The 57,671-nt window shown below is 47.1% G+C and carries 49 protein-coding genes and 1 riboswitch (2 of these 50 running past the window's edge); of the genes, 29 read left to right on the top strand and 20 right to left on the bottom strand.

The window, feature by feature from the left end; genetic code table 11:
- From kdpA to OL444_RS03830, 7 genes are all read right to left on the bottom strand, one after another.
- On the bottom strand, window positions 1-1,088 hold the 5' portion of the coding sequence (kdpA, locus tag OL444_RS03855; protein WP_264734550.1) for a potassium-transporting ATPase subunit KdpA. The gene continues 625 nt to the left of window position 1, outside the view; only the first 1,088 of its 1,713 coding nucleotides appear in the window; the start codon lies at window positions 1,086-1,088; its stop codon lies beyond the left edge, outside the window.
- Window positions 1,089-1,144: 56 nt separating this feature from the next.
- Complete coding sequence (locus tag OL444_RS31895; RefSeq protein WP_078670327.1) at window positions 1,145-1,222, bottom strand: potassium-transporting ATPase subunit F; 78 nt, start codon at window positions 1,220-1,222, stop codon at window positions 1,145-1,147.
- A gap of 112 nt (window positions 1,223-1,334) precedes the next feature.
- Window positions 1,335-1,676 carry a DUF7674 family protein gene (locus OL444_RS03850; protein ID WP_443092808.1) on the bottom strand — a complete coding sequence of 114 codons (342 nt, stop codon included), beginning with the start codon at window positions 1,674-1,676 and terminating at the stop codon, window positions 1,335-1,337.
- Between the two features lie 295 nt (window positions 1,677-1,971).
- On the bottom strand, window positions 1,972-2,565 hold the full coding sequence (locus OL444_RS03845; RefSeq protein ID WP_264734552.1) for a hypothetical protein: 594 nt from the start codon (window positions 2,563-2,565) through the stop codon (window positions 1,972-1,974).
- Window positions 2,546-3,721, bottom strand: a complete 1,176-nt coding sequence (locus tag OL444_RS03840) for a hypothetical protein (RefSeq protein ID WP_264734553.1) — start codon at window positions 3,719-3,721, stop codon at window positions 2,546-2,548. The genes OL444_RS03845 and OL444_RS03840 overlap by 20 nt, the downstream gene beginning before the upstream one ends.
- Before the next feature lie 154 nt (window positions 3,722-3,875).
- Window positions 3,876-7,613, bottom strand: a complete 3,738-nt coding sequence (locus OL444_RS03835) for a DEAD/DEAH box helicase (RefSeq protein ID WP_264734554.1) — start codon at window positions 7,611-7,613, stop codon at window positions 3,876-3,878.
- A 246-nt stretch (window positions 7,614-7,859) separates the two neighbouring features.
- Window positions 7,860-8,780: an MBL fold metallo-hydrolase gene (locus OL444_RS03830; RefSeq protein WP_264734555.1), complete on the bottom strand. Its 921-nt coding sequence runs from the start codon at window positions 8,778-8,780 to the stop codon at window positions 7,860-7,862.
- Between the two features lie 84 nt (window positions 8,781-8,864).
- Between OL444_RS03830 and OL444_RS03825 the strand changes: the two genes are divergently transcribed.
- Window positions 8,865-9,755 (top strand): helix-turn-helix domain-containing protein, encoded by an 891-nt coding sequence (locus tag OL444_RS03825; protein ID WP_264734556.1) that lies wholly within the window; start codon window positions 8,865-8,867, stop codon window positions 9,753-9,755.
- Window positions 9,756-9,834: 79 nt separating this feature from the next.
- Window positions 9,835-10,224 (top strand): DoxX family protein, encoded by a 390-nt coding sequence (locus OL444_RS03820; protein WP_264734557.1) that lies wholly within the window; start codon window positions 9,835-9,837, stop codon window positions 10,222-10,224.
- Between the two features lie 73 nt (window positions 10,225-10,297).
- Here the strand turns inward: OL444_RS03820 and OL444_RS03815 are convergent, their stop codons facing one another.
- The 3 genes from OL444_RS03815 to gcvT all read right to left on the bottom strand — a co-directional run bounded on the left by OL444_RS03815 (window position 10,298) and on the right by gcvT (window position 12,744).
- Entirely contained in the window at window positions 10,298-11,020 is a 723-nt protein-coding gene (locus tag OL444_RS03815) for a 2-phosphosulfolactate phosphatase (protein WP_264734558.1), read from the bottom strand.
- 16 nt (window positions 11,021-11,036) lie between these two features.
- Window positions 11,037-11,510 (bottom strand): SRPBCC family protein, encoded by a 474-nt coding sequence (locus OL444_RS03810; RefSeq protein ID WP_264734559.1) that lies wholly within the window; start codon window positions 11,508-11,510, stop codon window positions 11,037-11,039.
- 145 nt (window positions 11,511-11,655) lie between these two features.
- Complete coding sequence (gene gcvT, locus OL444_RS03805) at window positions 11,656-12,744, bottom strand: glycine cleavage system aminomethyltransferase GcvT (RefSeq protein WP_264734560.1); 1,089 nt, start codon at window positions 12,742-12,744, stop codon at window positions 11,656-11,658.
- A gap of 200 nt (window positions 12,745-12,944) precedes the next feature.
- On the opposite strand from gcvT, the gene OL444_RS03800 reads away from it, so the two are divergent.
- From OL444_RS03800 to OL444_RS03770, 7 genes are all read left to right on the top strand, one after another.
- A complete protein-coding gene (locus OL444_RS03800) occupies window positions 12,945-14,300 on the top strand; it encodes a M28 family peptidase (RefSeq protein WP_264734561.1) in 1,356 nt (451 codons plus the stop codon).
- A gap of 126 nt (window positions 14,301-14,426) precedes the next feature.
- Window positions 14,427-14,822, top strand: coding sequence for a nuclear transport factor 2 family protein (locus OL444_RS03795; RefSeq protein ID WP_264734562.1), 396 nt, complete (start codon window positions 14,427-14,429; stop codon window positions 14,820-14,822).
- 11 nt (window positions 14,823-14,833) lie between these two features.
- Entirely contained in the window at window positions 14,834-15,244 is a 411-nt protein-coding gene (locus OL444_RS03790) for a hypothetical protein (RefSeq protein ID WP_264734563.1), read from the top strand.
- Window positions 15,245-15,256: 12 nt separating this feature from the next.
- Window positions 15,257-15,943, top strand: a complete 687-nt coding sequence (locus OL444_RS03785) for an NUDIX hydrolase (protein ID WP_264734564.1) — start codon at window positions 15,257-15,259, stop codon at window positions 15,941-15,943.
- A 151-nt stretch (window positions 15,944-16,094) separates the two neighbouring features.
- Window positions 16,095-17,000, top strand: coding sequence for an NUDIX domain-containing protein (locus OL444_RS03780; RefSeq protein ID WP_264734565.1), 906 nt, complete (start codon window positions 16,095-16,097; stop codon window positions 16,998-17,000).
- 17 nt (window positions 17,001-17,017) lie between these two features.
- Entirely contained in the window at window positions 17,018-18,433 is a 1,416-nt protein-coding gene (locus OL444_RS03775) for a nicotinate phosphoribosyltransferase (RefSeq protein ID WP_264734566.1), read from the top strand.
- Between the two features lie 117 nt (window positions 18,434-18,550).
- On the top strand, window positions 18,551-20,137 hold the full coding sequence (locus OL444_RS03770; RefSeq protein ID WP_264734567.1) for a class I SAM-dependent methyltransferase: 1,587 nt from the start codon (window positions 18,551-18,553) through the stop codon (window positions 20,135-20,137).
- An 87-nt stretch (window positions 20,138-20,224) separates the two neighbouring features.
- Here the strand turns inward: OL444_RS03770 and OL444_RS03765 are convergent, their stop codons facing one another.
- Window positions 20,225-22,609: a TonB-dependent receptor gene (locus OL444_RS03765; protein WP_264734568.1), complete on the bottom strand. Its 2,385-nt coding sequence runs from the start codon at window positions 22,607-22,609 to the stop codon at window positions 20,225-20,227.
- 248 nt (window positions 22,610-22,857) lie between these two features.
- On the opposite strand from OL444_RS03765, the gene OL444_RS03760 reads away from it, so the two are divergent.
- Window positions 22,858-23,850 (top strand): helix-turn-helix transcriptional regulator, encoded by a 993-nt coding sequence (locus OL444_RS03760; protein ID WP_264734569.1) that lies wholly within the window; start codon window positions 22,858-22,860, stop codon window positions 23,848-23,850.
- 89 nt (window positions 23,851-23,939) lie between these two features.
- On the opposite strand, the gene OL444_RS03755 is transcribed toward OL444_RS03760, so the two are convergent.
- The 6 genes from OL444_RS03755 to OL444_RS03730 all read right to left on the bottom strand — a co-directional run bounded on the left by OL444_RS03755 (window position 23,940) and on the right by OL444_RS03730 (window position 32,483).
- Window positions 23,940-27,122, bottom strand: a complete 3,183-nt coding sequence (locus tag OL444_RS03755; protein ID WP_264734570.1) for an efflux RND transporter permease subunit — start codon at window positions 27,120-27,122, stop codon at window positions 23,940-23,942.
- A gap of 39 nt (window positions 27,123-27,161) precedes the next feature.
- Window positions 27,162-28,232, bottom strand: coding sequence for an efflux RND transporter periplasmic adaptor subunit (locus tag OL444_RS03750; protein ID WP_264734571.1), 1,071 nt, complete (start codon window positions 28,230-28,232; stop codon window positions 27,162-27,164).
- A 44-nt stretch (window positions 28,233-28,276) separates the two neighbouring features.
- Window positions 28,277-29,635, bottom strand: a complete 1,359-nt coding sequence (locus tag OL444_RS03745; RefSeq protein WP_264734572.1) for a TolC family protein — start codon at window positions 29,633-29,635, stop codon at window positions 28,277-28,279.
- Window positions 29,636-29,663: 28 nt separating this feature from the next.
- Window positions 29,664-30,278: a TetR/AcrR family transcriptional regulator gene (locus tag OL444_RS03740; protein WP_264734573.1), complete on the bottom strand. Its 615-nt coding sequence runs from the start codon at window positions 30,276-30,278 to the stop codon at window positions 29,664-29,666.
- Between the two features lie 17 nt (window positions 30,279-30,295).
- The gene (locus OL444_RS03735) at window positions 30,296-30,901 is read right to left on the bottom strand and encodes a TetR/AcrR family transcriptional regulator (RefSeq protein WP_264734574.1); all 606 of its coding nucleotides are present in this window, start codon (window positions 30,899-30,901) and stop codon (window positions 30,296-30,298) included.
- Window positions 30,902-31,223: 322 nt separating this feature from the next.
- Window positions 31,224-32,483: a pyridoxal phosphate-dependent aminotransferase gene (locus OL444_RS03730; RefSeq protein ID WP_264734575.1), complete on the bottom strand. Its 1,260-nt coding sequence runs from the start codon at window positions 32,481-32,483 to the stop codon at window positions 31,224-31,226.
- A gap of 385 nt (window positions 32,484-32,868) precedes the next feature.
- On the opposite strand from OL444_RS03730, the gene dnaN reads away from it, so the two are divergent.
- The 3 genes from dnaN (at window position 32,869) to OL444_RS03715 (ending at window position 35,533) form a co-directional block, all read left to right on the top strand.
- Complete coding sequence (gene dnaN / locus OL444_RS03725) at window positions 32,869-33,987, top strand: DNA polymerase III subunit beta (RefSeq protein WP_264734576.1); 1,119 nt, start codon at window positions 32,869-32,871, stop codon at window positions 33,985-33,987.
- Window positions 33,988-34,396: 409 nt separating this feature from the next.
- A complete protein-coding gene (locus tag OL444_RS03720; RefSeq protein ID WP_264734577.1) occupies window positions 34,397-35,239 on the top strand; it encodes a sterol desaturase family protein in 843 nt (280 codons plus the stop codon).
- A 42-nt stretch (window positions 35,240-35,281) separates the two neighbouring features.
- Complete coding sequence (locus tag OL444_RS03715; RefSeq protein WP_264734578.1) at window positions 35,282-35,533, top strand: hypothetical protein; 252 nt, start codon at window positions 35,282-35,284, stop codon at window positions 35,531-35,533.
- Between the two features lie 41 nt (window positions 35,534-35,574).
- On the opposite strand, the gene OL444_RS03710 is transcribed toward OL444_RS03715, so the two are convergent.
- Window positions 35,575-36,057, bottom strand: a complete 483-nt coding sequence (locus OL444_RS03710) for a lipocalin-like domain-containing protein (RefSeq protein WP_264734579.1) — start codon at window positions 36,055-36,057, stop codon at window positions 35,575-35,577.
- Window positions 36,058-36,189: 132 nt separating this feature from the next.
- Window positions 36,190-36,299, top strand: a riboswitch (TPP riboswitch).
- 51 nt (window positions 36,300-36,350) lie between these two features.
- On the opposite strand from OL444_RS03710, the gene thiS reads away from it, so the two are divergent.
- From thiS to thiH, 7 genes are all read left to right on the top strand, one after another.
- Window positions 36,351-36,554 carry a sulfur carrier protein ThiS gene (thiS, locus tag OL444_RS03705; RefSeq protein ID WP_264734580.1) on the top strand — a complete coding sequence of 68 codons (204 nt, stop codon included), beginning with the start codon at window positions 36,351-36,353 and terminating at the stop codon, window positions 36,552-36,554.
- Window positions 36,555-36,636: 82 nt separating this feature from the next.
- Entirely contained in the window at window positions 36,637-38,493 is a 1,857-nt protein-coding gene (gene thiC / locus OL444_RS03700; protein WP_264734581.1) for a phosphomethylpyrimidine synthase ThiC, read from the top strand.
- Window positions 38,494-38,507: 14 nt separating this feature from the next.
- On the top strand, window positions 38,508-39,098 hold the full coding sequence (locus OL444_RS03695; RefSeq protein ID WP_264734582.1) for a thiamine phosphate synthase: 591 nt from the start codon (window positions 38,508-38,510) through the stop codon (window positions 39,096-39,098).
- Window positions 39,074-39,826 carry a hydroxymethylpyrimidine/phosphomethylpyrimidine kinase gene (locus OL444_RS03690; protein WP_264734583.1) on the top strand — a complete coding sequence of 251 codons (753 nt, stop codon included), beginning with the start codon at window positions 39,074-39,076 and terminating at the stop codon, window positions 39,824-39,826. The genes OL444_RS03695 and OL444_RS03690 overlap by 25 nt, the downstream gene beginning before the upstream one ends.
- Entirely contained in the window at window positions 39,823-40,455 is a 633-nt protein-coding gene (locus OL444_RS03685) for a thiamine phosphate synthase (protein ID WP_264734584.1), read from the top strand. The genes OL444_RS03690 and OL444_RS03685 overlap by 4 nt, the downstream gene beginning before the upstream one ends.
- Entirely contained in the window at window positions 40,443-41,216 is a 774-nt protein-coding gene (locus OL444_RS03680; protein WP_264734585.1) for a thiazole synthase, read from the top strand. Before OL444_RS03685 ends, OL444_RS03680 begins: the two co-directional genes overlap by 13 nt.
- A 27-nt stretch (window positions 41,217-41,243) precedes the next feature.
- Window positions 41,244-42,362, top strand: a complete 1,119-nt coding sequence (gene thiH / locus OL444_RS03675; protein ID WP_264734586.1) for a 2-iminoacetate synthase ThiH — start codon at window positions 41,244-41,246, stop codon at window positions 42,360-42,362.
- Between the two features lie 420 nt (window positions 42,363-42,782).
- Here the strand turns inward: thiH and OL444_RS03670 are convergent, their stop codons facing one another.
- Entirely contained in the window at window positions 42,783-43,247 is a 465-nt protein-coding gene (locus OL444_RS03670; protein ID WP_264734587.1) for a ferritin-like domain-containing protein, read from the bottom strand.
- A gap of 264 nt (window positions 43,248-43,511) precedes the next feature.
- Here OL444_RS03670 and OL444_RS03665 point away from each other — a divergent pair, with 264 nt between their 5' ends.
- The 9 genes from OL444_RS03665 (at window position 43,512) to OL444_RS03625 (ending at window position 56,463) form a co-directional block, all read left to right on the top strand.
- Entirely contained in the window at window positions 43,512-43,664 is a 153-nt protein-coding gene (locus OL444_RS03665) for a lmo0937 family membrane protein (protein WP_264734588.1), read from the top strand.
- Between the two features lie 225 nt (window positions 43,665-43,889).
- On the top strand, window positions 43,890-44,606 hold the full coding sequence (locus tag OL444_RS03660) for a ferritin-like domain-containing protein (RefSeq protein ID WP_264734589.1): 717 nt from the start codon (window positions 43,890-43,892) through the stop codon (window positions 44,604-44,606).
- A gap of 35 nt (window positions 44,607-44,641) precedes the next feature.
- Entirely contained in the window at window positions 44,642-45,478 is an 837-nt protein-coding gene (locus OL444_RS03655) for a ferritin-like domain-containing protein (RefSeq protein WP_264734590.1), read from the top strand.
- A 90-nt stretch (window positions 45,479-45,568) separates the two neighbouring features.
- Window positions 45,569-46,726 carry an esterase-like activity of phytase family protein gene (locus OL444_RS03650; RefSeq protein ID WP_264734591.1) on the top strand — a complete coding sequence of 386 codons (1,158 nt, stop codon included), beginning with the start codon at window positions 45,569-45,571 and terminating at the stop codon, window positions 46,724-46,726.
- 38 nt (window positions 46,727-46,764) lie between these two features.
- Window positions 46,765-47,223, top strand: a complete 459-nt coding sequence (locus tag OL444_RS03645; RefSeq protein ID WP_264734592.1) for a copper resistance protein NlpE — start codon at window positions 46,765-46,767, stop codon at window positions 47,221-47,223.
- 108 nt (window positions 47,224-47,331) lie between these two features.
- The gene (susR, locus tag OL444_RS03640) at window positions 47,332-48,933 is read left to right on the top strand and encodes a SusR family glycan utilization regulator (RefSeq protein ID WP_264734593.1); all 1,602 of its coding nucleotides are present in this window, start codon (window positions 47,332-47,334) and stop codon (window positions 48,931-48,933) included.
- A gap of 396 nt (window positions 48,934-49,329) precedes the next feature.
- Entirely contained in the window at window positions 49,330-52,278 is a 2,949-nt protein-coding gene (locus tag OL444_RS03635) for a SusC/RagA family TonB-linked outer membrane protein (protein ID WP_264734594.1), read from the top strand.
- A 27-nt stretch (window positions 52,279-52,305) separates the two neighbouring features.
- The gene (locus OL444_RS03630; protein ID WP_264734595.1) at window positions 52,306-53,859 is read left to right on the top strand and encodes a RagB/SusD family nutrient uptake outer membrane protein; all 1,554 of its coding nucleotides are present in this window, start codon (window positions 52,306-52,308) and stop codon (window positions 53,857-53,859) included.
- A 138-nt stretch (window positions 53,860-53,997) separates the two neighbouring features.
- On the top strand, window positions 53,998-56,463 hold the full coding sequence (locus OL444_RS03625) for a glycoside hydrolase family 31 protein (RefSeq protein WP_264734596.1): 2,466 nt from the start codon (window positions 53,998-54,000) through the stop codon (window positions 56,461-56,463).
- A gap of 165 nt (window positions 56,464-56,628) precedes the next feature.
- Here OL444_RS03625 and OL444_RS03620 read toward each other — a convergent pair whose 3' ends face one another.
- Window positions 56,629-57,671: the 3' end of a glycosyl hydrolase family 18 protein gene (locus OL444_RS03620; protein WP_264734597.1), read on the bottom strand. 2,797 nt of this gene lie beyond the right edge of the window; only the last 1,043 of its 3,840 coding nucleotides appear in the window; its start codon lies beyond the right edge, outside the window — the gene reads right to left on this strand; it ends in the stop codon at window positions 56,629-56,631.

Raw genomic sequence — 57,671 nt, 5'->3', positions numbered from 1 at the left:
ATACCGGTCATCGGCATGGTACTGTCGTGCCAGCCACATACAGAACCGGTGGAGATAATGGTGGTAACAGTACTCCAATAACCGGTAGCCGCTGCACCAAACCGTACTTCCTTCCCTTCCATGGAGCCGGTAGCCTGCTGAATACCCATGTGGGCAATAGCCGGGTTACCATTCATTTCCCAGTTCATAGACGGAATCAGCAGACATAACATCCCGATGGTCATAATACCAAACATCACCATCGCAAATTTTCTGCGGTTGATAAACATACCCAATGCAAATACAACCGCGATAGGAATCAGTACCTGTGCTACCATTTCGGTCATCCAGGTAACATAGTTGGTATTTTCCAGCGGGTGAGCGGAGTTGGCGCCAAAGAAGCCACCACCGTTGGTACCCAGGTGTTTGATGGCTACGAAGCCGGCAGCAGGGCCACGGGAAACATTTACGGTATCACCCTGCATGGTTACAATCGTATCTTTTCCTTCAAAGCTGGCTGGCATACCATTGAACACGAATATGATCCCGATCACAATCGCAATCGGCAACAGAATACGGGTAATGGTTTTCAGGAAAATCTCCCAGAAGTTACCCAGCTGGGTAGTTGTTTTCTCTTTCATTGCCTTAAACACTACGATGAGTGCGGCAATACCGGTAGCGGCACTTACAAACTGCAGGAAGGCCAGTACAAAGAGCTGGGTAAAATAAGTCACACCGGTTTCGCCGGAGTAGTGCTGCAGGTTACAGTTTACGACAAAGCTGATGGCCGTATTAAAAGCCAGATCAGCAGACTGGCCCGGGTTGCCATCCGGATTCAGGGGAAGTTTATCCTGAAACATCAGGGCAAAAAAAGCATATACAAACCATACCATGTTGATGGTGAGCAATGCTTTCAGGTGCTGTTTCCAGTTCATCTCCTCGCGGGGATTGATACCGGATATTTTAAAGAAGAGGCGTTCCAGCGGCGCCATAAAATCAGACCAGGTACGCTCTCCCCTGAATACTTTTACAATGTATCTCGCCAGTGGCCAGGCCAGTAGCAGCGTTAGTCCATAGGTGGCTATAACGCCCAAAAGTTCTGTTGTCATTTCTATAGTTAGTTATAAATCTTTTCGTATAGGCGTAGGAGTAATATTCCCTCCGGTCAGAATTTTTCCGGTTTCAGCAGCACATAAATCATGTAGCCGAACACCAGGATTGATAGCACAAATAATGCGGTCATAGTGGTAATGATTTATTAGATCTTTTCAAAGTAGTCGACAGATTTGAAGAACAGTGCAAAACAGGCTAGCCCTGCCAGCACTAATAGTACGGTCATCATCATAAAAAAAAGTTTAAATAGCTATGGATTGTAAATGTTGAATACGTAAGTTTCTGAGTGCCGCCGGCAGCAATGCGCTATGTTCCTTATGCAGGAGGGGAGACAAAGCGTATACAAACACGCTTTCAATCGCATTACGCAGCACATTACTGCCATTATGATATAATACCCCGGCGATAGTAAAACAACGTCTTACTTCCTGTAATTGTTCGTTCCGGATCATGCTGCCGGTATAATCGGCAAACAGGTGAATGACTTTACAGATGGTTCCTTTGGTAGGAAATTGCTCCATGGGAAATGTTAATCCCGGAATCTGCAAACCTATTAACTGGGGTATTTTCGAGTCTGGTAGCATACAATATCAGATGTTTGATACAAAGAGCTATATGCCAGCGAAGTGCCAGCATGCCAGACAACAAAACAAAAACAACATAACTAACTGTATATCAACAAAATAAACTTATAATTCAAAAAATAGCAGGGGAGTGGTGGAGGGGAGAACCATGCAGAATCTGAAGGGTATATGCAAAAAATGAACGCCGGTAGTACGGTATCCCGCATAAAAAAGAACCGGCAATGCGCAGGTCATCGCCGGTTCCGGTAGTATCATGCTGCTGCCAGACTGATCTGGTCAGTCATGGCAGCGGTAATTATTTTTTCTTTTTCCCAAAGTGATAGTTAATCATCAACATACCCACTGATCCGATCTTTACCCGGTAAAAGGGTTTGTTAGCTGCAGGATCGAAAGAGTCGGGCTCCCGGGGAATATAATAGTAACAGTTGAGGCTAATTTCTGTAGACAGTGAAATATGTTTATTGAAATAATACTGTACACCTACCACGGGGCTTAACCCATAACGCCACAGGGTGTTTTTAAGGAATTGCGGGGCGTTGTAAGCCACGGAGGCATCTGCCCCTCCATATAACATCCAGTTGTCTGTGATATAGCCCCATTGATGTCCTACCCGCACATCAGGGTATACTCCTTCCGATTGCTGGTTACTGAGCTCCAGGTTTAAACCTACCCGCACTGCACGATTTTGCCGATAGTGCCATTTGTAGTTGGCCATATAGGACTGCTGGTTCTTTTTCAGGAAGGTGAGAATATTCGCCACATCGATGCCCAATTCATGCTGATAGCGGTATCGGGGCGCAATACTGTCCTGGGCAAAAACAGCGATACTGCACAAAGTCAGTATCGCTGTGATGATAAATTTGCTTCGCTTATTTATTGATCCACTCACTCAGCCTGGTTTTAAGTCGGGTGATTTTTTTGGAGAAACTGCCATTGGATTGGGCAGTACGCTCGAACCAGTTTTCTATATCTGAACCGAAATAAGGTTTCAGCATTGTTTTAAGATCTGCTATAAAAGGATCTGTATAAACATTAAACGCCTCTGATGTCTGGTCTTTATAGAAGATCACCAGTTCATTGTGGTTATTGATATTTTTCAGTTTCAATTCACCAATTTTCTGTTCTTTGGAAAAGGTATTCAGGGCGAAAGTACCGTTGATATCTTCTGCTTTATGACCGGATAATTTATAGTAAGCAGCAGCATTCCAGGAACCTTGCAGCGATAAATCACCTTTGCTGATCGTGCCTTCTACCGCCTGCAGGTCTTCTGACAGTTCCAGGTTATTATAGTCTTCGTTGGCGAAAGTAACTTTCGCATTCAGTGCAGTTACACAATCAGAACCGGATTGCAGTTCTGTAACCACATTAAACTGGGTGTTGGTAATCTTGTTTACTTTAATCAGGTAGTTGTGTGGCATCAGACCGAGGTTCAGCACAATACTTTGCGGAATGGGGAAACTACCATTGCTGAACACAGCTGCCAGGTCGAGCGACAGGATGGTTTGCCCGTCTTTGGTGCAGGTGGCTTTCACTGCAGTAGGCAGGTATACATCCTTCATATTCACCTGGTACTTACCGTCTTTGTAGGTCGACATTTTCACTACATAGTTATTTGTAGTGCCGGTAGGGGAAGATGGAAAACTAACGGTGATGTCAGCAGCGGCTGTTTTGATAAACTTTTTCGTAGCGGCGTCCCAGTTATAGTTACCAGCAAACCGGGCATAATTAAAACGGCCGCCTTCTTCCAGTTCAAAGTAATTAAAGGACACGTCCAGCGCATCCGTAATGCTGTTCAGCCAGTCTTCATTTCCGAAGTCACCGTTCTTTAAACCGGCCGTGTTGATCAAAGATTGGATCAGTTGTCCGTCTTTGATGTTCTTCACACAGTTAAACAGCAGATTTCTGGTGTCAGTGATGCTTTTCTTGTCTTGTTCTACAGTAGTAGGTTCTGTAACAGTTACATTGTCTTTTTTAGACGAGCAGCCCGCCATGACAATTACCAGCCCGGCGCCCGCCAGGACTTTGTTGAATCCATTCAACTTCATAGGTAAGAGATATTTTTGGATAAAATGAATGCACAATATATAGACTAATATATTACAACGCATTTCATATTATATAAAAATAAATCTCGAAAAGTTGAACAAAAAAATACCGTATCCAGTAACCCGGATACGGCATTCCTTTTTTATATCCTCTCTAACTAAAGAGATACAATACATCTTCTTTTGTCAGCTTCTTCACAAAGCCACTGTCATCGGAAATGATTTCTTTCACCAGTGATTTCTTTCTTTCCTGCAACTGCAGAATTTTTTCTTCCACAGTATCTTTACAGATCATCCGGTATGCGAAGATATTCTTCGTTTGTCCGATACGGTGTGTACGGTCAATCGCCTGTTGTTCTACCGCCGGATTCCACCATGGATCTACAATGTATACATAATCTGCAGCGGTGAGGTTCAAGCCGACGCCCCCTGCTTTCAATGAAATCAGGAATACCCGGCACTCATCATTATTCTGGAAATTCTGAATGGCTTTTTCACGGTCCATCGTGGAAGTGCTGCCATCAAAATATTCATACGGAATCTTCATGTGTTGCAGGCGATCACGAATCAATCCCAGCATGCCCAGGAACTGGGAGAATACCAGCACCTTATGGTGGCCGATGTTTTCCGCAATTTCACGGGTGAGTTCATGCAGCTTTACAGAATGATTGGGGTATTGTTCCGTATCATTGAGTATCGCCGGAGAATCGCAGATCTGGCGCAGCTTCATGAGGCCCTGCAAGATAGTGAGCTGAGAGCGCTCCATACCCTGATCTTCAATAACACCCAGGATCTTGGAGCGATAGGTATTACGGTAGGCATCATAAATATGCCGCTGTTCCGCATCCATCTCACAGAAGATAACGGTTTCTATTTTATCCGGTAAATCTTTGGCCACCTGTTCTTTGGTACGGCGCAGGATAAACGGATAGATCAGTTTACGCAGGTGTTCTTTTCTTTCTTCATCCTGGAATTTATCGATAGGGGTGGCAAATTCATTTCTGAAAAAGTCCACGCTACCCAACATTCCCGGATTCAGGAAGTTCATCTGCGCATAAATATCAAAAGTATTGTTCTGCATGGGCGTACCACTCAGTGCCAGCCTGTTTTTGGTATTCAGCAGCTGTGCAGCTTTCGTTACCTTGGATTGCGGGTTTTTAATGGCCTGGGATTCATCCAGGATCACATAGTCAAACTCCAGCTTCATCAGCAACTGGATGTCGCTGCGCAAGGTGCCGTAGGTGGTAACGATGGCATCAAATTTCGCCAGCTCTTCTGAGTTTTTCAGACGGGCCGGCCCATGATGAATATGGTGTCTGATATCCGGTGTAAACTTGCGGATCTCATTTTCCCAGTTATAGATCAGGGTAGTAGGGCACACAACGAGCGCCATACATTTTCCTTCATTCTTGTTTTTATAATACTGTATGAAAGTGAGCGCCTGGATGGTTTTACCCAAACCCATATCATCTGCCAGGATACCACCCCATTTGATATCATCGAGGTAGTTCAGCCACTGGAAACCACTTTCCTGATAAGGACGCAGGGTTGCCTGCAGGTTATGTGGCAGGGCAATGTTCCGGATCTCATCAAACTGCAGCAATTTCCGGCGCTTTTGTTCCAGCTCCAGTACGACTGCTTCATCATCAATAAATTCATATAATTCATCGATAACGCTGAAGTTGTATTTGCTGAGTTTCAGCCCTTTTTCTTTTTCTTCACCTACTTTAAACAGCAGGGAATATTTACGCAGCCATTCTTCCGGCAGCAGGCCCAGAGAGCCATCTGCCAGTTGCACGTAGTTCTGTTTATTGGCCAGCGCGTGTTTGATATCCTTGATGCTTACCTTCTGATCGCCATACAACACTTCTATCTGGGCATCAAACCAATCGATACCGGAGCTGATCTGCAGGTTGGTCACCGGCTTGTGAGAGCTGAACTTGAAGTTGCGCAGCGATTCAAAGCCGAAGATCCGCACATCCATTTCTTTCAGGGCATCAAAGAAGAGGAAGAACCAGTTGTTCTTCAAAGCTTCCTTGGCGCGCAGATAAAAATAGTTGTGGTTATCGTGCTGCGCGAAATTCGTGTGCAGGGTACGGAGTTTATTGACAAACTCCTCTTCTGCTGCTTTATTTCTGTGGATGATCAGCACTTTATTCCCTTCCTGTACCGTGATCCTGCTTTCTTCATTCCATTCTACTTCCTGACCACGGTAAGCAAATCCTGGCTGTATGATGAAGGTTTCTCCCAGTTCTTTCAGGTATACCCTGTTTTCCGGAATAATGTCATCTACTTCCGCCAGCAGCCCTTTATCAAAGGCGATATCGTATTGCCTGCTTAAAGGCAGTAAATAATCTTTCAGGTATACCGGCCATTCCTTGTTGGGGATACGCAGTTTTCCGTTTTGCCTGAACAGTTCCACATGCAGGGCATCCTGCGGACTTTCAAACAAATAAAGCACCTGCTGATACAGGAACAATAACGGGCTTTCCCATTCATTCTGCGATACATTTACTTCTTCTCCTTCGATGGAAACATAGCAGTTAATGTCCACATGGGTATTGCCGGTAGTGGTTTTAATAATCAGTTTCAAGCGTTCCGCACCAATCTGCAGCAACTGCAGTTGTTTGGTTTTGAACGGTTGCCGGTTGGGCAGGGTAAATACCAATCCGTGTTCGGCCAGCTGCGGGAAAATCTTGGCCAGCTTGGGATGCAGGTACTCCAGCATGAGTTCCTTCGTTTCCGTTGGCAGTTCTTCCGCATTTTCATGCGTGATATTCTCCCAGATGCCCGCGAACGGTGAGTTTTTACTGAGGTATTTACTCACTTCGGCGCCTTGTAATTTTCGTATAGGCGCTATCAGTTCCCGGTCTTTCTCTTTATACTGATAAAAATCGATGTATTTAGTCAGATCCAGTTTGCTGGCCAGTGATACAAAGGCATTTTGCTCTTCATTCACTTCTCCGCTTACCAGGTCGATTTTGAAATAAGGGTACAGCGATTCATTGGCGTTAAAAACGGCGGCCAGTCGCTGGGTAACCGTAATGGTTTCTTCCGGCGGAGGCGGGGCAGTCACCGGCTGACGGCCGGCAGTAGCGCCATCCACGCGTTTGATCGAAGGATCCAGTACCCGCAGGAAAGGTTTACCATCCATATAGGAAAAGGCAAATTTTCCGTTCAGATCATCGGAAAGCGAGTAACCATACAGGGAGAGGAGTTTGTTTTTCTCTTTATCCCAGTTACGCAGTGAATCGAAATAGAAAGCGCCGTGTTCATGCAGGAGCTGCAGAAAAAGAGCGGTTTTATGTACACAAAGCGCATGTTCTGTTTCATCACAGGTGCAATGGGTATCAAAAAAACGTTCCTCATTGCGTTGAATAATGAGGGGATATTCTTTGCCTTCCAGCTTCAGGACAGCTTCTACTTTTTCGTCTTTTGCCTGTTTTACCTTGGCCGTATGTTTTTTGGCTATCTCTTCCGCTTTGGAAAAGATCATACCGGAAGTAAGCAGCTTTATGGTTTTAAGGTCAATAGATTTCATTTTAATCAGCGTGTGCTGCTGATCAAACTGTGTATCAAAGCTCTCAAAATGGTTCTTATCCAGCATCTCCTGCAGCTGAAACAATGCGGCAGCCTCATGTCTGCAAATATCTCCCAGGTTGTAAGGACACTGGCAGCGGATAGACATGCCCGTAGTTTCTCCATACTTATTGATGGAAACACGGTAATAATTGGCATGTGTGTCGCTCTTTACGCGGAAGGTAGCTGATTTCAGTACCGGGTCTGCCTCAATGAGTTCAACACCCCCGGCAGAAAATATACGCTTCCCCCTGCGGATCACTTCATCAGTGCCGTTGTTGTAAACATATTTTAGCAAATGGGGTAGCGACATACTATACGTTGTTGCCTGCTTTTATTATCAACAAAGGGTTACTAATATATCAAAAAACTTTAACAGCTGATAAAAAGGCAATCCACAAAAGTAAGCAGAAAATCTCTAATTCAGAACACCTGATAAATGAAGTACCAAGGTTCCGTCCTTCGTGTCCCATGGCTGAAAGTACCCCACGCTAAAACATATTTTTAAAAATAATTTATTAAGAATATAGCGCTTTGTTTATCAATCATTTAAATCGATTCAGCGAATATGTTGCAGGTATCTTTTTACAGAAAAATCCACCGCCTCATGTGCACCGGTTTTAATATATTTTCCAAAAGCGCCATACATCGCATCGTAGGCCAGCGGTTGTACTGCCGCATACAGGATGTTGATTTCTTTGGATGACAGCGGAATATTATTGGGATAGCTGTACATAAAAGACACGGTTTTCCGGTCGGAAGAAACCTGGATGACATCTCCTACCAGTAAGCTTCCTTTGCCGGCAGGCGTATACAGCACATTGGCCCCATCGAAATGACCGCCGCACAGTACCAGCTTAATACCATCCCATAACGACAGCTCCGGGCCGTCCCACAGCCGGATCACCTCATCCTGCCGTCCCAGCCACTTTGCATCCCGCTGGTGCACATACACCGGTATGTGGCCAAATGCATGGCTCCATTCTACAATGGTGGAAAAATAATGCGGGTGGGAGAGGGCGATAGCTTTGATACCCCCCAGGTGTTGTATGATATTAATCGTAGAGGCGTCCAGGTTGGCCACACAATCCCATAGGATATTTCCACCGGGCGTGATCAGCAAGTGCGCCCGCTGGCCGATGGCAAATTCGGGCGTGGTATAGATAGCGTACAGATTGGGCGCTACCATTTCTATCACGTTCCTATGTGTTTGCTGAACGGCTTCCAGTGTTGTCCAGCTTTGTCCGGCCGGGTTTACATACTGCCGCTCATCTTCACATACAGGACAGTGGGCGGGTGCCGTTTCAGATGCATTGTACTGTATCCCGCAGGTAGTACACAGATAGTGTTTCATAGATCCGGTTTTATGGGTGGAGGTATGCTCCGCTAAAATAGATGGATTTCCGAATAAAAGAGGCAGTCCCATTGCTGCCAGACCACTTTGTTTAAGCCAGTTTCTTCTGCTGTTATCGGTAGACATAATTATTGATTTCAGCACACAAAGGTCCGCTGCTGCCGGCCTTTGCGCAATGGATATACTGCAGAATTACTTGTACATTTGTGCATGCAGCAAAAACGTATCCAGTCACACAAAATTACGGATGGCGTTTCGGTGCAACTACCGAAACTGTCAGACGTTTTAATCGCGAAATCCAATGACCGGGGCCGGATATTACCCCGGCAATACCCACACAGACACGAATATTACGAAATCACCCTGGTCCGGGAAAATGAAGGCATTCATTTCGTGGACTTCACCCCTTATCCATTTAAAGGGTCCGCTGTATTTTTATTGTCTCCCGAACAGGTACATGAACTGCGGCGGGAAAAAGGCGCTGATGGCTACTCCATTAAGTTTAATGCTGCCTTTTTCAGCAGCGGCAACGATCCCGACAGTCAGCTCTACGCCCATTTTCTGTTCGATAACCTCCAGGCATATCCGGTTATCAGCCTGCAGCCAGCAGAATACAACCGGCTATCCACCCTGCTGGAAGTAGCCCTGGAAGAATACAACCACACGACCGCCGATAATCCGGATATCCTGTTTTCGTATATCCGTGTTATACTGATGGAGATTCTCCGCATACGCCGGCAGCAGTTAGAGGAAACACACCTGCAACCCGGCTGGCAGCAATCGCAGTTCCGGGAGTTCAAACAATTGCTGGAAACGCATTTCACCACACTTCATGAAGTACAGGACTACGCCGCCAAATTGTTTATCACCCCACGGCAACTCAATGCCCTTTCCCGTAAACTAACCGGTAAAACTGCCGGCGTATTTATCCGGGACCGCCTGCTGCTGGAGGCCCGGCGGCTATTGTTCCTGCATGACCTGAGCATCAAAGAGGTAGGCTATCGCATCGGGTTTGAAGATCCCGCTTACTTCACGCGCTTCTTCAAGAAAAACGCCGGCCTTTCTCCGCAACAATTCCGGGAGCAGGAGCAACAAGTGTAAAAATGTACAACACAAACAACTTTTTATCCATCGGCAGTATCCCTGGCCGATACTAATTTTGCGCTATCAAACACACAATATGAAAAATAACAATCAAACCACAGCTACTTTAGTATTACGTATAGGCATTGGCGTATTATTTATCATCTTTGGTATCATGAAACTGGCGGGAGGCCCCGCTACATGGGCATTCCTGGGTGGTACCCTGCAAACATTCGGTATCACTGTCTGGCCGGCCTTCTGGGGGTTCCTGGCATCGCTGACAGAACTGCTGGGAGGTATTGCACTGGTCACCGGTTTGCTGGTACGTCCGGCAGCATTGGCGTTGCTGATGACCATGGTAGTAGCCACAGCATTTAAAATTACCAGCGGTGCACCTTTCGCGGAAATATCCTATCCGCTGGCGATGGGCATTGTATCCCTGTATTTCATCATCGGCGAAGGCAAGGTGGCTCCTGTCAAAGCCTGAAAATAAAAAATGTCTTACACCGGATGATATATCATCCGGTGTAAGACATTTTTTTAGGGAGATGATATCCGGTTTATCCGGCGATCAGCTCTCCGTCTTTAAACAACGGTAACACGTTGGCGCCATCCGGTGTCAGACAATAAGCAATATCTTTTTCCAGTCCGTAATTGGCCAGGCGGCGGTAATGCGAAGCCTGTTTCATAAAACCAATCAGGTCCGGCTGAGCAGCCTGGTACATGCTTTCTGCCAGTACAGCAGAATCGCAGTTCACTTCAAAATGCGCTTTGATGCGGTTTACCACGGCTCCGGCAAACAGGGTATCTTCCATATTCACCCGGTCTTTCCAGGCAGCACATCCCAGTATTACATTTTTATTCTGTGCAATCAGGTAATCACATACTGCACTGATATTCGGAAAAGAGCCGGTGATAATCTGGATGGCATCTTTCGCCATGTGCAGCAGTTTGGTGCCGTTGGTGGTAGTTAATACCAGTGTTTTGTTTTCAATGAAGTCGCGTGGATACTCAAAAGGGGAGTTACCGTGTACCAGTCCTTCCGCTACTTTACCATCGCGTTCTCCGGCAGTAATGCCATCAATGGCACGGCCGATATGCACACATTCTTCCACACTTGATACGGGGATTACCCTGCTGGCGCCATTGTACAAGGCTGTACAAATAGTAGAGGTAGCGCGCAACACATCGATAATCACTACAATGCTGTTCTTTACATCAAACAAATGTAATAAAGCCGGGGATAAGCATACTTCCAGGCCCGGTTTGTTAGTTGCTGTCATTCAGTTGTTTTAAACATTACTCAAGGATTACTCTCCATTTATCGCTCTCTGCATAATCCTTGATCGCACGATTACGTAGCTGCAGGAGTTTTGTCATATACCTATTCAGATAAATCTTTTCAAATACGCGTCCCATCCAGCCATAAGGGGTGCCAAAATCCATAATATCGATCATTACAGTACCATTCCCTATTTCTTTGAAATAGTGTGCATGTTTCAGGTGGGTAAAATCGCCGGCGGTCATTTCATCACTGAAAAATTCCAAAGGCTGCATCGCCGTAATTTTGGTGGTCAGCTCCCGCATCTTACCCAGGTGCTTTGCCCGCCAGGTAACTGTTTCGTTCAGCAATATCAGTCCGGTCGTACGTCCTTTGATGGCGTCTTCCTGCAAATGCGTCATACTGCGCTTGTGCAGGGTGATACTCCGGCTCAGGTCATAAACCCTTTCGAGCGGAGCATGGATCACGGTAGTTAAATGAATAGTAGGCATAGATATGGCAATAAATATAATAATTTCAGGCCGGGATGTTTTAAATACAGCGCCGGGATGCAGGGTTCAGTAAATTAATCCTGCTTTCCGGCGCTGTGGTGTGACGTTACCCGCTCACGAAATTAATAACTTTAACCGGCTATTCCTAGCTCAGGAAAGGCACTTTCACGACTTTAGCCTTCAGTGACTTGTCTCTTACGGCAATAAAGATTTCTGTATCCTGTGCAGCAAATGGTGTTTTTACATAGCCTAAACCAATCGCTTTCTGCATAGAAGGGGATTGAGTACCGGAAGTAACACGGCCAATCACATTACCGGCAGCATCTTTGATTTCGTAGTCATGACGGGGAATACCTTTATCCACCATTTCAAAGCCTACCAGTTTCTGGCTGACACCTTCCGCTTTTTGTTTAGCAAAAAGTTCACTGGAGGTAAATGGTTTAGTGAATTTGGTAATCCATCCCAAACCTGCTTCCAGCGGGGAGGTGCGGTCATCAATGTCATTACCATACAGGCAGAATCCCATTTCCAGGCGCAGGGTATCACGTGCACCCAGTCCGATTGGTTTCAGGCCTTTAGGAGCACCCGCTTCAAAAATAGCGGTCCAGATTTTGTCGGCAGCGCCGTCGATATCTTCAAAATAAATTTCAATACCACCGGCACCGGTATAACCTGTTGCACTGATGATAACATTGGGAACACCAGCAAAAACGCCTTTGGCGAAAGTGTAGTATTTCAGGTTTACCAGGTCTACTTCTGTCAGTGGCTGCAGAATGCTGGTAGCGTTAGGGCCCTGGATAGCTAACAGACAGGTTTTGTCGGAGATGTCGTGCATTTCCACACCCTGTGTGTTGTGTTCGCTGATCCAGTTCCAGTCTTTTTCAATATTGCTGGCGTTTACCACCAACATGTATACTTTATTTTCTTCGATGCAATATACCAACAGGTCATCCACAATACCACCTTCCTTGTTAGGTAAGCAGCTGTATTGGGCTTTGCCGGCAGTCAGCTTGGAAGCATCATTGCTGGTTACACGCTGAATCAGGTCCAGGGCGTGTTCGCCTTTTAATATAAATTCACCCATGTGACTTACATCAAACACACCGGCGTTTGTACGCACCGCCTGGTGCTCATCATTAATACCAGTATAAGATATGGGCATGTTGTAACCCGCAAAGGCTGCCATCTTTGCGCCCAGCGCAATGTGTTTCTCCGTAAAAGGCGTGTTTTTCATACTTTGATTTTAAAACGGGGCAAAAATAGCATTTTGGATCTTAGGAAAGATGAATTACCCCGGATGAATGACGGATGGCAGACGATTGATATATTAAGAATACCTGAAATACAATACCATCCTGGAAATTTTGCGGTTCAACTCCGTCATTTCATTGCCCTTAATCCGTAATTTTGCACCAGGACCCAAAAAAGATTGCTGTGAAAAAGATAACCTGGCTATTACCCTTGGTAGTTAGTACCATGTACGTAAGTGCACAGAAAAAAAATGATCGCAAGATCCTTAGTAACCTGCAACTGCATGTCAGTTATCTGAGCAGCGATAAACTGGAAGGCCGTCGTAGCGGCGCTCCCGGTGAACAGCTGGCAGCGGCTTACATTGCTACCCAGATGCAGCAGCTGGGATTAACTCCTAAGGGAGATAATGATTTTTTACAGCCATTCCTGATCAGGGAAAGCCGCGAACCTGCTGCATCCTGCTCCTTCACGCTCAACCAGGTACCACTTACCCTGGGCAGTCAATATATACCGCTGCCCTTTAGCGCCGCCGGATCTGCCAAAGGTGAAGTACTCCCGCATGTCAATGAACCCGACAATATCTGGCTGGTCAACATCGCCGAACTGGATATAGATAACAAGAAAAGCATGCTGGAAGAATACCTGAAACAAACGCAGATCGCGGAAAAATCAGGCGCCACCGGGGTGATCTTCTATAATGGTAAAGAATCTGCTGCCACCGTATTACAATGGCTCGATCACAACCTGCCACCCACCGGCATACCCGCGGTATGGGCCGATCAGGCCATCAGCAAGAAACTGGACGATGAAGAAGCCAGCAGCTTCCAGATCAATATACAGCTGGCCTTCAACCAGGTAAAACGTACAGGCACCAACGTAGTTGGCTATCTCGATAATAAAGCGCCTAAAACCGTCGTGATCGGTGCGCATTATGACCACCTCGGGTTCGGGGAAGAGACCCATGCCGCTACCAAAACCCTGCATCCCGGCGCCAACGACAATGCCAGTGGCATTGCCGCCATGCTGGAAATTGCCCGCTTCCTGAAATCCGCCCGCCTCCAGCACAACAATTATATTTTTGTAGCCTTCTCCGGCAACGAACAGGGACTCTTCGGCTCCAAATACTTTACCAGCCGGCAAAACCTGGATCTCTCCACGATCAACTATATGATCAATATGGACATGATAGGACGGCTGGATAATGCCAAAGGACTGCAAATCGGCGGCATCGGCACCTCACCGGGATGGCCCGGCATCCTCACGGCAGTTACCGACAAAGCCACCCATCTGGTTTACGATTCCAGCGGGGTAGGGCCTTCCGACCATACTTCTTTCTACCGGAAAAATATTCCCGTGCTCTATTTCTTCACGGGCAACCATAGCGACAGCCGGCAAACCGGCGACAGTGCCGATACCATTAATTATGAAGGCACGCTCAGCATCGTAAAACTCATCTGTGATATTGTCAGTAAAACCAATAACCAGGAAAAACTCGTCTTCTCCAGTACCCGCGAACCGCAGGTAACCGCCAGGAAATAATTACGAATAAAAGCGAATTGTATATTTTCGCGTAACTGAAGCCGTGCATGTCTACCGGAAAATCCGTTATTCACTGGTATCTGCACCCTTCTTCATTGGTAATTTTATTTCAATCTATCCCTGTAAATGGACGAAAAACTGGCGCTAGTATACCGGTATTTTCAACTGTTGGAAAACTTTTCAACAGACCCTGATGAATTTGCGGGGATTTTTCACCCGGATATTATTCAGACAGCCTATCCAAATCAGCTTTCGAATGATATTAAACAGCGGAATTTTGATAACATGCTGGAAAGCATGACTACCAATAAACTGATGCTCAAATCACAGCAATTCAGCGTGCAGAAAGCACTGCAAACCGGTCAGACGCTGGTAGTGGAAGCCAGATGGACCGGCGAAATCAGAGTAGATGCCGGCCGGTTCCGGAGAGGGCAGATCATGAAGGCTTTTATCTGCACCATCATTGAGTTCCGGGATGGGAAGATCTACCGGCAGCGCAATTATGATTGTTATGAACCTTAAAGTACCGAATTATGAAAAAAATATTATCGCTCTTTACCATCAGCTGCCTGTTATTCGCGTGTAACCCTACCCGTAATGACGGCCAGCATACGGATAAATCAGCCTACGAGGTAATCTCAGAAAAATGTTATGTATACCGGGAATTTAAACCGGCGCCGGGCCCGCTCATGGATTCCGTGCTGCAACTGCGCAAAGAAATGATGGACTACCTGGATCAACACCAGTTCAAAGCCCATATAGCCGGGAAAGACAGCCTGCTGTTCCACCGCGCCAACGGACAGGAAGTACTCATTGAACTGCCCACTCCGCAGGACGCCTGGGAACTGAATACCATTATTGTATTCGATCCGCAGAAAAATCCTTTGTTCATAAATTTACACAAAGGCACCAGTCAGGTTACACAATACATTCAAGCCCAATAATCCAATAACAGTTTGCCAATAAAACAAAACATCAGGTTAACCGTAGACGCGGTGGTATTCGGATATATTCCCAGGGAAGGTATTGTAGTACTGCTGATCAAGCGTACCATTCCACCTTTTCTTCACAGCTGGGCACTGCCCGGCGGTTTTGTGCTGGATGAAGAAACCCTGGAAGCTGCCGTTACCCGCGAACTGCTCACAGAAGCCGGTGTCAATATCAATTACCTGGAACAACTGTATACCTTTGGTTTGCCCGGCCGCGATCCACGGGGCCGGGTGGTATCCATCGCCTACTTTGGCCTGGTAAATCCCACCAACTTCAAACTGGCCGCCAGCTCCGATGCAGAAGATGCTTCCTGGTTCAATATCAAGGACCTGCCCGATCTGGCCTTCGACCACGCCGCCATTATCGATATCGCCGTACAACGGCTCCGCAATAAAATCCGGTACGAACCGATAGGCTTCGAACTGCTGGATAAGAAATTCCCGATTGCCGACCTGGAAAAATTATACGAAACATTACTGGACAGATCCATCGATCGCCGTAACTTCCAAAAGAAGATCAATCACCTGGGTATCCTCATTGCACACAACGAAAAACAAAAACAAGTGTCACAAGGCAGACCGGCCAAGTTGTTCAGTTTCGATGAGGCCCGGTACTTTCAATTGAAAAAAGACGGAATAGCTTTTGAAATATAATACCCCTGCGGATTACAACTGCAGGATGTAGCGGTAACATATATAGATCCCGGTTGTCATTTTATATTTTGTGTATTTTTTACAAAAAATATTTTGTGAATATAAAATCGTCTTCTATATTTGTGTAACAATTACACAAAATAGCTCGGAAATGCAAAACACAAAGCCCACAGGAGTTATTATAGCCCGGTTTCAAACACCCTCTCTACATGAAGGGCACCTGGAAATCATCCGGCAGGTACAGCAAAAACACAACCGGGTACTGATCATCCTGGGCGTAAGCCCGGTGAGAGGCAGCCGTAAAAATCCGCTGGACTTCTACACCCGCGAACGCATGATCAAACAGTTATTCCCGGAGATCATCGTACTGCCACTCAGCGATCAGAAAAGCGACCAGGTATGGTCACAGAAACTGGATGAACTGCTGCACACCAACTTCCCCCACGAAACCTTTGTATTATACGGCAGCCGCGACAGCTTCATGGACACCTACAGTGGCCGTTACACCACCGCCTCTCTGGCGCCGGTAAAAGATTACAACGCCACCGCCCTCCGCGAAGCCGTCTCCGATAAAGTATTTGATACAGAAGAGTTTCGCGCCGGCATCATCTACAACACCTATAATCTTTTCCCCGCGGTATACGCCACAGTAGATATTGCCCTGTTCCGCAACGACAAGCAGGAGCTGCTCCTGGGCCGCAAGCCCAATGAAACAGCCTGGCGCCTGCCCGGCGGCTTCTCTGATCCTACAGATGACAACTACGAAGCAGCGGCAGCCCGTGAACTGCAGGAAGAATGCGGCGCCGTTACCACCGGTCCCATGACCTACGTAACATCTTTACGGGTCAACGACTGGCGCTACCGCACCGAAACCAATAAAATCATTACCACCTTATTCAGCACCGATCTGCTGGAAGGCACACCGGCCGCCGGCGACGACCTGGCGGACATACAATGGATAACGGTAAAGGATATACCGGAATTAATCCGCCAGGGTAACATCGTAGATACACACATCCCCTTGCTGGAAAAACTGTCAGAAAAATATGCTTACTAAGATTAAAACATGGTGATATGACTAAAGAAAATCTGATCCTCCTCGCCGACGCTTACAAATACTCTCACCACAAACTGTACATTCCCGGTACACAATTCATCTACTCTTATCTGGAAAGCCGGGGCGGCAAATTTGACGAAACTGTCTTCTTCGGATTACAATACTTTATCAAAGAATACCTCGAAGGCGTAGTATTCACCAAAGAAAAGCTGGACGAAGCGGAAACTACCCTGCTGGAAGTATTTGGCAGAAACGATGTATTCGACCGCAGCCGCTTTGAATATATCATCGAAAAACACGGCGGGAAATTACCTATCCGTATCAAAGCAGTACCAGAAGGCACGGTAGTGCCTGTACGAAATGTGCTGATGACCATTGAAAATACAGATCCCGCCTGCTACTGGCTCACCAACTTCCTGGAAACCCTGCTGATGCAGGTATGGTACCCCTGCACAGTAGCTACGGTATCCCGGGAAATTAAAAAGGTGGTGAAACAATACTATGATGATACCGCCAGTGAAGCTGCGTTTGCTGGTATCGACTTTGTACTCAACGATTTCGGCTTCCGGGGCGCCAGCTCAGTAGAAAGTGCCGGCCTCGGCGGCAGCGCCCACCTGGTCAACTTCTCCGGCAGCGATACCATCCCCGGATCTGTTTTCGCTAAAAGATATTATCACGCACCTACTGCACCGGGCCTGTCTATTCCCGCTACAGAACACTCTATCTGTACCTTGCTGGGAGAACCCGGCGAAAAGGAAATCTTCAAACACATCCTCGATACTTTCCCCACCGGTACCATTGCCTGCGTATCCGACTCCTACAATATCTTCCGCGCCTGTGAAGAATACTGGGGCACCGAACTGAAAGAACAGATCCTCAGCAGAAACGGTACCCTCGTAATCCGCCCCGACAGCGGCGATCCGGTACAAACCCTCCTCCGGGTATTTGACATACTGCTGAACAAATTCGGTTATACCATCAACGAAAAAGGATTTAAAGTATTACCGCCACAGGTGAGAGTGATACAGGGCGACGGTATCAGCTATGCTTCTATTCCCGGTATCTATGAAGCGCTCAAAAAAGCCGGCATCAGTGCAGAAAACCTGGTACTGGGCATGGGTGGCGCACTCCTCCAGCGGGTCAACCGCGACACACAGGAATTTGCGCTCAAATGCGCCTTCGCCACGGTCAACGACGAACCCGTTAATGTGCAGAAAATGCCGGTGGAACTGGATGCCAACGGCCATCTCCGCACCTCTTTCAAGAAATCAAAAGCCGGTAAATTAAAGCTGATCAACGATAATGGCCAGCTCACTACGGTAGGGGCCACCGAAGCACCTACGCAGGATGACTTATTACAAACCGTTTTCGAAAACGGCGTAGTCACCAAAGACTATACCTTCCAGGCTATCCGAGAAGCAGCCGCACTATAAATTATTCGTTTCCTCCGTTCTGTTTTCCCCTTTACCTCCGGCAGCTCCCTTGTTCCGGAGGTTTTCCTGGTAGTAGCTACCACTTTGTAATCCCGCTGCTTTGTTTAATTTCATGGTATGTATTTACTTATTCCCGGTCGTCATCACTTACTCACCGACTTCCAGTTCAAATACCTGAACCGGCTGATCAAGTGTAAACTGGAAGACGAACCAGACGTATATGGGACGCCGTTACCCACTGCTGATATTACCGGTATTATCTTCGCGGTTACTTCTGCCAACCACCTGGGCACGAAACGTAATCCGGTACCCTTTTATCTCCGCGCCATGATCATCCAGGAGTTTTCCCACTCCCTGGACGTACCGGCATTTGTATATGGGATAGATGATGCCGGCATGATTCCGGATTTTGCGGATTATACCCTCAAAACCATCCGGCATTCCAGCGAAGGTATCCACCAGCTGACGCCGGATAATACCATCGTAATCTGCTCCACCGGCGTCAAGGAGATGTACCTCCGGCACGGCTTCCGGGTATTGCCGGCAGAGTGGGACCCGGTTACCGCACAGTTTACACAGCCCATGCCGTGGGATGTAGTAAAACTGGTGGCACAAACCGAAGCATGGCGTAAAAACAAAACCATCCTCGACCTGATGCATCCGGCCTGTTTCAAAATATGGTCGCTGTACCAGGTGGGAGAGAAGGTACAACATATCCTTAAAGACCCGATTATAGGCGCAGACGGCGACCTTACCGCCACCCGCGACTACCAGGTATATGTAAAACAAATGGACGATATAGCGGCCCTTAAATACCGCGAAACAGCTCCGTATATACAACCCGGGAACATCGGCGACATTGGCTGTGCTGCCGGCTCCTGGATTAAAATGGCTTGCAGCGACGATCGCCTGCACGAGTGTGATTTTTATGGTATTGAGGTATCCCGCCACCTGTATGATATTTGCCTGCAACGCAAGCACAACGGAGAATTTGCCAACCCGTCAGTTTTCTTCTCCCAGAAAAATGCCGTTACCAGCCTGGTGTTTGAACCCGGCAGCATGCAAACCATTCATACCTCTTCCCTCACCCACGAAATAGCGTCTTATGGCAGTATAGATGACCTGGTAGCGTTTATCCGCAACCGTTATCAGGAGCTGATGCCTGGTGGTGTATGGATCAACCGGGATGTAATAGGACCGGAGAATAAAGCCGAAACCATCCTCTTATGGCTGAATGATACAGACGGGGAAAATGATTTACCAGCGCCGGCCAGCACCGATACGCATGAACTGGCCCAATATCTTGGTAAATTATCTACCCGGGCGCTGTTTACCCGGTTTGCAGCCGACTTCCGCCATCACGAAGGATTTCAGCTGCCCCATACCTGGGTAGAAATAGCCGGTACTACCTACTGCCAGCTGTCTATGCAAAACGCCTGTGAATTCCTGTTTAAAAAGGACTATCACGACAACTGGCTCAGTGAAATGCATGAAATGTTCTGCTTCTGGAGTTATAGCGACTGGAAAGCCGCGCTGGAAGCTGCAGGCCTGCGACTGGACAATCTCTCCCACACCTACCGCAACGAATGGATTGTAAAAAACAGGCTCGAAGGGAAAGTGCAACTGTTGCGGCTAAACGAAAACAATACACCGGAAGTCATCGACTTCCCGGTGTCACATACCTTACTGCTGATCAGAAAATAATACGGTCCTCAAACAGCCCCGGCCCCTTTTATATGGCAAGATGCCATATAAAAGGGGCCGGAAACATTTTATTGATATGAACAGTTGTTAAAACTTGTAACCGAAAGACAGTTTAAAACTACGTGGTGTCATATACTGATAACCGTAGTGTTTATACCCCCAGGCCCCTGGATAGAAACCGGTGTAGTTCTCTTTATCTGTCAGGTTGTTGAACAGCAGGTTTACACTGAATTTGTTTTGCGTGTAAGATACACCTGCATCCAGTGAGAAATATGCATCCGGTAAGCTGGTGGTGACAGTAGGCCAGGCAGCGCGGTCGTCCTGGAAGGAATAACCGAGGGAGAAACCAAGGCCTTGCAGTTTACCTGTAGCAATGCGATAGGTTGCCCATCCGTTGGTGTTATGTTTGGCAGTACCTGGCAAGGCAGCGCCTACATTCTGTGGTTTCGCATCTTTGGTCACTTTCGCATCCATGTAGGCATAGTTCAGGATCACATTCAGGTTAGGCAGTATTTCTCCTTTCAGATCCAGCTCAATACCTCTTGAACGTGCTTCACCGGACATAATGGACAGACCCGGGAAATCAGGACCGGCAGAAGCCAGGATGTTGGTTTTAGTGATATCGTAAGCAGCTACGGTAGCAGACCAGCGGCCATCCGCCCACTCGCTTTTCCAGCCGATTTCCTTATTGGTACCTTTGGAAGGTTTAGCCACACCGCCACCTACCAGCAGCCCTGTTTGCTCAATGAACGACTGGTCATACAAGGCATACACAGTCATGTTTTTAGTCACATTTACGTTTACGCCTACCCGTGGGGTGAAAGCGTGGTTGTTTTCATCATTCCCCAACGCATCCAGTTTGGTGGTATTGGTATAACGGCCACCCACACTCACGCGGATTTTATTATCGAGCAATCCTACTTCTTCCTGGATATATACTGCGTTATAGGAATAACCGCCTTTGGCACCGGAAGGACCCGCCGCACGTTCCCGCAGGCTGCGGCTTCTGTCGGGTTGTGGAATATCGGATGGTTTCAGCTTGCCGTAAACAGGTTTGAAGACATTGAAAGATAAACCAGCTGTGTCTTTCAGCGCAGACCAGTCGGCGATATATTCTTTTTGTCCCAGGTCCACGCCGGCCAATACCCGGTGGGTAACGCTACCGGTAGTGAATTTACCGTTGATGAAAGCCTGTCCCAGTTTGGCAGTATTCACCGCATCATTTACAGAAATATTTCTGCGCATGTTACCCTCTTTATCCAGGGAGTTATACACAGAATAAAGACTTTGTCCCTGCATATCATAATTCAGGTAAGCCGCCTGGCCGGTGATTTTCCAGTTTTCATCAATGTTATGTTCTACCGTAGCAAAAACGCTTTGGTCATGTACCCGGGTAGGATTGATGGAAGGATCATTGTAGGTCATATTCCGCGGCATGTCCTTAAATCCGTTCATGGAATAGATATAGGAAGCAAAACCGGAAAATTCGGAAAACTGGTATTGGTATTCCAATGTCACAGAAGTTTTATCATCTACCAAATATTTTAAGGTAGGTACAAAAGCAAACCCGTTGTTAAAGGCATACTTGGTCCAGGAATCTTTTTTCTGTCCCATTACATTCACGCGATACAGCAAACGGCCATCTTTCTTAAAACGACCATCTACATCTGCCTCTGCACGATAGGTATTAAAACTACCCAGGGTAAGACGGGCAGCAGACTGACTGATACCGGTAGGTTTTTTGGTAACGATGTTGTAGAAACCACCTGGCTGGGTATTTCCCATCATAAAACCGGCAGGTCCCTTTACAAATTCTACTCTGTCTACATAAGACATATCTTCTTTCAGCGGGCCAAAATAACCATTCACACTCATCCCGTTCCGCATACCACTGGCATCAAAACCACGGATATATACAGAAGCATAGGTTTCCTGGTGCATGAGGGTACGTACGCCACTCACGTTGCGGCCTACGCCTTCAGACACGTTAAACAGCTGTTGTTCTGCCAGCAGGTTACCGGATACCACCTGAATATTCTGGGGAATTTCCAGCAACGGCTGCTGCAGACGTAGGGTAGAGGATAAATGTTTTTTGTCGAACCGGTTGTTCCGGGAAGCAACAATAATTTCATTCAGTTCATTGATCTGCATACTCAGCTCAAAATCCTGTACGGCCGGTGTATTATTGTCTACCGTTACGGATTTGATAATATCCTGGTAACCAAGTAAAGACACTTTAATTTTATAGGCGCCGGTAGGCAGGTTGGAAAATTCATACTTCCCTGCTTCATCCGTTAATCCCGTTTTGTTGGAACTGGAAAGGGCTACTACTACCATGGCAGCAGGCTTGCTGTCGCTGGTGGTAATGGTTCCCCGGATGATACCGGTATGTTTTTTATTATCCTGGGCGGAGAGGGAGAGGGCGCTACTTATAACAAGTAAAAGCGTTAGTAGGTAAAGATTTCGTATCATAGCCGCATAGTTTGTATCCATATGCTGCCGGGAATTGCAAGGGGCTTATACCGCCCTTCCTGAAAGAACTGATATTCCCATGACTGTCAGGCAGCATTTTATGAATTATTTTACGGCGGCAAAGATCTGGCACACTACCGGAAATATGCTTGTGAATAAAGGAGCCTTTTTTTGTGAATCCGGGATATTTTGATCAAACAAGCTGTCAGGAACACCCGAAAAGCCCTGTACTTAGCAATACTTGTATAATGGAAATCACCCTTACAACAGCAGAGGTATTACAATGTATGTCTTCTGACACCCGTGCCAATAAGGAGATGCAGGAAACCACCAGCATTATCCGGCTGCCGGGAGGCGTCATGAATTATACACATACTGCCTATCGCCACTTTGAGCTGCTCAGCGGACATACCCAGACCACCCAGGACCTGGTGTTGAAAACCGTGAGCGATCTCGTAAGTATCGAGATGCAGTTTAACTTTGCTGCGCCCATCACCTTCGGTGAAACCGGGCAACAGGAGCTGACCGCCATGAGTATGCACCATAACCTGCTGTATTACCCCGGTTATGAAGGACAGTCTAAACTGGCCGGACAGCAACACTTCCGCTCTTTCGACATTCATGTAACACCAGACTTCATTTTTCAGTGGTACGGCCAAAGCAAGGTACTGGATGGCTTTCTGCATAAAGTGTCCAAGGGCATACCGGCCCAGCTGTTTCCCCGGTATATGCCCATTACACCGGTGATGCACAGCATCATCAACGACATCCATAATTTTTCCTATGCACCGGGTATCCGGCAACTATACATAGAGGCGAAAGTGATGGAACTGCTGTCTATGCAGATAGACCTGGCCGAATGTATGCACCATATCGGCAAAAAAACCAATCACCTCCAGCTGAAAAGTCACGACATCTCCTGCATTCACCATGCACGGGAACATATTGCCAGCAACCTGCATGCTCCCTGCTCCATTATTGAACTGGCGCATAAAGTAGGCATCAATGACTTTAAACTTAAAAATGGTTTCAAGCAACTGTTTGGTACCACCATCTTTGAATATATGCAGGGCCTGCGGATGGAAAAAGCTAAAATCAGTCTGCTGCATACCAAAGAAAAAATCAGTGATATCGCAGAACAGGTAGGTTATTCCAATGCCTCCAACTTCACCAATGCCTTCAAAAATCATTTCGGATACGCTCCCAAGGAACTGCGGGGCACCAAAGCGCTGACAGAATAGGAAGGGCATAAAAAAAGCCGGAGTATGAATACTCCAGCCATTTTATAAACCTACAACTGTTACACTGTTAGTAACACTTCTTTATTATCTTAATTAACATGTATTTCATTTAACGGCACTTCTTCATAAGAAGCAACCATCCGTTGTCTGATATATCGTTTGGCAGATAATTTACCGATGCCGAATTTCGCCATCACCTTATCTACTGCATAATAAATCACCGGTACCACTATCAGGGTCAGGAACATGGAACTGATCAGACCACCGATAATTACCCAGGCCAGACCGTTCTTGGTAGAAGCTACCCCACCGGTGGCCATCGCAATCGGCAACATACCAATCACCATCGCAATCGTAGTCATGAGAATCGGACGTAAACGCGCATTGTTGGCGTGTATCAGCGCCTCATAGGTGCTTTGGCCCTGCTCTTTCATCTGGTTGGTAAAGTCCACCAGGATGATCGCATTTTTGGCCACCAGCCCGATCAGCATGATCATACCCAATATGGTAAAGATGTTCAGCGTATTGTTGGTCAGTGCCAGTGCCAGTAAAGCACCAATGATCGCCAACGGAATAGAGAACAATACCACAAAAGGATAAATGTAGTTGTCGTACAGCGCCACCATGATCAGATACACCAGTACAATAGATATCAGCAAAGCTGCACCCATCGTACCAAAGGAGTCGCCCTGGTTTTCTGCGTCACCACCAAAGAGGAAGCTGATGCCGGTTGGTTTCTCCATTTTGGCCAGTTTGGCTGCAAACTCCTGGGTGACGGTACCGGAAGGACGTCCCATTACCTGTGCCTGTACGGACACAGAGGTATTTTTATCCCTTCTTTCCAGGTGGCTGGGGCCGGAGCCTTCTGTTACCGCAGCAAACTGCGCTAACTTAATCAGCTGGCCTTTATCATTAATAAACTGGATATCGGATACATCCTGGAGATTTTTTCTGTTGAAATCATCAAAGCGGATGTTGATATCATATTCATAATCTCCCTGACGGAATTTTACTTTAGAGTCATCTGCTGTACCACTGAAAGCGGTTTGCATGGTACCACCCACCTGATCGAGGGTTAACCCTAAGGCAGACATTTTATCCCGGTCTACCTGTACGTTGATTTCAGGGTTACCGTTTTCCACAGATAATTTCACCTCTGTAGCACCACTCACTGATTTCAGGGTATCCTTGGCCCGGTTGGCAAAAGCCATCACACTGTCCAGTTCCGTACCCATTACGATCAGTTCTACCGGCGCCCTTTCAGCCGTACCAAGGATACTCACATCCGTTGTTTTCACCTTCACACCTGGTAAAATTGCTTTCAGTTCTTTTTTCACCTTGGCGGCATAAATATCAGAAGCATCTTTACGGTGTTTCGGATCTACCATCATCACCGTGATTTCGGCTTTATAGGCAGTAGATTGTGAGGTACCAAAACCATCTTCACTGGTCTGACCTACCGTCGTGATCAAACGGGTTATTTCCGGCTTTTTATTCAGGTACTCTTCCACCTTGCGGGTAGCCTGGTTGGATTGCTGTACAGAGGCATCTTTCGGCATTTCCAGCATCACAATGAATTGTCCGCGGTCGCCTTTCGGAATAAACTCTCCACCGATATATCCTTTACCAATCAACATAAAGGAAGCAATCAGCAAACCTACCGCAATCAGTACTGTAATAGCTTTATGTCCCAGCGCCCATTTCAGGATGTCAGTCATCCAAACGGTAAAGCGGTTCAATTGTCTTTCAAACCACAGGATGAATTTCTCGAACAGATTTTTTCCTGTGATATGTTCCAGTTTACCGAAGCGGGAAGACAGGAGCGGTACAATCATAAAGGAAGACAATAAACTCAGCATGGTAGAAATCATTACCACCACACAGAATTCGCGTACGATTTTGGATACCAGCTCATTGGTTAAAGAGATCGGGAGAAACACCACCACAATTACCAGGGTAATGGAGGTTACGGTAAACCCGATTTCTTTTACCCCGTCAAATGCTGCACGCACCCGGTTTTTACCCATCTCCATGTGACGGTAAATATTTTCCAGTACCACAATCGCATCATCCACGAGGATACCTACCACCAGAGATAAACCCAGCAGCGACATCAGGTTGAGGGAGAAGCCCATCAGCTTCATACCGATGAAAGTAGCCACCAGGGAGGCTGGGATGGAGATCATCACAAACAGCGCACTCCGGATACTATGCAGGAACAACAGCATTACCACGGCCACCAGCGCTACCGCCAGAATCAGGTCATGTATTACTGAATCCGCAGATTCCAGGGTAAAGTCGGAGGAATCGTTTGCCACCAACATTTTCAGGTCATTGGCCGCATAATCCTTTTCTATTTTGGCAATGGCCTTTTTCATTTCCTCACTTACAGTTACCGCGTTGGCATCTGTTTGTTTCTGTACCTGCAGGGCAATCGCACTCACACCATCCACACGGGCAATACGTTCTGCATCTTTCTGTGCATCCTGTACATCTGCCACATCCATCAAACGTACCTGGGTACCATTTTCTGTGGTTTTCAGCACCAGGTTACGCAGCTGGTCTACATTTTTGTATTTACCTGCCAGGCGGATCAGGATCTGGGCATCGGCAGTTTTTACCTTACCGGTCGGGAAGTCCAGGTTGGCATTGGTAATCAGCTGCCGTACCTGCAGGATGGATAAATTAAAGGCCTGCAGTTTTTTAGGATCCACGTTTACCTGAATTTCACGTTCCTGGCCACCAATCAGCGATACCTGCGCCACACCCGGCAAGCGGGATAATAATGGCTGCAGCTTTTTATCTACCAGGTCATAGAACTTTTTATCGTCCATTTTAGCCGTAGCAGACAAGGTCATGATAGGCAGGTCATCCAGGGAGAATTTATTCAGGGAAGGTGGTTTCGCATCTCCCGGCAGATCTGCCAGGATTGCATTTACCTTACGCTGCGCATCCTGCAGGGCAATATCTACATTCGCATCGTTGTTCAGTTCCACGGTAATCACCGATAAACTTTCAGACGATTTGGAAATGATCTTTTTGATCTTTTCCATCGACGCCACCGCATCTTCAATTTTTTTGGTAATCGTACTTTCCACCTCATTGGGAGACGCACCCGGATATATCGTAGCAATCGTTACGATCGGTGAGCTGAACTTTGGCAGCAGCTCATAGTTCAACGATTTATAGCTCATTACACCCAGCAAGGTGAGGATGGTAAACACCACCACCACAATGGTAGGTCGTTTTATGGATACTTCAGTAATCTTCATGTTGCAAAAATTTGATCAAACACCGGATACAATTCCCGCTTACTTCGCTGCACTTTGTACAGTTACAGCAGCGCCGTCTGTCAGATTGATCTGACCACTGGTTATCACCACATCTCCTTCGTTGAGCCCTTCCCGTACTTCTACCTGATCGCCTACGATACGGCCGGCAATTACCTTCCGTTTTTTAGCGATCTTTCCTTCCATGATATATATTTCGTTGCTGTTTACACCGCCAATAAAGGCTGTGCGGGCGATGAAGATGGTTTTATCGGTTTCCGGCGCTGTAAAGTGGGCGGTACCGTACATACCTGCTTTCAGCTGCTGCCCGGATACGTTGCCTACTTCCATTTCAACCGGGTAGTTGAGGGAGTTGTCGCCTTTCGCCGCAATGAAAGTAATGGTGCCTTCATAGCTGGTTTCAGGAAATACGTTGGAAGTAACCTTTACTTTCTGTCCTTTCTGCAGGCCTACCACCTGTGCTTCCGGCACAGATACAGCCAGTTTCAGCCGGGATACATCCACGATGTCAAACATTTTGCTGCCGGGTGAGAGGTATGCACCCTGCTCGATATATTTTTTATTGATGGTACCGGAGATCGGCGCCTTTACATAGGTATCGCTTACGTGACGGCTGGCAGCCTCATAGCGGGTTTTAGCCAGGTCATATTGCAAGCGGGCGTCGTCCATTTGTTTGCGGGTTACCCCACCTGTCTGGAACGCTGCTTCATATCTTTCTTTATCTATTCTCAGCTGATCCAGGTTGGCTTTGGCCGACTGCAGGTCTGTATTCACGATTTGCCCGTCGATGTAGGCGATGGGTTGCCCTTGTTTTACCACATTGCCTTCATCTACCAGCAATTTGGTGATACGGCCGGAGGTTTCCGCCAGGTAAGACAGCTCACGGATAGGAGCGAAATTCCCATTGGCCAGAAAGCCCTGGGCGAAGTCGTTGCGGGATACTTTCTGTATGAGTACCGGAATGTCACCAATGTTACTTTGTTTTACAAATTCGGTTTTAGCCTCATTTGCCTGTTTATTGGCGTTAAGTTTCCACATGATCAGGACCACTGCACCCACTGTTACCACGCCCCAGATTATAAACTTTTTCATCTGCAAATAGTTTATGTTTTCTTTCTTTTTTTTCGTTTATACATTTAGTTTAGCAGGTCTTTCAGACTGCCTTTGCTTTTAATGATGTCCAGTTCTGCCAGTTTATATTGCAGCAAAGCTTCATTGTAGCTGTTCTGTGCATCAGTAAGGGATGTTTCCGCATTCAGCAGGTCTGTTAAACCGGCCAGGCCAAGCTTATAGTTATTCTGGGTAGAATAATACACTTCATTTGCCAGGTCCATGTTTTCCTTCTGGGTCGTAATAGTGGATAAGTTGCTGCGTACCTGCAGTTTGGCATTCTCATATTCGGTGTTCAGTCCCAATTCGGTATCTTCTATCTGTTTGCTGAGCTGGCGCAGGGTTACATTGGCCTGATTTACCTTGGAGCGGCGGCCAAAGCCATCAAAGATGGGTATTTTCAGGGTGAGGGCTACAGAAGCGGCACCAAACCAGAAAGTGGCGTTGGATGGATCATGCTGGAACAGAAACTGACGGCTCATACCATTGTAGGAATAACGGCCATTGAGTGACAAGGAAGGATAATATTCTGCCAGGTAGGCTTTCTTCTGCAGCTCCTGCAGTTCTTCCTGTTTCTTCAATAATCTGAATTCTGTTCTGTTGGACAGGTTCATATCATCATACTGCAATACCCCGGCTGCTTTATTCTCAATATCCTTCAGTGAAGCAGGAGGGAGGAGGAAAGCAGATTGTAAAGGCATACCCATCTGCCGTTTCAGGTTGTTGGCCTGTGTGGCGTACTGGTTTTCCAGTTGAATACGCTGGGTAATGTAATTGGTCAGATTCACCTTGATACGGTCCAGGTCTATCTTTTTAGCCAGGCCGTTATCATATTGTGATTTGGTAGCGCTTACCAGCTGGGTAAGCTTTTCAATGTTACTGTTGATCGTGGTGATTTTTTCCTGTATCACCAGCAGCTGATAATACAGCTGGGATACATTGTAAATCACATTTTCAGTGGATTGCTGTGTTTGAAGCGTATAGTATTCTTGTCCTGACTTCGCGGCCTTTAATCCGGTGATGACTGCTTTGTTGAATACCTGCTGTGTGAGTTCGGCGCCCACCGCAGCATTGTACTGCGTACCAAATGTAATCACCTGAGAGCTGTCTGCGGATTTTCCAATGGCGTCGCCGGGTATGAGTGACTGTGCCAGTTTCAGGTTATCCGTGTAGCTGGCGCTTGCGTCAATACGGGGCAGTGCCTGGGATCTGACTTCCTGGATTTTGAATTTATTCATTTCTTCATCCATTTTGGTCCTGGCCAGCTGCTTGTTATTATTCAGTGCAAACTTCAGTGCCTCCTGTAAGGTCAGCTGCGTTTGGGCATAGCCATGAGATACCCCTATCCCCATGAGGAGGACAAGCGTTAACTTTAATCGCTTCATAAGTTTAATTAGTTAGCGTCGTTGTGTTTTATTCTTCTTCTTTGATATGCAAATATTGGTTCACCAGTTCATGTCCCTTGATAGTAGCAATACCATATATGAAGTGTGCGGTCAGCTGGTCCATTACTGCCCGTAAATCATATTGATCTGCCGGATATTGAATCGGGTCATAAGCGGCTTCCAGTTGTAGTTGGCGCATACGTGCAATGATATCGATCTGTAGGTGTTCCCGATATAATCCTTCTGCGATGCCTCTTTTTAAATTTTCTTTGATGCTGTGCAGGATACAATCCGTTTGAAACTTTTCCACACTCCGCCAGGTGTCCGGATGATACTTCTGGATTTCATACAGCAGTACCGGGTTCAGTGTTTTGGCGATATTCACAATGTACCGCATGTTGCGCACCAGTTCTTCAATCGCGTTTTCGGTAGACTGTAAACATTCCTGGAAAAAGGTGATGTGGTTGTTGAGCAGTTGTTGTACGCCTTCGTCTATCAATGTTTGTTTGTCAATAAAATGCTCGTATACGGTTTTTTTGGAGACTCCGCAATCACGTGCAATATCAAACATTGTCACTCCTTTTACGCCGTATGTTTTGAACATCCTGAGCGCTGTTTCCATTATCCTGTCCTTCACTATCATGATTCCTGTTTTTATAATTACGCCTTCATTCCTTGAATAAAAATATCGAGTAACATTTTTTGTTTTTCAATAACCTGTTCAAATGCGGCTTCATCCAGCTCCATGTCTTCCCGGTACTGATCCGGTACTGTAAAGCGTAATCCCATCAACGCATGTACCATCAGTTCTGCGGTGGCGGCAGGATCTTCCGACTGAAATTCACCCATCGCTACACCCGCTTGAATAATGTGGGTATGGATAGCTATTTCCCGTCTTTTGGCCATCACCATTTTTTCATGAAAAAAGGAGGACCGGTCGTATACTACCTTGAATATTTCCAGCCGGCAGAATCTACTAAGGAACATTCTCCTGATTTCAATAATATCTTTTAATACTTTGGCGGCAGATGTCATCTGGTCGACTACTTTCTCCATCTCCCGGAAATACGCTTCCGCAATCCGCTCCAGCACCGCCATGTGCATGCCGTTCTTATCAGCGAAATAATAATACAACGATGCCTTTGAACAGTGCAGATCATCTGCAATCTCGTTCATGGTGGTTTTTGAAGCGCCATAGTGAGTAAAACGCTTCAGAGCCGCATCCAGGATCTTATCCCTCATTTCGTCTTTGGCTTCTGTGTGCATTAACTTTTTGACTTTTTTAGTTTCAAGGTCAAAATTAAAAAGTTTTTCCGACTTAGTAACGCCGGTTGACCTTTTAACAGGTATTTAACTTTTTGATGACAAAAGTCAGAAAGTCAGAAATAAGGGTGGAAACGGGGTAGGGAAGGGGGCTAACATCCATAACAAAAGTATGCGGACATAAAAACGAAACACCGGTATTTCCACCTTCGCCCAACAGATCCATGCAGTTGTTTTTTGCACGCATCTGCCCGGGAAAGGGTAAAATACCGGTGTTCTTATTATTTATACCGGAAACGGCCCGTAAGCGGTTTCGGGAGGTATATTATTTCAGTTTCTCCAGTGCAGCCTGTAATTTTTCGAACATGGCCGGAATTTCTTCTTTCACGCAGGTACCTACGCTCAGGCGATACCAGGGAGAGTTTTTAGCGGCACCGAACGCATAGAACGGTACCAGGGCGATTTTCGCTTCATCCAGGATGTAGGAAGTTACGGCTGCCTGATCTGCCAGCACGGTACCATCCGCCGTTTGTTTACCCACGAGGTCAAATTTGATCGTCAGGTAAATGGCTGCCTGTGGGGCAATGGCTTCTACGTTATGACCTGCTTTCTTCAGGTTATCGAAGCCCTGGGATATTTTCACCAGTCTTTCTTCGATTTCACCTTTGAAATGCTGCAGGTATTTTTGCACATTTTCGGTTTGCACCAGGTAACGTGCCGCAGCTTTCTGTTCTGCCATAGGGCTCCAGGCGCCTACGTGCGACAGAATAGATTTCATTTTACCGATAACGTGTGCAGGTCCGAGCGCCCAGCCTACTCTTACACCAGTAGCAGCAAATGCTTTACTCATACCATCGATAAAAATGGTGTAGTCGCGCATTTCAGGGCGGAGAGATACGGGATTATGGTGATGGGTATTACCGAAAGTAAGGACCCAATACATCTGGTCGAACATTACGTACAGCGGCTTTTCGTTGGCACCCCTGCTTTTGTTTTCTGCCAGTACCAGGTCGCAGATTTCTTCCAGCTGTTGTTTGCCGAAAGCAGTACCGGTAGGGTTTTGCGGGGAACATAATGCCAGCAGGGTAGCACCTTTCAGGAGTGGTTGCAGTTCCGCTGCCGTAGGCATGAAATCATTTTCCGCTTTGGTTTCCAGGATAACATGTTCTGCTTCCAGGAAATGCGCATAGTGATTATTGTTCCAGGAAGGAGTAGCATATACTACTTTCTCACCGCGGTCTACAATGGTTCTGAAAGTAGCATAAATGATAGGGCGACCGCCACAGGAGATCACAATCTCTTTGGCCGGATCATAGGTCAGTCCTTCACCTGCAGCAATAAAATCGCCTACAGCTTTCCGCAGTTCAGGAATACCATCTGCCGGAGGATAGTTGGTAAGATGCTCCTTATAGGCAGTTATGATTTCCTGTTCAAATTCAACCGGGATAGGAAATACCTTCGGGTCAAAATCGCCAATTGTGAAGTTGTAGATCTTCTCGCCCTTGGCCTGTTTCTCCTTTATTTCAGCTGCTAACTTGATGATTTCTGATCCAATCAATGTTTCGGCTAAATGAGACAGTTTCATAACCTGCTTTTTTAGTTGGGTTTGGGAATGTTTTTTTTTGCGGGGCAAAAGTAACCGTTTTGAAGATAATTTAAAAGAACAGGCTAATTCTTTTCATGTTATACAATAATCAACATCTATTATTACACATTTTCTAATCAGGATACCATATTTAGTCTTTCTGTTTAGTATTAATTTTTTGATTAATACATCAATGCCTGCAAATCGTTGTGTAAAACCGCATTATCTTAGTGCATAAGATGTGATGAAATTAGGGGGTATAACAAAACTTTCTATCTTTGTTTACAGTACATTTACACCTTTTATGCAGGTAACAACCGAACGGACAGAGAATGCAGGGACGGTTACCGGAAACTATAGAATGACAAGCAAACTTATATAAATCATGAAATTTATTGTTTCTTCCTCTACTTTATTAAAACAATTACAACAGATCAGTGGTGTTATCAATTCCAATACAGTATTACCTATACTGGAGGATTTTCTGTTCCTGATTGACAAGAATGAATTGACTGTAGTTGCAACTGACCTCGAAACTGTGATGCGGGTGAAGCTGGAGGTGGAAGCCAAAGAAAGCGGACGCATCTGTATTCCGGCAAAAATCTTGATGGACTCCCTCAAAAACCTGCCGGACCAGCCACTGACTTTTCACATTGACCTGAACTCTTATGCAGTGGAAATCACTTCCGACAACGGTAAGTACAAAGTAATGGGCGAAAACCCGGAAAACTTCCCGAAAGAACCGGCTGCTGATGATACCACTTCTTTCACCATGTCTGCTACCGGACTGGTAACAGCCATCAATAAAACCCTGTTTGCTGTCAGCAACGACGATCTGCGCCCCGCTATGACCGGCGTATTCTTCGAAATTGCTACCGACAGCCTTACTTTTGTTGCCACCGATGCACATCGCCTGGTGAAATATGTAAGAACAGATGTTAAATGCCCACAGGCCGACAGCTTCATCGTTCCTAAAAAACCGTTGAACCTGTTGAAATCTGCCCTGCCGGACAACGATTCAGAAATCAAAGTTTCCTATAGCCAGAACCACTTCTTCGTACAGCATGAAGGTGCACAGATGATCTGCCGCCTCATTGATGCACGTTTTCCTGACTATAAGGTAGTAATACCAAAAGACAATCCATACCGCCTCACGGTAGTAAAAAGCGACTTCCAAAACGCGCTGAAACGGGTAGGTGTATTTGCCAACAAAAGCACCAACCAGGTAGCTCTGAGCATCACCGGCAGCGAACTGCAACTCTCTGCACAGGATGTGGATTTCTCTTTTGAAGGAAATGAGCGCATGAGCTGCCAGTATACCGGCGACGATATGCAAATCGCTTTCAACGCTAAATTCCTGATCGAAATGCTGAATGCGGCGGAAGGAGATGAAATCTCTATCGAACTGGCTACTGCTACCAAAGCAGGTATTCTGAAACCTTCTGAAAAAGAAGAAAATGAAGACCTCCTGATGCTGGTAATGCCACTGATGCTGAACAACTAATATTTCCACCCGGAAATAAACAACAATACTGAAGCGAAGATCTTACCGGTCTTCGCTTCTTTCGTTATTAGCCCCTCTTGTATAATAATGCTTTCTAAATAAATTAATACATAAGGCAGTCTCTGCCAGTAAGTTGCTGTATTCTCCTCCTGTGGCCCAAAACACCCCTTTATTAATTGCCCAAATAGTCGTAAATTTTAGGGGCGAATACGTTCGCCACAACATAAAAAACAACCTGTATTCATAAAGGACAGCAAGCCCCGGGCATAATAACAGTAACGCATATAGGTTCTTTTTTATTACAAACAGATTAACCATCTCCGCTTATCCGCAGTAAAGATTTTGTTGGCCTGGCCAGAAAAACCACCCTATAGTACAGTATACACGGTTATATATTTATTACAGGCATATGGTAAGCTTTTTTGAAAATATTCCGTCCAGCTATCGTACCGCCATGTTGGTTGGTGGACTGCTGCTGCTATGGATTATAGAAGGCATCATACCCAGATTCCGGTTCCGGCACAACCGTTACCAGCATGCCGGCATCAACCTGTTCTTTACCCTCACCACCCTTATTATTAATACCGCTGCGGCTTTCCTCATCGTAAAGGCTGCCTGGTGGACCAGCTCCCGGCATTTCGGCCTGCTCTACCTGCTGCAATTACCACTATGGCTGCATACCATCCTGGCCTTACTGATGCTGGATTTCATCGGCGCTTACCTGATACACCTCGTACAACACAAAACCGCCTGGATGTGGCGCTATCATAAAATACATCACATTGATACACATATAGACAGCACCACTGCCTTACGGCATCATCCGATAGAAAGTTGTTTCCGGGTAGTGGCCTTGTTCCTGGCTATTCTTATCATGGGGGTGCCTTTCTGGATGGTCATGTTTTATCAGACCCTGTCTGCATTCATGTCGCAGTTCAATCATGCCAACATTCACCTGCCCAAAGCCCTCGATAATGCCTTAAGCTGGGTGATCGTATCTCCGGATATGCATAAGGTACACCATAGCCACTTTCAGCCGGAAACGGATTCCAATTATGCCAACATCTTCTCCCTGTGGGACCGGCTGTTTGGCACTTTTGTGAAAGTGGCAGATACGACCGCTATTAAATACGGACTGGATGAATACGGGGCCACCCGTTACGAAGCAATAGGCCCGCTCCTGAAAGTTCCCTGGGAGCAGGAACCATACACATCTGCGAAAGAAAATACAAACAGTCACAAACACCTATAAGCCGACAATTTATTCCTTCACCTGATTAAACGCCCGCTTCTTATGCAACACTCAACAACATTAACAAAAGTCGCCTGCATTGCCTCACTGGTAATCGGCGTGCTGTCTGCCGTATTTGCATTCAGCACCAAAATACCGGTATACGCTGTCACGGCAGGAGCTATCGCTACCGTCATCGGACTGGTATCCTTGTACATTGGCAGAAAAAATATTGATGATATGCAACTCGCTACCGCCGGGATATTTATGTCGGTAGTATCCTGCCTGATTGGATTGTGGCAGCTGTATAACTGATCAGGACCGGTATCATACCGGTACCCTATGCTAAGATGACATCAGAAACTTCTCCGGTATCTTTCGGTATAGCCTTCTGCAGCCTTTACCGGAAACAATACCAGGGAGGTATCAGATAATTCTTTAATGATGATGGTGTCGATCATAGCAGAAGTATCTTTTACACCTTCCGAATGATTCCACAGCAATAAGGTGTCGTGGGTCACCTGCCATTTCTCATAGATCAATGTGTACATGTTGATGGACCTGGCGGTACCATTCTTCCGTAACTGAAAACCCTGCATCTCTTTCTCCAGGCCGGCCACAGGTTGTATCCACTTTCCTATGAGTCTGGCAGCATCCACATGCACCGTATCTGCCACAACAGCTACACTGTCTGTTATACCGATACGGCTGCTGTCTGCTACCACTATCAGGCTGCTGTCGTGCAACATATCTTCTTCCGGTACTTTATGATCTTTGTTCACCCGGTCTCCGCATGCTGACATAACTACCAATAAACAAGGGAAAATGAATCCTTTCATACGTTAAAATTACAAATTTCAAATTACGAATTAAACACAACAGGTAACACATATCAGATAATATAAATAATGTTGATGCCCAACACGATCTGATTCTTTATTTGACATTCCTGATTTTTATATTACTTTTACCCCTCACTTTAGGGGTGTTTATTTATTGGTACGCTGATAAATAAGCTGAGATGATACCCTCAGTACCTGAAGCAGTTCATACTGCCGTAGGGAAAAGTAACTGAACCTTCTTCATCTTTCCACATCCTTAAAGTTTATTGTTCACTTAAATTCCTGTCAACATGGAAGTACATGTAAACAATAAACTTTATGCGGTGCAGCCGGGAATAACGATTGCTGCACTCTTACAGTTTATTCAACTCTCTGCACTAAAAGGCATTGCGGTAGCTGTCAACAACCAGGTAGTACCTAAGTCTTCCTGGGAAAACCAATCATTGTCCGCAGCCGACAACATCACTATCATCCGTGCTACGCAAGGAGGATAGGCAACCATTTTATTTTTCGTGTATCCGTTTCCGTAGTTAGCTATTACGGAACCATTATTTCTATCTGCAAAAAACCATCTACATGCAACAGCAACCTGCGGCCATTAGTCGCGCTCCTTTTCCTGCGTCTGAAAAAATATATATCAACGGACAACTACATCCGGTACGCGTAGCCATGCGCCGTATTACACTTACAGCAACACGCCTGCATGGTAAAAACGGCGCCGCCACTCCCAATGCGCCTGTAGTGGTATATGATACCAGCGGTCCTTTTTCTGATCCGGCAATATACATCGATGTAACCACCGGTATTCCCCGCGTTCGCGAAGAATGGATCACCGGCAGAGGTGATGTGGAACAGCTGCCGCAATACTCCAGCGCCTATGTACGGCAGCTATCGGAAGAAGGTGGTAAGATGCCCCGCATGAGCAGCATAAAAAAGCCTTTGCGTGCAAAGAAAGGCCACAACGTATCTCAACTGCACTACGCTAAAAAAGGGATCATCACGCCTGAAATGGAATACATCGCTATCCGCGAAAACCAGTGTGCCGATCAGCTGTTTGAGCAAAATAATCCTACGTGGCACCAGCATAAAGGCCACAGCTTTGGCGCCAACACACCCGTGAAATATATTACACCGGAGTTCGTACGGGAGGAAATCGCCGCCGGACGCGCCATTATACCCGCCAACATCAATCATCCGGAAAGCGAACCTATGATTATAGGCCGCAACTTCCTGGTAAAAATAAATGCCAACATCGGCAACTCTGCGGTTACCTCCAGCATTGAAGAAGAAGTAGAAAAAGCCGTGTGGTCCTGCCGCTGGGGCGCTGATACCATTATGGATCTCAGCACCGGCAAAAACATTCACGAAACCCGCGAATGGATTATCCGTAATTCACCTGTACCTATTGGTACCGTACCCATTTATCAGGCACTGGAAAAAGTAAATGGTAAAGCAGAAGCACTCACCTGGGAAATATTCCGCGACACCCTGATTGAACAGGCAGAACAAGGCGTAGACTATTTCACCATCCATGCCGGCGTACTGCTGCGGTATATACCGTTAACGGCTAAACGAACCACCGGTATTGTATCCCGCGGCGGCTCTATTATGGCCAAATGGTGTCTCTCGCACCACCGGGAAAACTTCCTCTATACGCACTTTGAGGAAATCTGCGAAATCATGAAGGCCTATGATGTTTCCTTTTCTTTGGGTGATGGTCTCCGGCCCGGCAGCATCGCCGATGCCAACGATGCCGCCCAGTTTGCAGAACTGGAAACCTTGGGAGAGCTGACCAAAATCGCCTGGAAACACGACATACAGGTAATGATAGAAGGCCCCGGCCACGTACCCATGCACCTTATCAAGGAAAACATGGATAAGCAGCTGGCGCAGTGCCATGAAGCACCATTCTATACCCTCGGCCCTTTAACGACTGACATCGCGCCTGGTTATGATCACATCACATCCGGTATCGGCGCAGCCATGATTGGCTGGTTTGGTACTGCTATGCTGTGCTATGTAACCCCGAAGGAACACCTGGGCTTACCCAATAAAGAAGACGTACGGCAAGGCGTTATTACCTATAAAATCGCCGCACATGCTGCCGACCTGGCCAAAGGTCATCCGGGCGCACAGCACCGCGATAATGCCCTCAGCAAGGCACGTTTCGAATTCCGCTGGGAAGACCAGTTCAACCTGTCACTCGATCCCGAAACAGCCCGTGCGTATCATGATGAAACCCTGCCGGCGGAAGGCGCCAAAATTGCCCATTTCTGCTCCATGTGCGGACCTAATTTCTGCTCCATGAAGATCACCCAGGAAGTGCGGGAATTTGCCAGCCAGCAAGGCATCGGAGAAAATGAAGCGCTGTTGGCAGGTATGGAAGAACAGGCTAAAACATTTGCCCGCCAGGGAGGAGAACTTTATCTGTAGTAACCGCCACGCGTATGATCTGGATTATCACAGCTGCAACAGCGGTAAAAGAAGAAGGTACTATTATCACGCACCTGCTGGAAGCGGGCGCCGACCGGGTGTTACTCCGTAAACCCGGATGGGATGCCAGCCAGTACAGCCAACTGGTGACACAGATATCACCTGCTTTTTACCATCGGCTGATCATCCGGGATCAGGTGGATGTTTGCCACCAATATGGATTAGCAGGCATACACTGGAGCGGAGCCGCCCGGCAACAGGTAACACCGGCACAGGTATCACCACAGCTACAACATAGCACAGGGATACATGACACGGCCGACATCCCCTTACTGGGGCCTCATTTTTCCACCTTGTTATTAAGTCCGGTTTTCAACAGTATTTCCAAACCGGACTACAAGGGGCAACATGCGCAAACCTTAACAAACAAAGGCCCGCACCAGGTTTTGGCACTGGGCGGCGTAGATGCACATAATATCAGACAAATAAAACAATGGCAATTCGATGGCGCCGCCATATTGGGCGCCATCTGGCAGGAGCCGGCCCAAGCAGTGGAACACTATTACCGTATACAGGAATTATGGAACAAGAGCGACCTTATGTGATGAGCTTTGCCGGCCTGGACCCCAGCGGGGGAGCAGGACTACTGGCAGATATCAAAACCTTCGAACAACACCGGGTAAACGGGCTGGGCATCTGCACAGCGATTACCGTACAAACCGCCGACCGTTTCCTGTCGGTGGAATGGTTACCTACTGCTCAGATCCTGGCACAGGCCACCCCACTGTTAAACAGCTGTACCGTACCATATTGTAAAATAGGGATTATGGAAGATGTATCAGCCTTGCAGACGGTTGTACGGGAACTGAAACAACTGGTACCAGACATCCGTATCATCCTCGATCCGGTACTCAAAGCATCGGCAGGTTTCACCTTTCACGACAGCATCCGGCAACAGGCCTGGAAAGAGCTGCTGGCCGATATTTACCTGCTTACGCCCAACTACGATGAGGCGTTGGCGTTAGCCGGCCATACGGACGGGGAAGCTGCGGCAAAAATATTGTCGGACTCCTGCGCCGTATTGCTGAAAGGAGGCCATCACCGGCAACGGCCCGGTTACGATACCTTATTTACCGGCGCCACCACACATGTGATACCGCCCGGCCATGCACAGGTATTTCCCAAGCATGGCTCCGGATGTGTCTTATCTGCCGCCGTCACAGCCGGACTGGCAAAGGGCTTATCACTACCTGACGCCTGCCATCACGCCAAAGCCTATACGGAAAAGCTGTTAGGCAGTAACCCATCACTCACAGGATATCATTATTTATGACCAGCACCTTACACTACATATCACAAGCACCACATACCGACAACATTCTCGCTGCCTGCGATGCCGGCTGCAAGTGGATTCAGCTGCGTATCAAACACGAAACACCGGAAAATATACTGCCGGTGGCAGCAGCTGTAAAGAAAATCTGCGACCGCTATCAGGCTACGCTCATCATCAATGACCATCCGCAGATAGCCGCTGCCATAGATGCTTCCGGCGTACACGTAGGACTCAACGATATGACAGTAGCCGCAGCCAGGGCGATCGTCGGCGACAACAAAATCGTTGGTGGTACGGCCAATACCCTGGCAGATATTCTTACGCATGCAGCACACGGCGCCAACTATGTAGGCGTGGGACCATTCCGGTTTACAACGACCAAAGAAAATCTTAGCCCGATACTGGGCTTATCCGGATATACGGCCATCATGCAGGCGCTGAAAGAAAAAAATATAGCCATTCCCGTTATTGCTATCGGCGGCATTCTGCAGGAAGATATTCCGGCGCTGATGCAAACAGGCATTTATGGCATTGCTACCAGCGGCCTGATTACCCATGCGGCCAACAAACAACCGCTCGTAGCTGATATTTATAACCTGGTAAACAAACAAGCAACATGGAACCATTAATCATAGCCGGCAGGCAGTTTTCTTCCCGCTTATTTACCGGCACCGGAAAATTTTCTGCGGCATCCATTATGGAAGCGGCGTTACTGGCTTCCGGTTCTGAACTGGTAACCGTAGCACTCAAACGGGTGGATATGGATAATAAGGCAGATGATATGTTGCAGCACCTGGCGCATCCGCATATCCACCTGCTACCGAATACCTCCGGTGTAAGAACGGCGAAAGAAGCTGTGTATGCCGCACTGCTGGCACGCGAAGCCCTGGAAACCAACTGGATTAAACTGGAGATACATCCGGACCCGCGCTACCTGATGCCCGATCCGGTAGAAACACTCCAGGCAGCCACCGAACTGGTAAAGCTAGGCTTTGTAGTATTGCCTTATGTGCATGCGGACCCCGTGCTGTGTAAGCGGCTCGAAGAAGTGGGTACCGCAGCCGTCATGCCGCTGGGATCACCTATCGGCAGCAACAAAGGATTAAAGACACTCGACTTCCTGGAAATCATTATTGCCCAGAGTAATATTCCGGTTATTGTGGATGCTGGTATTGGCAGTCCTTCGCAGGCTGCGCAGGCCATGGAAATAGGCGCCAGCGCCGTGCTGGTGAATACCGCCATCGCTGTTGCAAAGCGCCCCGTAGAGATGGCTGCAGCCTTCAAAGCAGGCGTGGAAGCCGGCCGGATGGCCTATGAAGCAGGATTACCGGCCGTTAACACGCGGGCCATTGCTTCCAGTCCGTTGACCGCTTTCCTGGAAGAAGCATAAATTATTGATCACCATTAATCCGCCAACATGTTTAAAAGCATATTTGAGCAGTATGACTGGGACACGGTAAAAGCAGGTATCTATGCTAAAACATCGCAGGATGTGGAAGAAGCACTACATAGCAGTCACCGTACCATCGATGATTTTGCCGCATTGATATCACCGGCTGCAGCGGCCTATCTGGAGCCAATGGCGGCCATCAGCCACCAGCTTACGCTACAGCGCTTTGGGAATACCATGCAGTTGTATGTGCCCTTATATTTATCCAACGAATGCCAGAATATATGTACCTACTGCGGGTTTAGCCTGGATAATAAAATCAGGCGGAAAACCCTGACACCTGCAGAGATATTGCAGGAAACAGCAGCCATCAAACAGATGGGATACGATCATGTGTTGCTGGTAACAGGGGAGGCGCATCAGCTGGTAGGTCTGGACTATTTCAAGAAAACCTTGTCGTTGCTGCAGCCGCACTTTGCCAATATTTCCATGGAGGTACAACCCATGGACGAAGCAGATTACCGCGAACTCGCCGCCATGGGGCTGCATGCGGTACTGGTATACCAGGAAACCTATCACCGGGATGACTATAAAAAACATCACCCGAAAGGCCGGAAATCCAGTTTCGACTACCGGCTGGAAACCCCCGACAGACTGGGGCGGGCAGGCATCCACAAGATGGGACTGGGCGTACTCATCGGACTGGAAGACTGGCGGACAGATAGTTTTTATACTGCCCTGCACCTGCAGTACCTGGAAAAAAAATACTGGCAAACCAAATACAGTATTTCCTTTCCGCGGCTACGTCCCTTTTCAGGCGGCTTAGCTCCCAAGGTAGAAATGCGCGACCGGGAACTGGTACAACTCATCTGTGCCTACCGTTTATTTAACCAGGAAGTTGAATTAAGTATTTCTACCCGCGAAGAAGAACGATTCAGAAATCATATAATCCGCCTGGGTATTACCACCATGAGTGCCGGCTCCAAAACCAATCCGGGTGGCTATGTAGTAGATCCGCAGTCGCTGGAACAATTTGAGATTTCTGATGACCGGAGTGCGGCGGCTATTGCGGAGATGTTGCGGCAGCAAGGATACGAGCCGGTATGGAAAGACTGGGATCAGGCTTTCTCTCCTGCATCCTATTAAAAACAAAACCAGCGACCGTAGGCCACTGGCTGTTTTTCATGGAGGTTAAAAATATTACAAGGTGTACTTCTCTTAGTCTGAAATAAAGATAACATTGTCATCTAAATAAAAAAGGGCGAAGCAAAAACTGAACAAAATGAATAAACGAGCATATTTTGAACAATAGCCCGCTTGCAGGGTGCTCCGGATATGCATGCTTAACGATAAACAGTTCCGTTTTATTATAAAAAAAGGGCTGCTTCAAAAGACATAGAAGCAGCCCTGTACCGAAAAATCCCGTAATTGCCATATTACTTATTAAGATAAGTATGATTGGAATACCAGTTCCTAAAAATAGGATGGTAATCCCGAACAACCATGTCCGTCACAACATTGAACAAAAAGAACAGCACCCGCACAAATGCACAGAATGAAAAGTGATCACGAATGATTTACTTTTGCAATATCCCGGTATGATTTAATCGTATCATGTGCATTCTTCAACACATCTTTTTGTTTACTGATCAATTCACGTATCGCAAAGGGCATCGACACCTCACTCTTCAGCGCATCCACATAGGCCCGTTGAATCACATCTTCTCCATACTCGCAGGAAGACAATACCGATTCCCGGTCGTTACCAGTGAACAATCCTTTTACATCCATCCAGGTACGATATAGTTTACCGGCAATGGTATCTGTTGTAGCGGTTTCGGCTCCCTCTGCGGACAGTTGTGCATTGAGTTGCGCTGCGTTGCTTTCACTATCTGCTATTAATTGTTTGAATAACACACTAAGGTCTGTATCATCCGTAGCGGCAATGGCTTTTTTATAACCTTCCACACGATCGTAATTCAATTTTACGAGATCTCTTAATAGCGAACTGAGTTGCTCCTGTTGTAACATAATTCAATAAATTTTATGGTTATTGTAAATGGTTTTTCACTATATAATAATATCATTTCCAAAAATGCATCCATTCTGTACAACCCTTTGTAATAAAGGATTTACAAGTATTTCACCATTTTTATTTCCGTGCTATTTCTTCCCGCATGGGGGAGAACCTTCCACAATTGCATCCATCAACAACCCTATTATTACTGCTATATCAAACGATTACAGCATTGGCATAGAATTTCCAGTTACATATGTGAATCAAAACTTAATATCATGAACAGTCTTTTGTATTTGATAGCCGTTATTCTGATTATCGGATGGTTACTTGGATTCTTTGTTTACTCTGCCGGTGCACTCATACATGTTTTGCTGGTACTGGCGATTATAGCTGTATTAGTAAATATTATCCGGGGCCGCGCCTTATAGCGGCCTCTTTGCCAACAGAAAAATATTAAAAGCCAGCTCCGGAGCCAATCTTTTATTACCTGCAGTCTGCTTCAAAAAAATATTATCTTTTTTAAAACCGGTTTTCATCAAGTCCCGTATATGCTCATCAGGTGTTTGCAAGTTTATCTGCCAGCACCCGTGAAACCCGTTGCTGTTCTATAACAGCGCAGTGTGATCTATTATTCTTCACTAAAAATTTATCTTATGGACTTGATGAAAACACCTTCTCCGGAAGAGGGTAAGAAAGTTATGCCCGGTTTGCATCGCCGGCATTTTCTCAAATACCTCGGCGCCGGCGCCTCCCTCGCTGCGATAGCTTCTTTTGCAGCTTGTAATAAAGATGATGATAACGATAATAATATAGGCGATGGCGTTAGTCTGGGTAGTGGCGACATTGCCGTACTCAACTATGCCTATGCACTGGAACAACTCGAAGCCGCCTTTTACACACAGGTGATTGCTTCCCAGTTTGCCGGCATGACCGCAACAGAAGTATCGTTTTTTACAGACATCCGCAATCACGAAATAGGACATCGCGAATTTTTTAAAGCAGCCCTCTCCGGGAACGCCATACCCGCACTGGAAGTTGATTTCAGCAAAGTTGATTTTGGAAAAAGAGATAGTGTGCTCGCTACCGCAAAAGCATTTGAAGACCTCGGCGTATCGGCCTATAATGGCGCCGGCCGGTTTATCTCCGCCACCGAAGCCGGCAAAACCTATCTGGGCCTGGCCGGCAAAATTGTGTCGGTAGAAGCCCGGCATGCCGCCTATATCCGCGACCTGATCTCCAATGGCTCTTTCGCCAATGCAGAAGTAATAGATGCAAACGGATTGGAAATGTCTAAAACACCGGCACAGGTTTTTGCCATAGCAGGTGGTTTTATAAAAACGAAGATCAATACAAACACGTTACCGGCATAATATCTCTTCTTCTTTCATCTGTTAAATCAACACATATGGATCTCTTCAATATTTTTCAGCAAATTGAAAAAATCGATCCGGAGGTATATAACAAACTGGATACACGCCGCCACGCCATGAAACAGTTTACCAACATTAGTGGTAAAATAGCACTGGCAGCTATTCCGTTTGCCCTGGGCAGTATGTTTAATAAAACCTATGCCCGGCAGGCTACCGGCACCAGTGTAAAGGAAGTGCTATCACTGGCCCTTACCCTGGAATACCTGGAAGCCGCCTTCTACAAAAAAGGACTGGAGACCACCGGACTCATTCCGGCCGAAGGCATAGGCGCTATTACCACCATCAGCAATCACGAAACGGCACATGTCAAGTTCCTGCAGAATGTATTAAGCGGTATGGGCGGATTCGCTGCCAGTCCTACTTTCGACTTCACAGCCGGTGGCACCTTTGCCACTGTTTTCAGTAACTACGATTTATTTCTGGCGCTATCACAGGCCTTTGAAGATACCGGCGTACGCGCCTACAAAGGCCAGGCCATTTACCTGGCAGGTAGCGGTGATGTGCTGACGGCAGCGCTCAACATCCACTCCGTGGAAGCAAGGCATGCAGCACACATCCGCTCCATGCGCCGGAGCCGAAACAAATTGGGCGCCGAAACAGTAGACCTGCGCCCATGGATCACCCTGAAACAAAGCGGTATTGCTACCAGCGCAGTAGACCCGGTATATGCCGGCGAAGAAACAACGGTGCAGGCGAATGTGAATATTTCAGCAATCAATAATATGGGCGATAAAAATGCATCCGAATCATTTGATGAGCCGTTAACCGGCGCACAGGCTGTTGCTATCGCCAGTTTGTTTATCAAATCCTGATGTATAGCACGAGTTGGTCAGATGGTATAAGGCTGGTTCTTCCGAACCGGCCTTTTTATTTGTATACACAGGATTTCCTAACTTGCCGGCATGAAAAAATACTGGCTTTTGTGGGCTGTTCCGTTATTGTCAGGCATCATCAGTTGCAGCAGCACACGCAAAACAACCCAACCCGTTACCGGCATCGGTACCTTAAAATTTATCGGGCAATATACCCTTCCGCATGCGCTTTCTTTTAATAACACGACCGTAGGTGGCCTGTCCGGCATCGATTATGATGCTGCCCGCCAGCAGTACTACCTGATCTGTGACGACCGCTCCGAAAGAAATCCGGCCCGGTTCTACACCGCTAAGCTTTATTTTTCTGCCACTGCTTTTGACAGTGTAAAAATCACGGGGGTCACCACTTTACGGCAACCAGACGGAACTGCCTACCCTGACTTTAAAACCAATCCCGCGCTTACACCTGATCCGGAAGCCCTGCGATACAATGCGAAAAAAAATTGTATGGTATGGAGCAGTGAAGGAGAACGGATTGTCACCGCTAAAGATACCCTGCTCACCAATCCCGGGGTATATGAAATCAGTCCGGATGGCCGTTATATAGATTCCTTTGCACTGCCGGCTGCATTTGCCATGCAGGCTGCTGAAAACGGGCCACGGCGTAATGGCGTATTTGAAGGACTGGGCTTTACACCAGATTATAAAACAACACTGGTAAGCCTGGAAGAACCCCGGTACGAAGATGGACCCAGAGCAGGTATACACGATACTACCGCCTATACGCGCATCATCCGGTATGATAACCGCAGCCGGCAACCGGTAGCGCAGTATGCCTATAAACTGGAACCGGTAGCACATCCGCCTACACCTGCCAATGGCTTTCATGTAAATGGTATTGCTGATATACTGGTTTTGTCTGACCATCAGCTGTTAAGCATTGAACGTTCTTTTTCCGTTGGCGTAAAAAACTGTACTATTAAAGTATTTCTTACCAACCTCTCCGGCGCTACCGATGTAAGTCATATTAACTCCCTGCAGCAGGATACCCGTTTTAAACCCGCTACCAAAACCCTGTTGTTTGACTTCTCGGTTTTAGGCAGGTATATCGATAATATTGAAGGCGTCACCTTTGGTCCGCGGCTGCCCAACGGCCAGCAAACACTTGTGTTTGTAGCAGACGATAATTTTTCTCCGGCAGAAGAAAGCCAGTTTTTCCTCTTCGCCCTGGTTCCTGAAAAACAATAACCCCGGCCGCCTGTTATAGTTAGTGTAAACCATTTGTTATGAAATACTTTCATTTACTATTGGTAAGCATCCTTATAACAGCCTGCCGGCAGGCAGGTACCTCCTCCAAAACCGCCCTCTCTTCCGCTTCCGCCGACACGGCCACCTGGGTAACCTTTACCGGCACATTGCCTTGTGCAGACTGCAGCGGTGTGGTGACCAGCCTTACCCTCCATATGCAGCAGGAGGAACCAGACTTCCAGTTCAGGATGAAAGAAATATATCAGGGGCTGAAATCCGGCCGCGACGAAACACTTACCAGCGAGGGCACCTATAGCATCTTACGGGGCAATGCCGCCAATCCGGATGCCACCATTATCCAGCTCAATCCCGACAAAGACAAAAACCTGCAACGTTTCTTCCTGCGGGTAGGGGACCAGGAACTTAAACAGCTGGATAAAAACCAGTTACCCATAGAAGGTTCACTCAATTACAGTCTGAAAAGGGAACCCTCCTAAGCTGATCCGGCTTTACCAGGACATCTGCTTTCCGGTTGTATTATATCAAAAAAGTCGCTTAAATTTAGCGCTGACCACTATCAGTTTTATCATCCGGTTTATCAATTTATGAAGCGTGTCCTTGGCTGTCTGATCTTACTCATGACCTTTGCTGTTTCCATGTATGGGAAAACTCCTGCCGACAGTTTATTGCAGGTACTCCACCGTACTATCGAAAAGGCGCCGGCCTATGACGCGCTCAAAATGCGCAGTATTGATAGCATCAGGCATTCCCTGCACGCGGCGGGTAATGATCCCCACCAGCGTTTCCGGGTGTATGAGCAGCTGTATGAAGCATACAAGGTATTCAGCTTCGACTCTGCTTTCGTATATGCGCAGCTGTTGCAGCAGCTGGCGGCCGGTATGCACGACCCCGTACTGATAACGGATGCCCGGATAAAACAGGGGTTTATCCTGTTATCTTCCGGGATGTTTACCGAAACCGCAGCCTTCCTCAACAACATTGATGTCACCGGCATGCCGGATAGTATCCGTACCCGGTTTTTCCTGATGAAGAGCCGCTTTTACTATGACCTGGCCGACTATAGCCAGGACCGGTTTTACACACCTATATATATCAGCCAGGGAACCGCCTATGTGGATTCTGCCCTGCAGTTACTACCACCCGGCTCTTTTGCCTACCAATACAATAAAGGATTACAGTATTTCAAAAAGGGTAACCTGCCGGCAGCACTGGCCTGTTTTCCCAACCTGGACCAACCCGGGCTGAACGACCGGCAGCTGGCTATATCTGCCTGTACCCTGGGCTCCATCTACCTCGCTCATCATCAGACCGATACGGCTATTATGCTGATGACCCGGTCGGCTATTGCAGATATCCGGTCATCTACCAAAGAAACCATGGCCATTTATACCCTGGCCACTTTATTATTTGAACGGGGCGATATTAAAGACGCCTCTCATTTTATAGAAAAGGCCATTGCCGAAGCCGTATTCTATGGCGCCCGGCAAAGGAAAGTACAGGTAAGTAGTATTTTACCCATTATAGAGCAGGAACGGATCAATACCGCCGAAGAAAGAACCAGATCATTACTGATCTATGCCTTCTTTGTGACCTTATTGCTGATAGCCGTAATTGTGCTGGCGGTAACCGTATTCCGGCAGGTGCGGAAGTTGAAGGCTGCCCAGCGGATTATTACAGCCGCCCATCAGAAACAGCAGGAAATCAACAATCAACTGGTAGAAGCCAACCGGATTAAAGAAGAATATGTAGGTTATTGTTTCAACACCAATGCCGGCTATATCCACAAAATTGAAAAGATTAAACAGGCCCTCGAACAAAAAATTGCGGACAATAAACCCGGTGAAATAAAATTCGTGGTGAATAATATTAATATCCGGCAGGAGCGGGAAGAACTATTTACCAACTTCGACCGGGTGTTTTTGAAGATATTCCCGCATTTTGTCACTGCGTTTAATAGTTTGTTTGATAAAGACAACCAGGTTGTTTTAAAAGAACACGAATTACTGAATACCGACCTTCGGATTTTTGCCCTGATCCGTTTAGGCATTTCCGATAATGAAAAAATTGCCCAGATTCTGGAGTACTCCGTGAACACCATTTATGCCTATAAAACCAAAATCAAGAAGCGGTCCCTCGTCCCCAATGAGGCCTTCGAAACCCATATTATGGAGATCAAAGCCCTGTAAAAAACGGTGATATAGCCCCACATATCATCCATATATATAAAATTTATATTTGTTTCTAATGAATTAATAATCAATATATTAATAATTATATCTTGATAGTTTTTTCATTTATTTTCTATATTTAGCCTGTAAAAGTTGTTGACCAGGTGATTGCTTTTTTACTTTGACGGATGCAGGGGGCATACCCAACACGTTTATAAAGAAAAACTAAACAAACCGCTGCGATAAATTAAGATAAGATCGATCCACGTAAAACTGATAGTTAATAAATCCACGTTGCTCAAAATGCGAGACTTCTTTCATTTCACGGCGACCGTCCAATGTATTGATTACCGAAAAACAGTCTAAATCCACGAGAACACAGAGCCGTTTAAAATGGCTCCTAAAATCCACATTATGACCAAATCAAGATTACTTCCCTGTCTTTTTCTGGGCATGCTCCTGTTGTTAGTGCAAGCCATCGCCACCGCACAGAGTAAGACCATTACCGGTAAGATCACCGACGGCAATGGCAGTGCCATCCCCGGGGCTTCCGTTCAGGTAAAAGGCACCCGAACCGGTACCATGGCAGATGCCGAAGGCGTATTTAAAATCAACCTGCCAACCGGCGCCACTACCCTGATCGTTACCTTCATCGGCTATACGCCGCAGGAAATCAATGTTGCCAACAAAACCACAGCAGACGTAAAATTATTACAGGAAAACACCAACCTCACCGACGTAGTGGTGGTAGGGTATGGTACGACCCGTAAGAAAGATGTTACAGGCGCCATCGCCCAGATCAAGGCCGGCGACTTCAACAAAGGTATCACCACCGCCCCGGATCAGCTGATCCAGGGTAAGGTGTCGGGCCTCATGGTATTGAACAACAGCGGCGCTCCCGGCGCAGCGGCCACCGTACGTATCAGGGGCGTATCTTCTGTACGTTCCGGCAACCAGCCCCTGTATGTAGTAGACGGCGTACCCCTCGACGGACGGGTAGCCCGCCCTTCCCTCAACGCAACAGGCCTCGGTATTACCCCCGATGCCAACCCGCTGAACTTTATCAACTCCAATGATATTGCCTCCATGGATGTATTGAAAGATGCCTCCGCCACCGCCATCTATGGCTCCCGTGGCGCCAATGGGGTGATCATCATCAGCACCAAAAAAGGAACACCCGGCCCCACCAGGCTGGATGTAAGCTACTCCGTAGGTATGAGCAACATCATGAAAAAACTGGATGTACTCAATGCCGACGAATACCGCACCGCCCTGAAACAATACAACCTCACCGGCGACGGCGGCTCCAGCTCCAATGGTATGAACAGCATCCTCCGCACCGGCGTTACCCAGAATGTGGGCGTAGCCATCAGCGGCGGCAATGAAAACAGCCGTTACCGGGCTTCCTTCGGCATGCAGGACCAACAGGGCATCGTCCGGAAATCAGGATTGAAAAAATATACGGCTACCCTTAGCGGTCAGAATAAATTCCTCGACAGCAAACAACTGGGTATTGACTACAACATCATGGCAGCCAAAACCATTGAACAGCTGGCGCCCATTACCAACGATGCCGGATTCACCGGCAGCCTGGTAGGGCAGGCCCTCCAATGGAACCCGACATTGCCACTCAACAATCCCGATGGCTCCCTGAATATCCTGGCCAATGGTAAACCCGTGAACCCGCTGGCCATGTCGGAAGCTTTTGATGACAAAGCCAGCATCAGCTATATACTCGCCAGTATCTCCCCTTACTTCAAATTCAACGATAACTGGGAATACCGGATGATGTACAGCGTCAACCACCAGACCGGACAACGCAGGGCTTCTATCGCTTCTTTCATCAACCTGAATGATATACAAGGCCTTGGCGCCGGTTTATACAACACGGCTGAATTAACCACAGAACTGTTTAATAATACCCTGAGCTACAACAAGCAGGTATCTTCCGCGCTCAACCTGAGCGCCATGGTGGGTTTTGAGTACCAGAAATTTTCCTACTCCGGAGTGAATGTCAGTGCCAAAGGATTTCCGACCAACGCCGTGGATTATACCGATATCCTCCAGACACCTACCCAGGCCAATACCACCCTCAGTTCCTTTCGCAATCCCAGCTCAGAACTGCAGTCGTTCTTTGGCAGGGTAACCCTGAACTTCCGCGACAAATACCTGGTTACAGCAACCATGCGGGCAGACGGGTCCAGCAAGTTCGGGTCCAATAATCGTTACGGCTATTTCCCTTCCTTCGCTGGTAAATGGAATATCAGCAACGAAGATTTCATGAAAGATGGTAAATTCTTCAGCAACCTGGGATTACGTGTAGGCTATGGCGTTACCGGTAACCAGGAATTTCCGGCAGGGGCGGCACAGGCCCAATACGGCTTCACCGCCAACGGCAATGCAAGTCTCATTAACGTACCCAACCCCGACCTGAAATGGGAAAGCTCCAAACAGTTTAATGCCGGCGTAGACTTCTCCATCCTGGATAACCGGTTGTCCGGTACCGTGGATTATTTCTTTAAAAACACCACCAATCTGTTATTCAGCTTCCCGGCCATCCAGCCGGCGCCTGCTTCCAACTACTGGATCAACTTACCAGGTAAAGTCATCAACAGCGGGGTGGAACTGTCTTTGAAAGGAGAGATCATCCGCAGCAAAGACTGGAACTGGCGCCTGGGCGTTAACAGCACCTTCCTGAAAAATGAAATGCGTAATTACGAAGGCCCACCCGTACTCACCGGCTCTATCAGCGGCCAGGGTGTTTCCGGTGCTACCGCCCAGAGGCTGGCCAACGGCTACCCTTTAAACACCTTCTACCTGCGCAAATTTGAAGGCTTCGACGACAAAGGCAACAGTATCTATGCAGAAGGTGGTAAGCTCTATTATCTCTCCAATCCGAATCCAAAAGTATTGCTGGGTATCAATACCGAAGTGAGTTATAAAAAATGGGTATTAGGCGCCAGCGCACACGGTGCCTTTGGTTTCGAAGTGTATAACAATACCGCCAATACCGTATTGCCGATCGGTAACCTCGGCTCCAGGAACATCGCCAAATCACTGGTGGGCAATGGAGAAGCGCTGACCAACTCACCCGCAGCCTCCTCCCGCTATCTCGAAAACGGCAACTTCCTGAAACTGGATAACGTAACCCTTACCTACAACATCGGTAATGTGGGTAAAGTGTTAAAGAATGCGGCCGTTTATGTAACCGGTCAGAATCTTTTTGTGATTACCCGGTATACCGGATTTGATCCGGAAGTGAATACCGATAAAAGTGTGAATGGAGTTTCTTCCTTTGGTATTGAGTATTCTCCGTATCCAACTGCCAGAAGTGTGATGTTCGGTATCCTGTTTTCACTCTAGGTCTTCCTTCATTTAAAACTTAACATGATGATCGCTAATATAACCCGCACCTTTCTGGTAATAGCCGGCTGTATAGGATTTACCGCCTGCAACCTGAATGAAAATCTTGGTTCCACCCTGACCAAAGGACAGGCCGATACCATTATCAAGGCATCCCAGCTGTTGCAAACAGCTTATAATAATCTGCAGCTGCCTTACCAGGATTTCTCCCAGACCTGGGGCATGTGTGAAATGACTACAGATGCAGCCTTAGGCCCCACCCGTGGCGGCGACTGGGACGACAACGGCGTATGGCGCGAACTCCACGAACACAAATGGACACCGGATCATGCACATATCCAGAAAACATTCAGTACCCTGCTGCTGGAGCAATTCAGTGCTACCAACGTACTGAGTTTCAAGCCTACGCGATCACAAGAAGCAGAAGCCCGCTTTTTGCGCGCCCTTTCCATGTTCAGCGTACTGGATCTTTACGGCCAGGTACCTTTCCGGAAACCGGATGATAACCTCCTGAATGCACCCGAAGTATTAAAACCACAGCAGGCCGTTGATTTTATCATCGCAGAACTTACTGCCATTATTCCGGCACTGGCAGAATCTTCTAAGATACCGGCTTATATCGCCAGTAAAGATGCGGCGCGTTTTCTGCTCATGAAAATGTACCTCAACAAGGGGGCTTTCCTGAATAAACAAACACCTACTTTTACCCAGGCAGATATGCAACAGGTGATTAAACTGGCAGATGAAATCAGCGCCAGTGGTACTTACCTGTTGGCCAACAACTACTATGATAACTTTGCCCGCGATAATGATGTGGTATCCAAAGAAAATATTTTCACCCAGCAGAACGGGCCCGGTATCAGTACCGCAAGAGGAGATGCCAACAATGTATTTTGCAGATGGATGTGTACCCTCCACTACAGCCAGGATCCAGGCGGATGGAATGGTTTCACCACCTTATCTGACTTCTATGATAAATTCGAAAAAAGTGATACGCGGCTGGGCGGCAGCTATCCTAATCTGACCGCACTGACCGGACTCAAAACCGGATTTCTCGTAGGACAACAATACGATCAGAATGGCAATAAGATCCTCGACAGAAGCAACAGACCACTCATCTTTACCAGAGAAGTGGAATTAAGGGCTTCCGGTTCCCAGGTGGAAATGTCTGGCATCCGCGTCGTGAAATACCCACCGGATCTGATTACCACAAAAGATTCGAAAAGCACCAACAACGCCAGTAACGATTTCGTGTTTTTCCGTTATGCAGATGTATTGCTAATGAAGGCGGAAGCCTTACTGAGAAACGGCGATGGCGGAACAGCGATCGGTATTGTTAATCAGCTTCGCACCAAACGTGGCGCCACCACGTTTGGCACGCTCGACCTGAATAACCTGCTGGACGAAAGAGGCCGGGAATTATTCTGGGAAGGCTGGAGAAGACAGGACCTGATTCGTTTCGGTCAGTTCCTGAAACCCTGGCAGCTGAAACCAACAGACGATCCGAAGTACCTGTTGTTCCCCATTCCTACCAGCGATCTGGCTGTCAATAAAAACCTGGTACAGAATCCAGGCTATTAATTTTTGTTACCGGGAGACGGTTCTATTAACCCACCGTCTCCCGGTAAATTCAGTTACTGCAATACCAGCTGTTCCGGCATCATCAGGCATTATGTAAATAGTGCCCGGGTATTTTTTGCGCTTAAATCAATGATAACCATGTATAAAAAAGTTCTGCCTGCACTATCCGCCTGGCTGTTATGCACCTGCTCCATATTGGTGGTGCAGGCACAGCAGCCCGTTAAACCAACGGGAAAAGTCAATACCGTCAACGTATCGGGTCAGCAGATAAAAATCCGTACGGAAAATACCTTTGCGGAAATCACGGTATACAGTCCCGCTGTGATCCGCATCAGAATGGACCAGCAACCACTATTACCGGATTTTTCCTATGCCGTTATTGCCCGGCCTGCCGACACCCGCGTACAGGTCTCGCAAACGGATCAGGAAATAAAAATCAGCACAGACTCCCTGCAGTTAAGGGTAGCCAAAAATCCTTTTTCCGTTCATTTTTTCACCCCTTCAGGGGAAGTCATCAATGAGGATGAATCCGGGTTAAATACTTCCTGGATAGGCCCTGCTGTTACTACCTACAAAAAGATGCAGGAAGGCGAACGGTTTATTGGCCTGGGTGAAAAAACCGGTAACCTCGATCGTAAAGGAGAAGGCTATACGAACTGGAACTCCGATGTATTCGGATATGCTACCAACCGGGATCCTATTTATGCCACCATTCCTTTTTACATCGGCATCCATCACAGGATCAACTATGGTATCTTCTTCGACAACAGCTTCCAGAGTGATTTTAACTTTGGCGCCAGTAATAACCGGTTTTCTTCTTTTGGCGCCAGGGGAGGAGAGATGAACTACTATTTTATTTACCATACCCGGATGGCAGATATTATCACCTCCTATACAGCGCTCACCGGTCGTATGCCCATGCCCCCGATGTGGAGTCTGGGATACCAGCAAAACCGCTATAGCTACTATCCGGATACGGAAGTACTGCGCATTGCCCAAACGCTGCGTGAGAAAAAGATTCCGGCAGATGGTATCACGCTGGATATTCATTACATGGATGCCTATAAACTCTTTACCTGGAATAAAGAACGTTTTCCCAATCCCCGGCAACTCAGTGACCAGCTGAATAAGATGGGTTTTAAAATTACCGTGATCGCAGACCCGGGCATCAAAACAGAACCCGGATATGCCGCTTATGAAAGCGGGAAGCAGGAAGACATCTTCCTCAAATACCCTGATGGCAACTATTACACCGGACAGGTATGGCCGGGCTGGTGTCACTTTCCGGACTTCACCAGCGTAAAAGGACGCAACTGGTGGAAAGATCAGGTAAAATCGTATATGCGTGCCGGTGTGAGCGGCATCTGGAACGATATGAATGAAATAGCCACCTGGGGCCAGAAAATGCCCGACAACGTATTATTCAATTACGAGGGCCATCCTATCACCCACCTCCAGGGGCACAACCTCTATGGATTGCAGATGGTACGCGCCAGCTATGAAGGCGCCCGCGAAGCACTGCAGCAACGCCCGTTTATGCTTACCCGGGCCGCCTATGCAGGCTCGCAAAGATATAGTGCCATCTGGACCGGCGACAACCGGGCGGAGGAAGATCATATGTTGTTAGGTATACGCCTGCTGAATAGCCTGGGGGTAAGTGGCATGCCTTTTTCAGGTATGGATATCGGTGGCTTTACCGGCAATCCTACAGTAAGCCTGTATGCCCGGTGGATGCAGATCGGCGCCTTTATTCCGTATTTCAGGAACCATACCGGCATCAATACCAAATCTGCCGAACCCTGGGCCTTCGGAGAAGAAGTACTGGAAATCTCCCGCAACTACATCAATCTGCGTTACCGCCTCTTACCTTATCTGTACAGTACCCTGCACGAAGCCACGCGTACAGGCATGCCCGTTATGCGCACCCTCGCACTCAACAACACCTTTGATGCACAGGTATACGATACCCGGTATCAACAGCAATACGGTTTTGGCGATGCATTGATGATTGCTCCCTTTGAGAGTACCGCTGCATTCGGGCAGATCTATTTCCCTGCCGGCAAATGGTATAACCTGTACACAGATAGTATGACCACCGGATCACAGGCGGTCATTTATCCGTTGAGTATCAAAACACTGCCGGTATTTGTAAAGGAAAGCAGCATCATTCCCATGCAATCGCTGGTACAGTCTACCGCTGAAAAACCAGGCGATACCCTCTTCCTGCATCTGTACAAGGGTGATCAGCACAATACATTTGTATACTATGAAGATGACGGACAAAGCTTCGATCATGAGAAAGGGGTATTTTATCAGCGAGCGATCACTTATACTCCTGCCGATAAAAAGCTCACCCTGGAAAAGGTAACCGGTAGTTATCCTGCCAGGTTCCGTTATATCAAATTGCTGCTGCATGGGTTTCCTGCGCGGGAACGTATTACCGTTAACGGTAGTAGCATTTCCCTACAGGCAGCCGCTTATGCATTTCTGTCACCTATTTCCCGCTTTGATCCGCAGGGCTCTTTTGTTCCTGCCGATAGCTGCCTCGTTCAGCAAGCTGTTTTCCCTAACCATCAACAGTTTATCAACGTGGATTTAGAGTAAGTAACGGCCCCCTGGTTTGGCCGGGGGGCCTTCCTTATATCCCGCACACCGGCGGAATATGAAACTTCCTCCATCAAAATTTTAACCTGCCATCAGCCAGGATATAAAAAAAGCGAGCCTCCAGTAACGGAGGCTCGCTTTTTTTCTTGTTATATACCTATGCTCTTACATCCTGATTAATTTGGTGCTGGTCACTTTACCTGTTTTCTGGCTGGTTACTTTAATAATCCAGGTACCGGTTGGCACCTTGCTTACATCCAGTCTTACAGGCTGAGCGCCTTTTGCATTGGCAATATGCACCTGTTGTAATACTGGTGCATGACCTTGCAGGCTTACTACTTCAATCAGCAGTTTTTCGCCTGGGTTGCCATCTACTTTTAATTGCAGATCGTTACCGTTTACAGGGTTCGGATAAACGATCAGTTTTTCCAGTCTGGCATCTGCTGTATTGGTTAATGCAGGTGCTTTAGCAGCATCAACAGCGGAAGAAGCGGAAGTTGAAACAGCTGCAGCGCCACCAGTACATGCTCCCAGTGGATTCCACCACCATGAAGCAGAACCTGGTGTTACGTTGTACAGGTTATCGGCCAGACATTCGTAGAGGTTATTGTTGTATACAACTTTTTCGCCTCTGTTGTAGATTTTCGGATAAGGCTGATAAGCGGGTACGCCTGCGCAGTTACCACCGCCACCATTTACAGTGATGCTGATAGCAGGAGAAGTACCTGTTCCGCCGCTATTGTCTGTTGCTCTGGCAGTAAGGCTGTAAGTGCCAGCTGCTACACTGCTCCAGGCAAAGCTATAAGGTGCGGAAGTATCAGTACCCAGTAAGGTGCTGCCATTAAAGAATTCTACTTTTACCACGTTACCGTCATTGTCAGTAGCAGTAGCTGCGATGTTAACAGTTGCTGGTGCTGTGAAAGTAGCGTTGTTGGCAGGAGAAGTAATGTTTACTACCGGATTGGTATTGTTGGTAGCATTCACTCTAACTGTAACAACAGTAGAAGTACCTGTAGCGCCTTTGTTATCGGTAGCTACTGTGGTGAGGTTATAGGTACCTGCTGCTACGTTGTTCCAGGTATAAGTGTAAGGTGAAGTACTATCTGTACCCAGTAAGGTGCTGCCGTTAAAGAACTGCACACGGGTTACAGAACCGTCAGGATCACTCGCAGTTGCCTGGATGTTGATGCTGGCAGGTGCTACATAGG

The sequence above is a fragment of the Chitinophaga nivalis genome, from assembly GCF_025989125.1.
GTDB lineage: Bacteria > Bacteroidota > Bacteroidia > Chitinophagales > Chitinophagaceae > Chitinophaga > Chitinophaga nivalis.
This window is presented reverse-complemented; position numbering and strand designations above follow the sequence as displayed.

Excerpts from the sequence above, each read along its gene's own strand:
- OL444_RS03815 (WP_264734558.1), bottom strand. The coding sequence starts at position 11,020 with ATGACAGCAACTAACAAACCGGGCCTGGAAGTATGCTTATCCCCGGCT.
- OL444_RS03690 (WP_264734583.1), top strand. The coding sequence starts at position 39,074 with ATGGAACAAGAGCGACCTTATGTGATGAGCTTTGCCGGCCTGGACCCC.
- dnaN (WP_264734576.1), top strand. The coding sequence starts at position 32,869 with ATGAAATTTATTGTTTCTTCCTCTACTTTATTAAAACAATTACAACAG.
- OL444_RS03740 (WP_264734573.1), bottom strand. The coding sequence starts at position 30,278 with ATGATAGTGAAGGACAGGATAATGGAAACAGCGCTCAGGATGTTCAAA.
- OL444_RS03760 (WP_264734569.1), top strand. The coding sequence starts at position 22,858 with ATGGAAATCACCCTTACAACAGCAGAGGTATTACAATGTATGTCTTCT.
- OL444_RS03685 (WP_264734584.1), top strand. The coding sequence starts at position 39,823 with ATGACCAGCACCTTACACTACATATCACAAGCACCACATACCGACAAC.
- OL444_RS03665 (WP_264734588.1), top strand. The coding sequence starts at position 43,512 with ATGAACAGTCTTTTGTATTTGATAGCCGTTATTCTGATTATCGGATGG.
- OL444_RS03730 (WP_264734575.1), bottom strand. The coding sequence starts at position 32,483 with ATGAAACTGTCTCATTTAGCCGAAACATTGATTGGATCAGAAATCATC.
- OL444_RS03765 (WP_264734568.1), bottom strand. The coding sequence starts at position 22,609 with ATGATACGAAATCTTTACCTACTAACGCTTTTACTTGTTATAAGTAGC.
- OL444_RS03660 (WP_264734589.1), top strand. The coding sequence starts at position 43,890 with ATGGACTTGATGAAAACACCTTCTCCGGAAGAGGGTAAGAAAGTTATG.
- OL444_RS03735 (WP_264734574.1), bottom strand. The coding sequence starts at position 30,901 with ATGCACACAGAAGCCAAAGACGAAATGAGGGATAAGATCCTGGATGCG.
- OL444_RS03720 (WP_264734577.1), top strand. The coding sequence starts at position 34,397 with ATGGTAAGCTTTTTTGAAAATATTCCGTCCAGCTATCGTACCGCCATG.
- OL444_RS03635 (WP_264734594.1), top strand. The coding sequence starts at position 49,330 with ATGACCAAATCAAGATTACTTCCCTGTCTTTTTCTGGGCATGCTCCTG.
- OL444_RS03695 (WP_264734582.1), top strand. The coding sequence starts at position 38,508 with ATGATCTGGATTATCACAGCTGCAACAGCGGTAAAAGAAGAAGGTACT.
- thiS (WP_264734580.1), top strand. The coding sequence starts at position 36,351 with ATGGAAGTACATGTAAACAATAAACTTTATGCGGTGCAGCCGGGAATA.
- OL444_RS03745 (WP_264734572.1), bottom strand. The coding sequence starts at position 29,635 with ATGAAGCGATTAAAGTTAACGCTTGTCCTCCTCATGGGGATAGGGGTA.
- OL444_RS03810 (WP_264734559.1), bottom strand. The coding sequence starts at position 11,510 with ATGCCTACTATTCATTTAACTACCGTGATCCATGCTCCGCTCGAAAGG.
- OL444_RS31895 (WP_078670327.1), bottom strand. The coding sequence starts at position 1,222 with ATGACCGCATTATTTGTGCTATCAATCCTGGTGTTCGGCTACATGATT.
- OL444_RS03655 (WP_264734590.1), top strand. The coding sequence starts at position 44,642 with ATGGATCTCTTCAATATTTTTCAGCAAATTGAAAAAATCGATCCGGAG.
- OL444_RS03780 (WP_264734565.1), top strand. The coding sequence starts at position 16,095 with ATGCAAAACACAAAGCCCACAGGAGTTATTATAGCCCGGTTTCAAACA.
- OL444_RS03710 (WP_264734579.1), bottom strand. The coding sequence starts at position 36,057 with ATGAAAGGATTCATTTTCCCTTGTTTATTGGTAGTTATGTCAGCATGC.
- OL444_RS03770 (WP_264734567.1), top strand. The coding sequence starts at position 18,551 with ATGTATTTACTTATTCCCGGTCGTCATCACTTACTCACCGACTTCCAG.
- susR (WP_264734593.1), top strand. The coding sequence starts at position 47,332 with ATGAAGCGTGTCCTTGGCTGTCTGATCTTACTCATGACCTTTGCTGTT.
- OL444_RS03650 (WP_264734591.1), top strand. The coding sequence starts at position 45,569 with ATGAAAAAATACTGGCTTTTGTGGGCTGTTCCGTTATTGTCAGGCATC.
- OL444_RS03775 (WP_264734566.1), top strand. The coding sequence starts at position 17,018 with ATGACTAAAGAAAATCTGATCCTCCTCGCCGACGCTTACAAATACTCT.
- thiH (WP_264734586.1), top strand. The coding sequence starts at position 41,244 with ATGTTTAAAAGCATATTTGAGCAGTATGACTGGGACACGGTAAAAGCA.
- OL444_RS03840 (WP_264734553.1), bottom strand. The coding sequence starts at position 3,721 with ATGAAGTTGAATGGATTCAACAAAGTCCTGGCGGGCGCCGGGCTGGTA.
- OL444_RS03830 (WP_264734555.1), bottom strand. The coding sequence starts at position 8,780 with ATGTCTACCGATAACAGCAGAAGAAACTGGCTTAAACAAAGTGGTCTG.
- OL444_RS03680 (WP_264734585.1), top strand. The coding sequence starts at position 40,443 with ATGGAACCATTAATCATAGCCGGCAGGCAGTTTTCTTCCCGCTTATTT.
- OL444_RS03625 (WP_264734596.1), top strand. The coding sequence starts at position 53,998 with ATGTATAAAAAAGTTCTGCCTGCACTATCCGCCTGGCTGTTATGCACC.
- OL444_RS03630 (WP_264734595.1), top strand. The coding sequence starts at position 52,306 with ATGATCGCTAATATAACCCGCACCTTTCTGGTAATAGCCGGCTGTATA.
- OL444_RS03835 (WP_264734554.1), bottom strand. The coding sequence starts at position 7,613 with ATGTCGCTACCCCATTTGCTAAAATATGTTTACAACAACGGCACTGAT.
- OL444_RS03820 (WP_264734557.1), top strand. The coding sequence starts at position 9,835 with ATGAAAAATAACAATCAAACCACAGCTACTTTAGTATTACGTATAGGC.
- OL444_RS03755 (WP_264734570.1), bottom strand. The coding sequence starts at position 27,122 with ATGAAGATTACTGAAGTATCCATAAAACGACCTACCATTGTGGTGGTG.
- OL444_RS03790 (WP_264734563.1), top strand. The coding sequence starts at position 14,834 with ATGAAAAAAATATTATCGCTCTTTACCATCAGCTGCCTGTTATTCGCG.
- OL444_RS03715 (WP_264734578.1), top strand. The coding sequence starts at position 35,282 with ATGCAACACTCAACAACATTAACAAAAGTCGCCTGCATTGCCTCACTG.
- gcvT (WP_264734560.1), bottom strand. The coding sequence starts at position 12,744 with ATGAAAAACACGCCTTTTACGGAGAAACACATTGCGCTGGGCGCAAAG.
- OL444_RS03645 (WP_264734592.1), top strand. The coding sequence starts at position 46,765 with ATGAAATACTTTCATTTACTATTGGTAAGCATCCTTATAACAGCCTGC.
- thiC (WP_264734581.1), top strand. The coding sequence starts at position 36,637 with ATGCAACAGCAACCTGCGGCCATTAGTCGCGCTCCTTTTCCTGCGTCT.
- OL444_RS03825 (WP_264734556.1), top strand. The coding sequence starts at position 8,865 with ATGCAGCAAAAACGTATCCAGTCACACAAAATTACGGATGGCGTTTCG.
- OL444_RS03795 (WP_264734562.1), top strand. The coding sequence starts at position 14,427 with ATGGACGAAAAACTGGCGCTAGTATACCGGTATTTTCAACTGTTGGAA.
- OL444_RS03670 (WP_264734587.1), bottom strand. The coding sequence starts at position 43,247 with ATGTTACAACAGGAGCAACTCAGTTCGCTATTAAGAGATCTCGTAAAA.
- OL444_RS03850 (WP_443092808.1), bottom strand. The coding sequence starts at position 1,676 with ATGCTACCAGACTCGAAAATACCCCAGTTAATAGGTTTGCAGATTCCG.
- OL444_RS03750 (WP_264734571.1), bottom strand. The coding sequence starts at position 28,232 with ATGAAAAAGTTTATAATCTGGGGCGTGGTAACAGTGGGTGCAGTGGTC.